Origin of the sequence: Nonomuraea candida, from assembly GCF_000725485.1 — a bacterium.
GTDB classification, from domain to species: Bacteria; Actinomycetota; Actinomycetes; order Streptosporangiales; family Streptosporangiaceae; genus Nonomuraea; species Nonomuraea candida.
On sequence record NZ_JOAG01000006.1, the window covers coordinates 57,495 to 113,980 of the forward strand.

Annotated in this window: 53 protein-coding genes (2 of these 53 cut by a window edge); 26 read left to right on the forward strand and 27 right to left on the reverse strand. The window is 74.3% G+C overall.

What is annotated here, in order from left to right:
* Positions 1–169 carry the 3' portion of a monocarboxylate uptake permease MctP gene (gene mctP / locus IO39_RS05530; protein ID WP_043617027.1) on the forward strand. It extends 1,439 nt beyond the left edge of the window, so only the last 169 of its 1,608 coding nucleotides appear in the window; the start codon falls outside the window, past its left edge; the stop codon is at positions 167–169.
* A 210-nt stretch (positions 170–379) separates the two neighbouring features.
* On the opposite strand, the gene IO39_RS05535 is transcribed toward mctP, so the two are convergent.
* Positions 380–814, reverse strand: a complete 435-nt coding sequence (locus tag IO39_RS05535; RefSeq protein WP_245641821.1) for a DUF6285 domain-containing protein — start codon at positions 812–814, stop codon at positions 380–382.
* 95 nt (positions 815–909) lie between these two features.
* Here IO39_RS05535 and IO39_RS05540 point away from each other — a divergent pair, with 95 nt between their 5' ends.
* The 3 genes from IO39_RS05540 to IO39_RS05550 all read left to right on the forward strand — a co-directional run bounded on the left by IO39_RS05540 (position 910) and on the right by IO39_RS05550 (position 3,979).
* A complete protein-coding gene (locus IO39_RS05540) occupies positions 910–1,692 on the forward strand; it encodes a CPBP family intramembrane glutamic endopeptidase (protein ID WP_052422477.1) in 783 nt (260 codons plus the stop codon).
* Positions 1,693–1,778: 86 nt separating this feature from the next.
* The gene (locus IO39_RS05545) at positions 1,779–2,969 is read left to right on the forward strand and encodes an acyl-CoA dehydrogenase family protein (RefSeq protein WP_043617030.1); all 1,191 of its coding nucleotides are present in this window, start codon (positions 1,779–1,781) and stop codon (positions 2,967–2,969) included.
* The gene (locus tag IO39_RS05550; protein ID WP_084772317.1) at positions 2,966–3,979 is read left to right on the forward strand and encodes a phosphotransferase family protein; all 1,014 of its coding nucleotides are present in this window, start codon (positions 2,966–2,968) and stop codon (positions 3,977–3,979) included. The genes IO39_RS05545 and IO39_RS05550 overlap by 4 nt, the downstream gene beginning before the upstream one ends.
* Positions 3,980–4,019: 40 nt before the next feature.
* Here the strand turns inward: IO39_RS05550 and IO39_RS05555 are convergent, their stop codons facing one another.
* Entirely contained in the window at positions 4,020–4,655 is a 636-nt protein-coding gene (locus tag IO39_RS05555) for a TetR/AcrR family transcriptional regulator (protein WP_052422478.1), read from the reverse strand.
* Complete coding sequence (locus IO39_RS05560) at positions 4,652–5,155, reverse strand: hypothetical protein (RefSeq protein ID WP_043617032.1); 504 nt, start codon at positions 5,153–5,155, stop codon at positions 4,652–4,654. The genes IO39_RS05555 and IO39_RS05560 overlap by 4 nt, the downstream gene beginning before the upstream one ends.
* 370 nt (positions 5,156–5,525) lie before the next feature.
* Between IO39_RS05560 and IO39_RS05565 the strand changes: the two genes are divergently transcribed.
* Complete coding sequence (locus IO39_RS05565) at positions 5,526–6,467, forward strand: SDR family NAD(P)-dependent oxidoreductase (protein ID WP_043617035.1); 942 nt, start codon at positions 5,526–5,528, stop codon at positions 6,465–6,467.
* 128 nt (positions 6,468–6,595) lie between these two features.
* Here the strand turns inward: IO39_RS05565 and IO39_RS05570 are convergent, their stop codons facing one another.
* The 11 genes from IO39_RS05570 to IO39_RS05620 form a co-directional block, all read right to left on the reverse strand.
* On the reverse strand, positions 6,596–7,981 hold the full coding sequence (locus IO39_RS05570) for an alkaline phosphatase family protein (protein WP_043617038.1): 1,386 nt from the start codon (positions 7,979–7,981) through the stop codon (positions 6,596–6,598).
* Complete coding sequence (gene eboE / locus IO39_RS05575) at positions 7,978–9,105, reverse strand: metabolite traffic protein EboE (protein ID WP_043617432.1); 1,128 nt, start codon at positions 9,103–9,105, stop codon at positions 7,978–7,980. Before eboE ends, IO39_RS05570 begins: the two co-directional genes overlap by 4 nt.
* Positions 9,105–9,959 carry a TatD family hydrolase gene (locus IO39_RS05580; protein WP_043617040.1) on the reverse strand — a complete coding sequence of 285 codons (855 nt, stop codon included), beginning with the start codon at positions 9,957–9,959 and terminating at the stop codon, positions 9,105–9,107. Before IO39_RS05580 ends, eboE begins: the two co-directional genes overlap by 1 nt.
* Positions 9,959–10,540 (reverse strand): EboA domain-containing protein, encoded by a 582-nt coding sequence (locus IO39_RS05585; protein WP_043617043.1) that lies wholly within the window; start codon positions 10,538–10,540, stop codon positions 9,959–9,961. Before IO39_RS05585 ends, IO39_RS05580 begins: the two co-directional genes overlap by 1 nt.
* Positions 10,537–11,529: a sugar phosphate isomerase/epimerase family protein gene (locus IO39_RS05590; RefSeq protein ID WP_245641822.1), complete on the reverse strand. Its 993-nt coding sequence runs from the start codon at positions 11,527–11,529 to the stop codon at positions 10,537–10,539. Before IO39_RS05590 ends, IO39_RS05585 begins: the two co-directional genes overlap by 4 nt.
* On the reverse strand, positions 11,526–12,479 hold the full coding sequence (locus IO39_RS05595) for an SCO3242 family prenyltransferase (protein WP_043617046.1): 954 nt from the start codon (positions 12,477–12,479) through the stop codon (positions 11,526–11,528). The genes IO39_RS05590 and IO39_RS05595 overlap by 4 nt, the downstream gene beginning before the upstream one ends.
* Before the next feature lie 202 nt (positions 12,480–12,681).
* Positions 12,682–13,830: an inositol-3-phosphate synthase gene (locus tag IO39_RS05600; RefSeq protein WP_043617049.1), complete on the reverse strand. Its 1,149-nt coding sequence runs from the start codon at positions 13,828–13,830 to the stop codon at positions 12,682–12,684.
* 446 nt (positions 13,831–14,276) lie between these two features.
* Positions 14,277–16,409: an alpha-galactosidase gene (locus IO39_RS05605; RefSeq protein WP_043617052.1), complete on the reverse strand. Its 2,133-nt coding sequence runs from the start codon at positions 16,407–16,409 to the stop codon at positions 14,277–14,279.
* A 95-nt stretch (positions 16,410–16,504) separates the two neighbouring features.
* The gene (locus tag IO39_RS05610; protein WP_043617056.1) at positions 16,505–17,389 is read right to left on the reverse strand and encodes a carbohydrate ABC transporter permease; all 885 of its coding nucleotides are present in this window, start codon (positions 17,387–17,389) and stop codon (positions 16,505–16,507) included.
* A gap of 114 nt (positions 17,390–17,503) precedes the next feature.
* Positions 17,504–18,418 carry a carbohydrate ABC transporter permease gene (locus IO39_RS05615; RefSeq protein WP_043617059.1) on the reverse strand — a complete coding sequence of 305 codons (915 nt, stop codon included), beginning with the start codon at positions 18,416–18,418 and terminating at the stop codon, positions 17,504–17,506.
* A complete protein-coding gene (locus IO39_RS05620) occupies positions 18,415–19,743 on the reverse strand; it encodes an ABC transporter substrate-binding protein (RefSeq protein WP_043617061.1) in 1,329 nt (442 codons plus the stop codon). Before IO39_RS05620 ends, IO39_RS05615 begins: the two co-directional genes overlap by 4 nt.
* A 203-nt stretch (positions 19,744–19,946) precedes the next feature.
* On the opposite strand from IO39_RS05620, the gene IO39_RS05625 reads away from it, so the two are divergent.
* On the forward strand, positions 19,947–21,089 hold the full coding sequence (locus IO39_RS05625) for an ROK family transcriptional regulator (protein WP_052422479.1): 1,143 nt from the start codon (positions 19,947–19,949) through the stop codon (positions 21,087–21,089).
* 45 nt (positions 21,090–21,134) lie between these two features.
* Positions 21,135–22,343 carry a D-mannonate dehydratase ManD gene (manD, locus tag IO39_RS05630; RefSeq protein ID WP_043617064.1) on the forward strand — a complete coding sequence of 403 codons (1,209 nt, stop codon included), beginning with the start codon at positions 21,135–21,137 and terminating at the stop codon, positions 22,341–22,343.
* Between the two features lie 77 nt (positions 22,344–22,420).
* On the opposite strand, the gene IO39_RS05635 is transcribed toward manD, so the two are convergent.
* Together IO39_RS05635 and IO39_RS05640 are read right to left on the reverse strand one after the other, a co-directional pair.
* Positions 22,421–24,586: a SpoIIE family protein phosphatase gene (locus IO39_RS05635; protein WP_211266900.1), complete on the reverse strand. Its 2,166-nt coding sequence runs from the start codon at positions 24,584–24,586 to the stop codon at positions 22,421–22,423.
* Positions 24,587–24,884: 298 nt separating this feature from the next.
* Positions 24,885–26,942 (reverse strand): heavy metal translocating P-type ATPase, encoded by a 2,058-nt coding sequence (locus IO39_RS05640; protein WP_043617067.1) that lies wholly within the window; start codon positions 26,940–26,942, stop codon positions 24,885–24,887.
* A 66-nt stretch (positions 26,943–27,008) separates the two neighbouring features.
* Between IO39_RS05640 and IO39_RS05645 the strand changes: the two genes are divergently transcribed.
* From IO39_RS05645 to IO39_RS05675, 7 genes are all read left to right on the forward strand, one after another.
* Positions 27,009–27,389: an ArsR/SmtB family transcription factor gene (locus tag IO39_RS05645; protein ID WP_052422480.1), complete on the forward strand. Its 381-nt coding sequence runs from the start codon at positions 27,009–27,011 to the stop codon at positions 27,387–27,389.
* A gap of 288 nt (positions 27,390–27,677) precedes the next feature.
* Entirely contained in the window at positions 27,678–28,115 is a 438-nt protein-coding gene (locus tag IO39_RS05650) for an ATP-binding protein (RefSeq protein ID WP_052422481.1), read from the forward strand.
* A 136-nt stretch (positions 28,116–28,251) separates the two neighbouring features.
* A complete protein-coding gene (locus IO39_RS05655) occupies positions 28,252–28,929 on the forward strand; it encodes a class I SAM-dependent methyltransferase (RefSeq protein ID WP_043617069.1) in 678 nt (225 codons plus the stop codon).
* Positions 28,930–29,012: 83 nt separating this feature from the next.
* Positions 29,013–29,795 carry a hypothetical protein gene (locus IO39_RS05660; RefSeq protein ID WP_043617071.1) on the forward strand — a complete coding sequence of 261 codons (783 nt, stop codon included), beginning with the start codon at positions 29,013–29,015 and terminating at the stop codon, positions 29,793–29,795.
* A complete protein-coding gene (locus IO39_RS05665; RefSeq protein ID WP_052422482.1) occupies positions 29,792–30,922 on the forward strand; it encodes a hypothetical protein in 1,131 nt (376 codons plus the stop codon). Before IO39_RS05660 ends, IO39_RS05665 begins: the two co-directional genes overlap by 4 nt.
* Before the next feature lie 79 nt (positions 30,923–31,001).
* Positions 31,002–32,429, forward strand: coding sequence for a hypothetical protein (locus tag IO39_RS05670; protein ID WP_043617074.1), 1,428 nt, complete (start codon positions 31,002–31,004; stop codon positions 32,427–32,429).
* The gene (locus IO39_RS05675; RefSeq protein ID WP_043617077.1) at positions 32,426–33,703 is read left to right on the forward strand and encodes an AAA family ATPase; all 1,278 of its coding nucleotides are present in this window, start codon (positions 32,426–32,428) and stop codon (positions 33,701–33,703) included. Before IO39_RS05670 ends, IO39_RS05675 begins: the two co-directional genes overlap by 4 nt.
* 239 nt (positions 33,704–33,942) lie before the next feature.
* On the opposite strand, the gene IO39_RS05680 is transcribed toward IO39_RS05675, so the two are convergent.
* Entirely contained in the window at positions 33,943–34,872 is a 930-nt protein-coding gene (locus IO39_RS05680) for a GNAT family N-acetyltransferase (RefSeq protein ID WP_043617079.1), read from the reverse strand.
* A 382-nt stretch (positions 34,873–35,254) separates the two neighbouring features.
* Positions 35,255–35,638, reverse strand: a complete 384-nt coding sequence (locus IO39_RS05685; RefSeq protein ID WP_052422483.1) for a winged helix-turn-helix transcriptional regulator — start codon at positions 35,636–35,638, stop codon at positions 35,255–35,257.
* 122 nt (positions 35,639–35,760) lie between these two features.
* On the opposite strand from IO39_RS05685, the gene IO39_RS05690 reads away from it, so the two are divergent.
* The 3 genes from IO39_RS05690 (at position 35,761) to IO39_RS05700 (ending at position 37,508) form a co-directional block, all read left to right on the forward strand.
* A complete protein-coding gene (locus IO39_RS05690; RefSeq protein WP_169789024.1) occupies positions 35,761–36,228 on the forward strand; it encodes a nuclear transport factor 2 family protein in 468 nt (155 codons plus the stop codon).
* Between the two features lie 214 nt (positions 36,229–36,442).
* Positions 36,443–36,988: a TetR/AcrR family transcriptional regulator gene (locus tag IO39_RS58760; protein WP_043617085.1), complete on the forward strand. Its 546-nt coding sequence runs from the start codon at positions 36,443–36,445 to the stop codon at positions 36,986–36,988.
* A 100-nt stretch (positions 36,989–37,088) separates the two neighbouring features.
* Positions 37,089–37,508, forward strand: coding sequence for an ATP-binding protein (locus IO39_RS05700; protein WP_043617088.1), 420 nt, complete (start codon positions 37,089–37,091; stop codon positions 37,506–37,508).
* A gap of 235 nt (positions 37,509–37,743) precedes the next feature.
* Here the strand turns inward: IO39_RS05700 and IO39_RS05705 are convergent, their stop codons facing one another.
* Genes IO39_RS05705 through IO39_RS05715 form a run of 3 tightly spaced genes read right to left on the reverse strand, consistent with a single transcriptional unit; the run spans position 37,744 to position 40,357 of the window.
* On the reverse strand, positions 37,744–38,100 hold the full coding sequence (locus IO39_RS05705) for a hypothetical protein (RefSeq protein WP_043617090.1): 357 nt from the start codon (positions 38,098–38,100) through the stop codon (positions 37,744–37,746).
* Positions 38,101–38,158: 58 nt separating this feature from the next.
* Positions 38,159–39,118 (reverse strand): Ppx/GppA family phosphatase, encoded by a 960-nt coding sequence (locus IO39_RS05710; protein ID WP_043617093.1) that lies wholly within the window; start codon positions 39,116–39,118, stop codon positions 38,159–38,161.
* A gap of 9 nt (positions 39,119–39,127) precedes the next feature.
* Positions 39,128–40,357 (reverse strand): cytochrome P450 family protein, encoded by a 1,230-nt coding sequence (locus tag IO39_RS05715; protein ID WP_043617096.1) that lies wholly within the window; start codon positions 40,355–40,357, stop codon positions 39,128–39,130.
* Positions 40,358–40,592: 235 nt separating this feature from the next.
* Between IO39_RS05715 and IO39_RS05720 the strand changes: the two genes are divergently transcribed.
* A complete protein-coding gene (locus tag IO39_RS05720; protein ID WP_043617454.1) occupies positions 40,593–41,408 on the forward strand; it encodes a formylglycine-generating enzyme family protein in 816 nt (271 codons plus the stop codon).
* A gap of 4 nt (positions 41,409–41,412) precedes the next feature.
* Positions 41,413–42,543, forward strand: coding sequence for a UDP-N-acetylglucosamine--N-acetylmuramyl-(pentapeptide) pyrophosphoryl-undecaprenol N-acetylglucosamine transferase (locus IO39_RS05725; RefSeq protein ID WP_043617100.1), 1,131 nt, complete (start codon positions 41,413–41,415; stop codon positions 42,541–42,543).
* A 136-nt stretch (positions 42,544–42,679) separates the two neighbouring features.
* Here IO39_RS05725 and IO39_RS50285 read toward each other — a convergent pair whose 3' ends face one another.
* The 4 genes from IO39_RS50285 to IO39_RS58765 form a co-directional block, all read right to left on the reverse strand.
* Entirely contained in the window at positions 42,680–43,564 is an 885-nt protein-coding gene (locus IO39_RS50285; protein ID WP_157547923.1) for a hypothetical protein, read from the reverse strand.
* A 20-nt stretch (positions 43,565–43,584) separates the two neighbouring features.
* Complete coding sequence (locus IO39_RS05735) at positions 43,585–44,505, reverse strand: hypothetical protein (protein WP_245641823.1); 921 nt, start codon at positions 44,503–44,505, stop codon at positions 43,585–43,587.
* Between the two features lie 83 nt (positions 44,506–44,588).
* Positions 44,589–45,476 (reverse strand): hypothetical protein, encoded by an 888-nt coding sequence (locus IO39_RS50290; protein ID WP_245641824.1) that lies wholly within the window; start codon positions 45,474–45,476, stop codon positions 44,589–44,591.
* Between the two features lie 112 nt (positions 45,477–45,588).
* On the reverse strand, positions 45,589–45,714 hold the full coding sequence (locus tag IO39_RS58765; protein WP_281200054.1) for a hypothetical protein: 126 nt from the start codon (positions 45,712–45,714) through the stop codon (positions 45,589–45,591).
* A 162-nt stretch (positions 45,715–45,876) separates the two neighbouring features.
* Here IO39_RS58765 and IO39_RS05745 point away from each other — a divergent pair, with 162 nt between their 5' ends.
* From IO39_RS05745 to IO39_RS58770, 6 genes are all read left to right on the forward strand, one after another.
* Positions 45,877–46,785: an ABC transporter ATP-binding protein gene (locus IO39_RS05745; protein WP_043617103.1), complete on the forward strand. Its 909-nt coding sequence runs from the start codon at positions 45,877–45,879 to the stop codon at positions 46,783–46,785.
* On the forward strand, positions 46,782–47,507 hold the full coding sequence (locus tag IO39_RS05750) for an ABC transporter permease (RefSeq protein WP_043617106.1): 726 nt from the start codon (positions 46,782–46,784) through the stop codon (positions 47,505–47,507). The genes IO39_RS05745 and IO39_RS05750 overlap by 4 nt, the downstream gene beginning before the upstream one ends.
* A 44-nt stretch (positions 47,508–47,551) precedes the next feature.
* Positions 47,552–48,862, forward strand: coding sequence for a sensor histidine kinase (locus IO39_RS50295; RefSeq protein ID WP_157547925.1), 1,311 nt, complete (start codon positions 47,552–47,554; stop codon positions 48,860–48,862).
* Positions 48,859–49,452: a response regulator transcription factor gene (locus IO39_RS05760; protein ID WP_043617109.1), complete on the forward strand. Its 594-nt coding sequence runs from the start codon at positions 48,859–48,861 to the stop codon at positions 49,450–49,452. The genes IO39_RS50295 and IO39_RS05760 overlap by 4 nt, the downstream gene beginning before the upstream one ends.
* A gap of 88 nt (positions 49,453–49,540) precedes the next feature.
* Positions 49,541–50,197 (forward strand): response regulator transcription factor, encoded by a 657-nt coding sequence (locus IO39_RS05765; protein ID WP_084772363.1) that lies wholly within the window; start codon positions 49,541–49,543, stop codon positions 50,195–50,197.
* Entirely contained in the window at positions 50,194–51,366 is a 1,173-nt protein-coding gene (locus IO39_RS58770) for a sensor histidine kinase (protein WP_043617112.1), read from the forward strand. Before IO39_RS05765 ends, IO39_RS58770 begins: the two co-directional genes overlap by 4 nt.
* Positions 51,367–51,423: 57 nt before the next feature.
* Here the strand turns inward: IO39_RS58770 and IO39_RS05775 are convergent, their stop codons facing one another.
* Both IO39_RS05775 and IO39_RS05780 read right to left on the reverse strand, forming a co-directional pair.
* Positions 51,424–54,255 carry an NACHT domain-containing protein gene (locus IO39_RS05775; RefSeq protein WP_043617115.1) on the reverse strand — a complete coding sequence of 944 codons (2,832 nt, stop codon included), beginning with the start codon at positions 54,253–54,255 and terminating at the stop codon, positions 51,424–51,426.
* Between the two features lie 96 nt (positions 54,256–54,351).
* A complete protein-coding gene (locus IO39_RS05780) occupies positions 54,352–56,217 on the reverse strand; it encodes a propionyl-CoA synthetase (protein WP_043617118.1) in 1,866 nt (621 codons plus the stop codon).
* 45 nt (positions 56,218–56,262) lie between these two features.
* Here IO39_RS05780 and IO39_RS05785 point away from each other — a divergent pair, with 45 nt between their 5' ends.
* Positions 56,263–56,486, forward strand: the start of a protein-coding gene (locus tag IO39_RS05785) for a nucleotidyltransferase domain-containing protein (RefSeq protein WP_043617122.1). 430 nt of this gene lie beyond the right edge of the window; 224 of the gene's 654 nt are visible here — the first part of the coding sequence; its start codon is at positions 56,263–56,265; the stop codon falls past the right edge of the window.

Here is a 56,486-nt window from a genome sequence, read left to right on the forward strand (position 1 = left end):
CGCCGGGTTCCTGGCGCTGGCCGTCAACCTGGTGGTCGCGGTGCTGGCCACGCTGATCTTCCGGGCGGCCAAGCTGGCCGACGGGGAGGACGCGACGGCGCGGGACGACTACTTCGCCGACGAGGGCGACCCGAAGGTCAAGGACCTGGACCTGACCGGCTCCCACTGATCTCCGCGCCGCCCGGGACCCTCCCTCCCCGGGCGGCGCGTCCCTTCCGGGCGATCCGCTTCCGGGTCGCCCCTTCCGGGGGTCCGTTTCCGGGTGGCCATTTGCGAGTGGCCGTTTCCGGGTGGCCCCTTCCGGGGGTCCGTTTCCGGGTGGCCGTTTGCGAGTGGCCGTTTCCGGGTGGGCTCGGTCGGGTGGGCCAGTCGGGTGGGCTCAGTCGGGTGTGAGGTAGGCGGGGTTGGACACCTCCAGCTTCGCGCGTACCGCCTGTTCGAGGGCGGTGAGCAGGGCCGCGTCATCCGTGACGCGGCCCTGTCTGATGGCGGCGGCCAGCTCGGCGTCGTCCGCGACGCCCAGCTCGGCCAGGCGGGCGGCGTGCCGCTCGGCCTGCTCCGGGCCGAGCCGGATCTCCCGCTCGACCATGCCGAGCACGTTGACGGCCACCCGGGTGTGGTAGCGGGCCCGGCCTTCGACGGCCGGGAGCACGTCGGTCTGGAGGAAGTCGCGGACGGCGGCCACGAGCTGCGCGGCGCTGGGGACGTCATGCGGAGCACTCGGGACGTCATGCGGAGCACTGGCGACGTCGTGCGGGGCGCGGGGGACGTCGTGCGGGGCGCCGGGGACACCGTGCGGGGCGGAACGGCTCACAGCATCCTCTCTAGCAGAGCGGAGGCCGTCCCCCAAGGCCGGCCGGGATATACCCCTTTATCGGCGTCCGATCATGTACGGGCTAGTCTGCGGCCATGCACACTCAGTCCCCGCTCGCGAACGCCCCCGTGCTGGCGCCCAGGCTCATCCGGGCCGAGATCTTCGTGGTGATGTCGGTCTCGCTCGGCGCCAGCGCCCTGGTGGCGTTCGTCCGGCTGATCGGGGCGCTGACCGCGCCGCGGGAGCTCAAGGGCCAGCAGGCCGTGCTCGTCGGGTCGATGGCGCCCGGCCGGCCCTGGCTGGACCTGGCGTTGCAGCTCGTCCAGATCGCGGTCGCGGTGGCGCCGGTGGGGCTGGTGGCGTACCTGCTGGTGCGTTCGGGCGAGTCGCTGCGCACGATCGGCGCGGACTTCCGCCGGCCCGGGAGCGATCTGGCGCGCGGGGCGCTGCTCGCGGCGGCGATCGGCGGCTCCGGGCTGGCGTTCTACCTGGCGGTGTGGGCGTCCGGGATCAACCTGACCGTCGTGCCGGGGGCGCTGCCCGAGGTGTGGTGGCAGGTGCCGGTGCTGGTGCTGGCGGCGGCGCAGAACGGGGTGCTGGAGGAGGTGCTGGTCGCCGGGTACCTGCTGCACCGGCTCGGCCAGGCCGGATGGGGGCCGTGGAAGGCGCTGGCGGTCTCGTCGCTGCTGCGCGGGTCGTACCACCTGTATCAGGGGTTCGGCGGATTCGTCGGGAACGTGGTGATGGGAGTGGTGTTCGGGTGGTGCTACCAGCGGTGGGGGCGGACCATGCCGCTGGTGGTGGCGCACACGCTGATCGACGTCGTCGCCTTCGTCGGGTACGCCTTCCTGCACGGCAAGGTGAGCTGGCTGCCCTGAGCACGCCCGACCGGGACCGGGATGATCGGGGCCGGGATGATCGGTAGCCGTTGACCGGGGGCCGGGTTTCGGGTTGATTCGGGGGCATGAGCTTCGCGGTCCCCGAGAGGGTGCGCCCGCTGCGCGACGCGGTGCACGCGTTCATGACCGAGCGGGTCGAGCCCGCCGAGCCGGTGCTGCACGCGGGCGGGCCCGAGGCCGCCGCCGCGCTGGACGAGCTGCGCGCGCAGGCCAGGAAGGAGGGCCTGTGGGCGCTCGGGCATCCCCGCGAGCTGGGCGGGGGCGGGCTGCCGTTCCTCGACTACGTCTATGTCAACGAGGTGCAGGGGCGCAGCGAGTACGGGCAGCTCGCACTGGGGACGTACACGTTGCAGGACTCGCTCATGCTGCACGAGCACGCCTCGCCGGAGCAGCGGGAGCGCTACCTGGAGCCGCTGGTGCGCGGCGACATCTCGCCCAGCTTCGCGATGACCGAGCCGGCCGTCTCCAGCAGCGACCCCACGCAGATCACCACGGCCGCCGTGCTCGACGGGGACGAATGGCTGATCAACGGGCACAAGTGGTTCACGACGGGGGCGTCGCGGGCGGCGTACACGACCGTGATGTGCAGGACCGAGCAGGACGCGCCGCCTCACCTGGCCTTCTCCATGATCCTCGTGCCGACGGACACGCCGGGCTACACGATCGTGCGCGAGACGCCCGTGCTGGGGCTCGACGGGGCGCACTGCGAGGTGCGCTACGACGACGTGCGGGTGCCCGCGGCCAACCTGCTGGGCGCGCGCGGGCAGGGGTTCGTCATCGCGCAGAAGAGGCTCGGCCCCGGACGGATCTTCCACTGCATGCGCTGGCTGGGGCAGGCGCAGCGGGCCTTCGACCTGATGTGCCGGCGGCTGCACGAGCGCACGGCGTTCGGGGAGCCGCTGGCGGCCAAGCAGCTCATGCGGCAGCACGTCTTCGACTCCTACACCGAGATCCAGTCCGCGCGGCTGCTGACCTTGCACGCCGCCTCGCTCATCGACGCGGGCGGGCAGGCCAGGGCGGAGATCGGGGCGATCAAGGTGGTCGGCGCGCGGATGCTGCACAACGTGATCGACCGGGCCGTCCAGGTGTACGGCGCGGCCGGGCTGACCCCGGACACGCCGCTGGAGCGCATGTACCGGCACGCGCGGGCCGGGCGCATCTACGACGGGCCCGACGAGGTGCACATCGACTCGGTGGGGCGGCGCGTCCTGAGCGTGTACGCGGCGGGCGGCTCGTGGGAGTTCGGCCTGCGATGAGCGACTCGGCGGCGAACCATCCGGGCACGAGCACGCCGCAGGTGAGCGGGCCGCAGACGCACGGCCCCGGGGCGGACGGGCTGGAGGCGGTCGCGCGGGAGGTGTTCGGGGACGGGGCGGTGGTCGCGGCGAGCGCGCGGCTGCCCGGCGGGGCCTCGCGCGAGACGTGGGCGCTCGACGTCGTCACGCCCGGCGGGGGCAGGCACGAGCTGATCCTGCGGCTCGACTCCCCCGGCGCCGCCCCGGAGGCGGGCCACGGCCTGGCCGCCGAGGCGCGGCTGATGCGGGCCGCGGCGGGCGCCGGGGTGCCGGTGCCGCGGATCATCGCGTGCGGGGAGTCGTACATCCTCATGACCCGCGTGCCGGGCGAGACGATCCCGCGCAAGATCCTGCGCGACCCCGCCTACGCGGTGGCGCGGCCCCGGCTGGCCCGGCAGTGCGGGCAGGCGCTGGCCGCCATCCACCGGATGCCGCTGTCCGCGGCGCCCCCGGACGACGGGCAGGAGCCGCTGGCGCGGTGGCGGGAGGTGCTGGACCGGCTGGGGGAGCCGCATCCGGTGTTCGAGCTGGCGCTGCGGCGGCTGGCCGCCACCCGGCCGCGCGGCGGGCGGCGCACGGTCGTGCACGGCGACTTCCGCAACGGCAACCTCATCGTGGGGCCCGAGGGCATCAGAGCCGTGCTCGACTGGGAGCTGGCCCACCCCGGCGACCCCCTGGAGGACCTCGGGTGGTTGTGCGTGAAGGCGTGGCGGTTCGGCTCGCGGCTGCCGGTGGGCGGGTTCGGCTCGTACGGGGAGCTGATCGAGTCGTACGAGGAGGCCGGCGGGCACCCGGTGGACCGGGACGCGCTGCGCTGGTGGGAGACGTTCGGCGTGCTCAAGTGGGGCGTCATCTGCGTCATGCAGACGATGCGGCACCTGCGCGGCGGGGCCCGCTCCGTGGAGCTGGCGGCCATCGGCCGGCGCGTGTGCGAGACCGAGTGGGACCTGCTGCACCTGCTGCGCGACTGACCCGGGCGGCCGCCTGCTCCGACCCTGGAGCGCCCCCGGCCTACGCGCATCCCCCTCCGGTAGGAGCCGGGCTCACCCCTGAAGGGCAGGGCGGGGCGGCGCCCTCCCGGGCGAGGGCGGCGGCGATCACGTCCACGAGTCCCCGCACCACCTGGGCGCGGTCCACCTCCTGGTGGTCGAGCCACCAGTCGCCGGTCGTCTGCACCATGCCGACGAAGGCGTGGCCGAGCACCTGGGCGCGCACCGGGTCGGGCACCGCGCGCTCGGCGGCCAGCGCGCGGCCGAGCTCCTCCCCCAGGCTGCGCACCAGCGAGGTCATGTGGGAGCGGACCCTGCTGTCCTCGGCGCCGGCCCGGTGGAACAGGAACCGGTAGAGGTTGAGGTTGGCCGAGATCAGGTCGAGGTAGACGCCGATCGCGGCCGTGGCCCGGGCGCGCGGGTCGGCGCCGGCCGCGGCGAAGGTCGGGCGGAGCTGGGCGATGACCGTGCGCACGTGCCGGTCTGCCAGGGCCTGGTAGAGGCCGTGCTTGTCGCCGAAGTGGCGGTAGAGGACGGGCTTGGTGATGCCCGCGGCGGCGGCGATGGCCGCCATCGACACGCCGGGCCCCTCCTCCTTGATGACCCGGTCGGCCGCGTCGAGCAGCGCCCTGCGCCGATCCGGATCCCGCCCGCTCACCCGTTCAGGATAGATCGCCAGCGCGCCGGGAGCAGCGCGGGCAGGACGAGCAGGGCGCCGAGGAGCGCGTACAGGCCGCTGGTGCCCGCCAGGGTGCCGGGCGGCTCGCCCGGTTCGGCCCACGGCGCGCCGCCCGGGGCGGCCTGCCAGGGCAGCCCGCCGTCGTGCGCCCAGGGCAGGGTGCCCGCCGCGCCGATCGCGGCGTCGAGGTCGAGGGCGAACAGCGCGCCCGCCGCGGCCAGGGGCAGGCCGCAGGCGAGCGCGGCGGCGGGCCGCGCGGACAGGAGCGTGACCAGGACGGCGACCGCCGCCAGGTAGGCCAGGCCGGCCGGCGCCGGGGCGAACGCGGCCTGGCCCGCGCGCAGGGCCCGGGCGGCGGCGTCGGTGAGGTAGTAGACGGGCGCGAGGGCGGCGATCCCGGCCAGGGCCGCGACCAGGATGCCGGCCGTGACGCCGGCGGCGGTTCCGGTGGGGTGGCGGGGGCGCCGGTCGCGCTTCACATCCCGGAACATTAGCTCTGGGAGCGGGGCTGAGGTGGGAGAACGCCGCACTTCCCCGGGCGTTCCCCGTCTTCGGCGGGCCGGGCGCGGGGTGAGGCGCCGGGGGCCGCTGGCGGAGGGGGCGCGCCGCGAGGCGCCAGGGGCCGTCGCATAGCCGGCGGAGGGGGGCGCGGTGAGGCGCCAGGGGCCGTCGCATAGTCGGCGGAGGGGGGCGCGGTGAGGCGCCAGGGGCCGTCGCATAGTCGGCCGGGGCGTGGTGGCGGGTCCTCCTTCTGGCCGGAAGGCAGAGCCGCCGGGGGGAATCGGGGCGGGCGGGCCGGGCGGCAGCATGGGCGGCGCTGATGATCGTCGTTTCCGGGGAGGAAGACAGATGCGGGAGTCGAAGGGCCGTCTGGACCGGCGCGGGCTGCTGGGCGGGCTGGCGGTGGCGGGCGGGGCGCTGGCCGCCACCGGGCTCATGGGGGACGTGGCCGGCGCCGTCACCACGGCCGGTTCCGGCGGTGCGGCGGCCGGGCGGGGCCGGTTCCGCGGCAAGGTCGTGCTGATCACCGGGGCGACCTCGGGCATCGGCCGGGCGGCGGCGCTGGCGTTCGCGGCCGAGGGCGCCAGGGTGGGGTTCTGCGGGCGGCGGGAGCAGCTCGGCAGGGAGGTGGAGGCGGCGATCCGCCGCGCCGGGGGCGAGGCGACGTACGTCAGGGCGGACGTACGGGTCGAGGCCCAGGTGAAGGAGTTCGTGGACCGGGTCGCCGGACGGTACGGCCGGCTCGACGTCGCCTTCAACAACGCCGGGATCGGCGGCGCGGCCGAACCCCACGCGATCACGCTGGAGCAGTGGGACGACATCATGGACACCAACGCCCGCGGCGTGCTCCTGGCCATCAAACACGAGGTGCCCCACCTGCTGCGGAACGGCGGCGTCATCATCTGCACCGCCTCCTCGGCCGCCGAGCAGGCCCGCCCGAACGGCGCCGCGTACACCGCGAGCAAGCGCGCCGTGCAGGGGATCGTCAAGGCGGCGGCGCTGGCGTACGGCACGCGTGGCATCCGGGTCAACGCCATCCTGCCGGGCACCACCGACACCGCCTTCGTCCGGCCCCCCGGCCTGCCGGACGAGGTGTGGGCCGCCTACCGGGACGCCTGGGGGCCGCTGAACGTGGACGGGATGGAGCGGATGGCGACGGCCGAGGAGATCGCGCGGGCCGTGGTGGGGCTGGCCTCGGACGACTTCCCGTACCAGACGGGGGCCTCGGTGGCGGTGGACGGCGGGGCCACCGCGGGCAGGAAGATGGTGAACCCGCCCACGGGCGGCTGAGCCGCCCGTCCCGGGCCGCCGGTCGGCGGCCCTTTCGAGCACGACCCCCGCGAGCCGCCCGGCGCCCGTGCGGCGGCCGGGCGCCCGCTCGCCGGTCACCTGTGCGGCGAGCGGGCGCCGTTCGCTCGTCAGGTACGCGGCGGGCGGGCGCCGTCCCCCGCGGCCAGGCGCAGCAGCAGGTCCTTGACCTCCACGGCCTCGTAGCGGTCGCGGGCCGGCGCCGGGTCGGAGCAGAGCAGGACGGGCGCGTCGGCGGGGTCGGCCGGCGGCAGGCCGTGGGAGCCGCGCACGGCGTGCGCGCCCGCGTCGAGCCCGACGACGTCCATGACGTAGCGCAGGCCGAGCTTCTTGCGCAGCAGCGCCGTCGCGGCCCGCCGCTTGGCCGCCGCGGGCCCCGCCGGGTCGAAGAACAGCTCGGCCGGGTCGTAGCCGGGCTTGCGGTGGATCTCGACGACGCGGGCGAAGTCGGGGGCGCGGGCGTCATCGAGCCAGTAGTAGTAGGTGAACCACGCCTCGCGCTCGGCCAGCAGGACCAGCTCGCCCGAGCGGGCGTGGTCCAGGCCGTGCGCGGCCTTGCCGTCCGCGTCCAGCACGGTGGCGACGCCGGGCACCGACGCGCAGAGCTTGGCCACGGCCGGCACGTCGGCCGGGTCGCGGACGTAGACGTGGGCGATCTGGTGGTCGGCGACGGCGAACGCCCGCGAGGTCCAGGGGTCGAGGTACTCCATGCCGTCCTGGGTGTGCACGCGCAGCAGGCCCTCGGCGCGCAGCGCGCGGTTGACGTGCACGGGGCGGGAGACGTCGGTGATGCCGTACTCCGACAGCACCACCACGGTCCTGTCCCGGGCCGCGTCGAGCAGCGGGGCCATGACGGCGTCGAGCTCGGCGGCGGCGGAGGCGGCGCGGGGGTCGGAGGGGCCGTACCGCTGCAGGTCGTAGTCCAGGTGCGGCAGGTAGGCCAGGGTCAGGTCGGGGTCGCGGGTGGACAGGAGGTGCTCGGTGGCCCGCGCGATCCACCGCGAGGAAGCGATGCCGGCGCCGGGGCCCCAGTAGCTGAACAGCGGGAAGGGGCCGAGTTTCGCGGTCAGCTCGTCGTGCAGCTCGGGCGGGTCGGTGTAGCAGTCGGGCTCCTTGCGGCCGTCGGCGCGGTAGATGGGGCGGGGGGTGACGGTCCAGTCGACGTCGGCGCCCATGGCGTACCACCAGCACACGTTGGCCACGCTGGAGCCGGGGCGGGCGGCGTGCCAGAGCTTCTCGCCGCCGACGAGGGCGTTGTGCTGGCGCCACAGCAGGACCTCGCCGAGGTCGCGGAAGTACCAGCCGTTGCCGACGATCCCGTGCCCGGACGGCGGCAGGCCGGTCAGGAACGTGGACTGCGCCGGGCAGGTGACGGCCGGCAGGACGGTGCCCAGCTCGGCCAGGAACCCGGCGTCGGCGACGGCGCGCAGGCGGGGCATGTGGGCCAGCAGCCTCGGGGTCAGGCCCACCACGTCCAGAACCAAGAGTTTGCTCATGCCGTCACTCCCAGGTCGCGCAGTTCGTCACGGGCGAAGGCCAGCTCGCCGGCGATGCCGGCGGCGAGCTCGGCGGGGGTGCGGGGGCGCAGCGCGGGCGGCAGCACGCCCCAGGTGTAGGTCTCCACGTCGTAGTGGTCGCACAGCGGCAGCGGCCCGCCGGCCAGCTCCTTGAGCGCCTCGCGCAGCACCGGGACGGTGGTGGCCAGCGGCGGGGCGGGGTCGGCGTGCAGCGGCACGTGGTAGTGCACCCGCCACGGCCCCGGCAGGCCGCTCGCGAGGGCCTCGTCGAGGTCGTCGGCGGCCCCGCCGTACGGGTTGCGGGTCTGGTGCAGGAAGCGGGGCTCGGCGTACTCGCGCAGCGCCCCGGGGTCGGCGCTCTCCAGCGCGGCCGAGAGCTGGACCTTGACGATGGGCAGGCCGGCCGCGCGCAGGCCCTTCAGCGCGGCGGCCGGCTGCTCCCAGGCGCAGGCCAGGTGGGCCAGGTCCAGGCAGACGCCCAGCCGGTCGGTGTCGATGCCGGCCAGGTGCGTGACGGCCTGGCCGGTGCTCTCGACGACGCAGCCGGGCTCGGGCTCGAAGGCGACGCGCACGGTCCTGCCGGTGCTCGCCTCGATCTCGGCCAGGCCGGCGGCGAGCCGGTCGAGCCGGCGCGCGGCGGCGTCGGACCTGGCGGGGTCCCACGGGGTGCGCCAGGCGAGCGGCAGGGTGGAGACCGAGCCGCGGGCCACGTCGTCGGGCAGCAGGTCGGCCAGGACGCGGGCCAGGTCGAGGGTGTACGACAGCCGCGCCGGCGTGGTCCAGTCGGGATGGTAGACGGCCTGCTTGACGACCGGGTCGTGGAAGGAGCGGTAGGGGAAGCCGTTGAACGTCACCACCTCCAGCCCCCGCGCGTCCAGCTCCCTGCGCAGCCGCCGGCGCGCGGCCGGGTCGGCGGCCAGCGCGGCGGCCACGGGCGCGGCCGGCCAGAGCCCGAGCCCCAGCACGCCGACCTCCAGGCGGGCGCGGATCGGCACCGCGTACGCGTCGAGCTGGGCGAGGATGCCGTCGAGGTCCTCGGCCGGGTGCACGTTGGTGCAGTAGCTGAGGTGCAGCGGCGTGCCGGAGGGGTGGCGGAGCCGCATCATTCGCCGCCGCGCTTGATGGAGCTGCCGGCGAACGTGGGCTCGGCCGCCCCGGTCACGCCGGTCAGGTCGAGGCGGCCCGACTGGCCGTAGAACTCCACCGGGTTGCGCCACATGACCCGGTCCACGTCGTCCTCGCCGAACCCGGCCGCCAGCATCGCCTCGGCGGTCGCCAGGGTGAGCAGCGGGTCGGAGACGCCCCAGTCGGCGGCCGAGTTGACCAGCATGCGCTCGGTGCCGTATTTGCGCAGCAGCTCGACCATGCGCGGCGGCGACATCTTGGTCTCGGGGTAGATGGAGAAGCCCATCCAGCAGCCGGAGCCGTGCACGAGGTCGATGGTGACCTCGTTGAGGTGGTCGATGGCGACCCGGCCGGGCGCGATGCCGGAGGATCTGACCAGGTCGAGGCTGCGGCGGGTGCCGGCGGCCTTGTCGCGGTGCGGGGTGTGCACCAGGGCGGGCAGGTCGTGCTCGACGGCCAGGGCGAGCTGGCGTTCGAAGGCGTCGTCCTCGTCGGGGGTCATGGAGTCGTAGCCGATCTCGCCGACCGCGACCACGCGGTCCTTGTCCAGGTAGCGCGGCAGCAGGTCCAGGACGGGACGGCAGCGCGGGTCGCCGGCCTCCTTCGGGTTGAGCGCGACGGTGGCGTGGTGCACGACGCCGAACTGCGCGGCCCGGTACGGCTCCCAGCCGATCAAGGAGTCGAAGTAGTCGGTGAACGAGCCGGGATTGGTGCGCGGCTGGCCCAGCCAGAACGCCGGCTCCACGACGGCCCGGATTCCGGCGGCGGCCATCCGGGCGTAGTCGTCGGTGGTGCGTGAGGTCATGTGGATGTGCGGGTCGAAGATGCGCATCAGGTCTCCTCGCTGGTGAGACGGCGGAGCAGGGCGGCGGCGTCGCCGGGGACGGGCCGGCCGGCCGCTTCGCGCTCGGCGGCGAAGGCGGCCAGCATGGCGGCCAGCCCGTCGTCCGCCCGCCGGTCCAGGTCGTGCACCTCGGCCAGCGGCACGCCCATGAACACGCACTTGAGCACCGCCTGCCGCCAGGCCGCCGGGTCGAGGTGGGCGGCGTACGGGCCCAGCGCGGCGGCCAGCAGCCGGGTGTCGTTGGTCCGGATGGCGTCGTGCAGCAGGGGCACGGCCCGCGCGCCGACCGGGAGCAGGGGCAGGGCCTTGAGCACGGCCCGCTTCTCGTCGGCGTCGCCGTACCGGTACAGGTCGGCGGCCACCTCCGCGACCCGGTCCGGCGGGAGCGCGGCCAGCAGCAGCGCGCGGGCCGCCTCGTCGGCCGTCCATCCGGGCGCGCCGGGCAGCGGCGCCCGGCCGGCGGAGGAGAACGAGCGCGCGATGGTCTCCGGACGGGCGAGCGCGTCCCGCAACCAGTCCCAGCCCGGGGTGCCGCGCAGCGCCTCCCGCAGCCTCTCGGACGACGTCACGACCGCACTCCTTCCCGCCCGGCCCCGCCCGAGCCGGACCACCCGGCCGGACACCCGGCCCTCTCCCCGGACCCGCTCCCGGGCTCCTGCCCGGACCCGCTCCCGGACTCCTGCCCGGAGCCGCTCCCGGACTCCTGCCCGGAGCCCTCCCCGAGCCCGTGCCGGGATGCCTGCTCGGCCCGGCGGAGGAAGGCGAGGGAGCGGGCGGCGACGTCGGGGGCGGCGTGGGAGTGGCGGGGCAGCTCGACGGCGGCCAGGCCGCGGTAGCCGGAGCCGGCCAGCGCGCGCAGCACCGGCGGGAAGTCGATCTCCCCCTCGCCGAACTCCAGGTGCTCGTGCGTGCCCCGCCGCATGTCGTCGATCTGGACGTTGACCAGGTGCCCGGCCACGGCCGCCACGCAGTCGGGCACGGGGTCCGGCTCGTTGCAGCGGCAGTGGCCGATGTCGAGGGTCAGGCCGAAGCCGTCGGGCTCGCCGAGCGCCCGGCGCAGCTCCCGCCAGCCCGCGATCGTGTCGACCAGCATGCCGGGCTCGGGCTCGAACCCCAGCGGCAGGCTCCCCGCCCGCTCCAGGACGCGGGCGCAGCCGTCCACGAGCCGGTCGCGGGCCAGGGCGGGCGGGACGTGCGGCGGGCGTACCCCGGACCAGAACGACACCGCCTCCGCCCCCAGGTCGGCGCCGATGGCGACGGCGCGGCACAGGAAGTCGACACGCGCGCCGCGGTCGTCGTCGAGCAGCGTGGGGGCGTGCTTGCGCCGGGGGTCGAGCAGGTAGCGGGCGCCGGTCTCGATGACGACGCCCAGGCCGAGGGTGCGCAGGCGGTCGGCGAGCCCGGCCACCCGCCGGGCCAGCCCGGCGGCGTAGGGGTCGAGGTGGTGGTGGTCGAGGGTGAGCGCCACGCCGGCGTACCCGAGGTCGGCGATGACGTCGAGCGCGTCGGAGAGCCGGTGGTTGGCGAAGCCGTTGGTGCCGTAACCGAATCGGATCACGTTGGGGACAGCTTTCTGGCCAGGCGGCGGGCCAGCGGGACCGCCGCGGCGAGGGCGAGACCGACGCGTGGCGCGCCGGCGCGGGCCACCAGGGCGCCCTGGAGCGCGGGCAGGCCCACGATCCCGGCCGTGACGGCCGCGCGCACCCGGTCCGCCGAGGGCTCGGCGACGGCCCGGGCCTGGGGAGCGCCGAACTGGGCGGCGTACCAGGCGGAGAGCGCGACCACCGCGAGCTCCCCGGCCCCGGCGGCGGCCGGAGAGGCGAGGGCGGCGGAGGCCGGCGGGCCGATGGCGGTAGCGGGCGGGGAACCGGAGGTGGCCGAGCGGGAGGAGGCGGTGGCCGAGGGGCGGAGGGCGGTGGTGGTGGCGAGGGTGAGGGTGCAGGTCAGGGTGGTGGCGGGGCGGTCGCGGGTGGTGCCGGCGGTCTCGCCCCTGGACAGGACGGTGAGCAGGTACGTGTGGGCGGCGATGGTGAGCGCGGCGGGCAGCGCCGCCCCTGGCGAACGTCCGGGCGCCGCGCCCAGCAGCACGTCCAGGCCCCGGCAGACGGCCATCGCCAGGGGTCCCGCGCGGGTGTTCTTGGCTGCCACGTCGTACGCCCACACCGCCGCCGCCAGGGGCGCCGCGACCGCCAGGGCCCGGCGGCCACCGGCGAGCCCCGCGAGGGCGACACCGGCCGCGGTGAGCCCGGCGGCCACGCCCAGGGCGGCGCCCGGACCGACCCGGCCCGAGGGGATGGGACGCTCGGGGCGTTCGACGGCGTCGAGGTGGCGGTCGGCCCAGTCGTTGGCGGCCATGCCGGCCCAGTACAGGCAGATCGAGGCGCAGGCCAGGCCGGCCGTCCGCGGCCCGAGCACCCGCGCGGCGGCGGCGCCCGCGGCCACGTCGCCCGGGACCGACAGCGCGGCCGGCGCCCGCACGAGTTCGAGCAGATCCCTCACCCCCGCCATCGGCGCACCTCCCCCACCCTCGATCGCGCCTGGGATCGCGCCACCGGTCGCGCCACCGGTCGCGCCTCGGGTCGCATCTCGGGTCGTGCCTCAGGTCGCGCCTCAGGTCGCGCCTCGGGTCGCGCCGCTGATCGGGCCCGGGCGCCGCGTGGTGCCGGGGCGCGCTCCGCCGGCGGGGACGGGGGGCGGTGAGGAGGCGGGGTCATGGGGTGGTCCCGGCGGGCAGGGTGGTGACGAAGGTGTGGAGGGTGTGCCACTGCTCGGCGAGGCCGTGGGGGACGTCTCCGAGGGGGTCCTTGAAGAAGAAGGCCAGCTCGGGCAGCGGCCCGTGGCGGCCGGCGCGGCGGGCGGCGGCGGTGAGCCTGGCCAGGTCGAGGATCAGGGGCGCGGCCAGCGCGGAGTCGCAGCCGTGCCAGGTGAACTCCATGCGCATACCGGTGCCGAGGAAGCCCTCGAAGGTGACCAGATCCCAGGCGGTCTTGAAGTCGCCCAGGTCCTCCAGGTAGTCGATGCGGGTCTCGCCCTGCGGGGCGTACCCGAGCGTCTCGGCCAGCACCCGCTGCTTGCTGGCCGTCTTGGCGGCGTTGGCGCCGGGCCGGGTGAGGTTGGCGCCGTCGCCGCCGCCCAGCAGGTTGATGCCGGACCAGGTGCGCACCTTGAGGTTGCGCTGGGCGAACATCGGGGCGAGCACCGACTTGACGAGGGTCTCGCCGGTCTTGCCGTCGTTGCCCGCGTACGGCAGGCGCCGCTCGCGGGCCAGCTCGTCGAGCGCGGGGAGGCGGGCCCCGGTCGAGGGGGTGAAGTCGACGTACGGGCAGCCGGCGGACAGGGCGGCGTAGGCGGCCAGCGCGCTGGGCGGCAGCACCGTCCCGGGCTCGGCCAGCGCGGCGCGCAGCGGGCCGAGCGCGGCGTGGGCGGGGTGCGGCGGCGGGGCGGGCTCGGTGGTGGAGACGTTGATGACGACGACGTGGTCCAGGTCGTTGGCGTTGCGGAAGCCATCGAGGTCGGCGCCGATGGCCCGCGCCGTGCCGGCCTGGGTGGCGGCGGCCGGCAGCGGCCGCAGGTGCCGCTCGACGGCGGTGAGCTCCTGCCGCACGGCCGTGGCGAGCGCCGCGGGCACCACCCCGGCCCCGGCGAGTTCGGCGGCCTTCTTCTCCAGCGGCACGGAGGTGACGTCGTGCCCGCCGAACACCAGGTCGGCGATGCCCGGCCGGACGAGGTCGCGCAGCGCGGGCGACTCCAGGACACATCCGGTCGGCGCGGTCAGGCCCGACCTGATGGCCAGCGCCCCGATCATGCTCGTGACGGCGACGGAGCCGCGTGCCCCGATCAGCCATACTCCCGTTCTCATGAGGACTCCTTCGCGCCCGGAGGCGACCGCGCCGCGGACGTTCAGCGTCGAAGGCCGAGTGGAGCGGGTCGGCCCCTTGGCCGGTGAACGGCGTGATCGGCCCGGGTCACGCGTCCTCCACACGTGTCAGGCGGCTTCCGTCAGCCGCGGTCGTCGCCGGGAAAGGCCTGCGCGTCCCGGGACGGCGGGGCGCCCGGGCGGCAGACGTCGGGGTGATCGGACTCAGTGACCAGGATGGGCTCGAAAAGGCCGCCGATCAAGCCGCAGCACCCCGCGTTCTGGTGCGGAGCATCGAAAACCGGGCGCCGCCCGGCGGCGCCCGGTTCCCGGGGCCCGTCATCACGCGGAGGGGTCCGTCACGCGGTGTGGCCCGTCACGCGGTGCGGCCCGTCACGCGGTGCGGCCCGTCACGCGGTGCGGCCCGTCGCAGGCCCGGACGGCGGCCGTCACGTGGAGAAGCCGTCGCGGTCCTGGCGGACGGCCGTCAGGTGGAGCAGCGCGGACTGGTCGGGGAAGAGCGGCGGTACCGAGAGGCCGGCGGCCGCCAGCGCCGAGCCGGGCAGTTCGAGCCGGCCGGACACCCAGGCGGGCTCGGCGCCGTGGGAGGCCACGGGCATGAGCGGGCTGATCCGGTAGACGGTGTCCGGGTCGAGGCCGGGCAGCCGGATGGTGCCCGGCGGCCAGGTGGCGGGGCGGTCGAGCATGGCGATCTCGTAGATGGCCTGGCTCGCGTCGGGGGCGACGACGCCGTGGGCGCGCACGCCTTCCGGGGTGTCGTCCACGCGGACGACGGCGCCGGTGTGGAGGAGGGCGCGGTGCCGCTTGTGCAGGGCGATCCATTCGGCCAGCTCGCCCAGCTCGGCGTCGGTGAGGGAGGTGAGGTCCCATTCGATGCCGTAGTGGCCGAAGAACGCGGTCGCGGCGCGGAAGGCGAGGTCGTGGCGGCGGCCGGTGGTGTGGGAGCGGCCGGAGCCGATGTGGCTGCCGATCAGCTCGGGCGGCAGGAGCTGGGCGGTCCAGCGCAGGATGTCCTGGCGTTCGACGGGGTCGATGCAGTCGCTGGCCCAGACGCGGTCGGCGTGCTGGAGGATGCCGAGGTCCACGCGGGCGCCGCCGGAGGAGCACGCCTCGATCTCCAGCCCCGGGCGGGCGGCGCGGACCTCGTCGAGCAGCCGGTAGACGGCGTGCGTCTGGGCGTGCACGGCGGCCCGGCCGGCGTGCGCGGCGGAGCCGGCGTCCACCAGGTCGCGGTTGTGGTCCCACTTGATGAAGTCGAGGTCGTACTCGGCGACGAGGGCGAGCAGCCGTTCCTTGATGTGGGCGTACGCGGCGGGGTTGGTCAGGTCGAGGACCTGCTGGCGGCGGGCGGGCGGGGGCAGGCGGTCGCCGGTGCGCAGGATCCAGTCGGGGTGGGCGCGGGCCAGGTCGGAGTCCGGGTTGATCATCTCGGGCTCCATCCAGAGGCCGAACTCCATGCCCAGCGCGCGGACCCGCTTGACCAGGGGGTGCAGGCCGTCGGGCCAGACGGCGGGGTCGACGTACCAGTCGCCGAGGCCCGCGCCGTCGTCGCGGCGGCCGAGGAACCAGCCGTCGTCGAGCACGAACCGCTCCACCCCGACCCGGGCGGCCCGGTCGGCGAGGTCGAGCAGGCGGTCGAGGTCGTGGTCGAAGTAGACGGCCTCCCAGGTGTTGAGCACGACGGGGCGGGGCGCCGGGGGGTGGCCGGGGCGGGCGCGCAGGTGGTCGTGGAAGCGGCGGGCCGCCTCGTCCAGGCCGTGCCCGTAGGCGCCGTACACCCACGGGGTGCGGTACGTCTGCCCGCTCTCCAGGATGACCTCGCCGGGCAGCAGCAGCTCGCCGCCGCCGAGCATGGTGCGGCCGGTGGCGGTGCGTTCGGCGTAGTGGCGGTGGTTGCCGCTGAAGCCGACGTGCAGGCCCCACGCCTGGCCGCGGCCGAAGCCGAGGTCGGCGGTGGCGGCGAACAGCACGGTGGCGGCGTCGGCTCCGGTGCGGCCGCGGCGGTTCTCGCGCAGGTGGGTGCCGACGGTGAGCGGGCGGCGCTGCGGGATGCGCTCCTTGGACCACCGGCCCGCCTGGTCGAGCAGGTCGGTGGGGTTGCCGGGCACGGGGAGCACGAGGTTGAGCGCGTCGAGGGTGTAGGGCAGGTCGTGCCCGTTGCGCAGCTCGGCGCGGGCCCGCAGCAGCCCCGACGGGTCGAGCTCGACGGTGAGCGTGAGACCGAGGCGGGCGTGCGGGTCCGTGGCGGTGGCGGTGAGTCGCTGCCCGTCCACCTCGTAGGTGACGGCGGTGAAGGCGGGCGACCAGTGCTCCCCGTGGTGGTGGCCGCTGAGGCCGGGCAGGCCCGTCCAGCCGGTGCGCGACTCGGGCACCAGGGCCGTGCGGATCGGGACCTCGACGGTCTGGTCGGACCTGGGCCGCAGCTCGGCGGCCAGGTCCGCCAGCGCGCCGGCGCCGAGCGGGCCGAGGTCCCGCCCCCAGTGCAGGATCGCCGGCAGGGCGTCGGACGGGCATTCGAGCAGCACGGACACGCCGGCGGCGCGGAAGTGGTGGAGGTGCATGCGGCGCTTTCTCTCAGGTGCTTTCTTCTCGGGTGCTTCGCTTCTCGGGTGCTTCGCTTCTCGGGCCCCTCGCGGCCCCGGCGGCCGGCCGGGGGTCAGCCCTTGAGGCCGCCGCTCAGCAGGTCCAGCCGCCAGAAGCGCTGCAGGAACAGCAGCAGCGCGATGAGCGGGATCACCGACACGGCGGCGCCGACGATGGCGATGCCGTAGAGGGCGGGCTCCGAGGAGCCCTTGGCCAGCAGGGTGTAGAGGCCGACGGTGATCGGGAACTTGGACTCGTCCGACAGCATGATGAACGGCAGCAGGAAGTTGTTCCAGGTGCCCACGAACTGCAGCATGAAGATCGTCACCATGCCGGGGACCATCATGGGCAGCCCGATGGAGCCGAGGATGCGATACTCGCTCGCCCCGTCGATCCTGGCCGCCTCCAGCGTCGCGTCGGGGACGGCCGACAGGGCGTAGACGCGGGCCAGGTAGATGCCGAAGGGCGAGATGAGGCTCGGCAGCAGGACCGACCAGTGGCTGCCGACGAGGTTCGTCTCCGACATGAGCAGATACTGCGGGATCGCCAGGGTCATGCCGGGCACGAGCACGCCGGCCAGGATGGCGTAGAACAGCACGCTGCGGCCGCGGAAGTCGTACTTCGCCATGCCGTAGCCGGCCAGCGTCGAGATGAGGGTCGAGACGGCCGAGCCGACGACCGCGTACAGGGCGCTGTTGCCGGCCCACACCAGGAAGCGGCCGTCGCCGTAGGCGAACAGGTCGCGCAGGTTGTCCAGCAGGCCGGTGCCGGGGGCGAAGGTGAAGGTGGAGAACAGCTCCGCGCTCGACTTGGTCGCGGCCACGACCACCCAGGCGACCGGCACCAGGCAGTAGAGGGCGCCGGCGAGCAGCACGATCGTGGGCAGGACCCGGGCCCGCTGGTGCGGCAGCGGGCGGGAGACGGCCACCGCGGCCTTCCTCGCGATGACGGCGCTCACGACGTCCCTCCGCGGGCGCGTTCCCGCGCGACCTCGTACCTGACGGCGTTCATGACATCCCTCCGCGGGCGCGTTCCCGCGCGACCTCGTGCCTGACGGCGTTCATGACGGCGTTCATGACATCCCTCCGAACGCGCGCTTCTGGGTGACCTTGAGCAGCACCACGGACACGACGAGGGTGCCCACGGCCAGGATGACGGAGGCGGCCGAGGCCAGCGGCAGGTCGTCGCGGGAGAAGGCGCTGGTGTAGATGTGCATCAGCGGCACCCACACCCCGGAGATCTCCGGGGTCATCGGCTTGAGCGTGGTCGGCTCGCCGTACACCTGGAGGGTGCCGATGAGGGCGAACAGGCCGGTGAGCACGAGCGCGGGGGCCACCAGCGGGATCTTGACGTGCCAGGCGATGCGCCACTCCGAGGCGCCGTCGATGCGGGCGGCGTCGGACAGCTCGGCGGGGATGCCGCGCAGCGACGTGAAGATGATGATCATGTTGAAGCCGACGCCGCCCCAGACGGCGATGTTGGCCAGCGACGGGTAGATGCCGCCCCCGGTGAGGAACGGGATCTCGCCCAGCCCCAGCTCCTGGGTGAGGTAGCTGAACGGGCTGGTCGAGGGCAGGTACATGAAGCCCCACAGCAGCGAGGCCGTCACCCCGGGGATCGCGTACGGCAGGAAGATCGCCGTCCGCGCGAACCGGCGGCCCCGCGCGCCGGCGTAGTCGAGCAGCAGCGCGAACAGCAGCGCCGGCCCGAGCGTGAGCGGCACGCTGATCAGCCCGTAGAGCGCGAGCCGGCCGAAGCCGGCCAGGAAGTCGGGGTCGGCCAGCGTCCTGGCGTAGTTGTCGAGCCCGACGAAGACCTCCTGCCGGGTGCCGAAGATGCCGCCGCCGGTCAGCCGCAGGCCGCGCAGGCTGAGGTAGAGGGCGTAGCCGATGGGGATCGCCAGGAAGGCCAGGAACAGCAGCACGGCGGGCGCGACGAACAGGTACGGCGCCCGCGACCCGCGGCGGGCGCCGTCGGGGCCGGTCATGACCCGGCGACCTTGAACCCCGTGGTCTTCATGTCGTCGACCACGACCTGCTGCGTCTTCTTGAGCGCGTCCACCAGCGGCGTCTTGTCGCGCACGGCGGCGGCCATGGCGTCCTGGTAGGCGCTCTGCGCGGTGCCGACGTTCGGGCCCCAGCTGATGTGCGGGATCGTGCGCTTGGCGATCTGGGCCGCGACCTGCCAGTAGTCCTTCTGGCCGGAGACCAGCTTGGGCGGCTCGCTCTCGGTGGTGGCCTGCTGCCCGGCCAGCGACGCGGGGTACTCGCCCGCGGCGATCTGGAGGTCGTAGGCGGTCTTGTCGGTGTTCATCCACTTGGCGAACGTGGCCGCGGCCTGGACGTGCTTGGAGTTCTTGGTGACGGCGATGGCGCTGCCGCCCTGGAAGGCCACCCGGTCGTCGCCCTCGGTCCACTGCGGCAGCGGGGCGATGGCCCAGTCGCCGGCCTGCTTCTCGGCGATGCCGTACAGCACGCCGGGGGCCCACAGGGCGCTCGGCCAGCTCAGGATGTTGCCCTTGTTGAGCTGGTTGTTCCATTCGGGGGTGAGCAGCGGCTGGGCCTTGACCAGGTCCTTGTCGATGAGGTCCTGCCAGAAGGCGGCGACCTGCATGGAGGGCCCGTCGGCGATGCCGACCGTCCAGGTGTCGCCCTCGATCTTCCACCAGGACGAGCCGGCCTGCTGGGCCAGCCCGGCGAAGTTGCCGAACTCGGCGGGGGCGAAGGTGGCCAGGTAGGCGTCGGGGTCCTTCTTGCGCACGTCGGCGGCCACCGCGGCGAAGTCCCGCCAGGTCTTCGGCGGCTCGATCTTCAGCTCGTCGAAGCGCTTCTTGTTGTAGACCATGACCATCGGCCCGACGTCCTGCGGCACGCCGTAGACGGCGCCGTCGAAGCTGGTCAGCGACCAGACCTCGGGGGTGAAGGCGTCCTTGATGTCGCCGGTGTGCGCGGAGATGTCGGCCAGCGCCCCGGCCACGATCATGGCGGGCAGCGTCTGATACTCCAGGCACGTGGCGTCGGGCGCGTTGCCCGCCCGGCTGGCCGTGAGCAGCTTGGCCGCGGTGTCGGTGCCGCCGCCCGCGTCGGTGTGGCGCACCTGGATGTCCGGGTGGGCCTTGTTGAACGCCGCGACCTTCTCCTTCTGGCCCGCGCTCCAGCACCAGAACTGCAGCGTGACCGGCCCCGTCCGGGCCGCCTGTGTGGCCCCGCCGGCACCATCACCGCCGCTCCCGTTCGTGCCCGACGAGCAGGCGGCGAGCAGGACGGCCAGTCCCGCCGCCGCGATCGAGCCGGAGACCCCTCTGATACGCATCCGCGTCTCCTTCCGCGCAAAGTCCGAGTTGGCTTCGCAGGGAAGCCAACCTAGAGAACAAATGAGGCCCATGTCACTACTTGTTCACAAACTCGCAGGATGGTAAGTGCGGCGGAGGCCATACGTTGGCCGTGTTAGCTTTGCTGCGAAGCCAAGAGAGGGAGGCTGGCGTGATGGCCGCTGGGCCCCGAAGATGGGGCGGCATGTGGGACGCCTTGCCCGACGCCGCGCGCTCCATCGTCAAGGAGCTGATCATCCACGGCCCGCAGTCCAGGACCGCGCTGGCCAAGACCCTGCACCTGTCGACCGGCAGCCTGACGCGCCTGACCAAGCCCATGGTCGACGCCGGGCTGCTCGTCGAGGGTGACGTGGTGCACGACCCCGTGAACGGCCGCCCGACCCGTCCCCTCGACGTGGCCGCGGGCGAGCACCGCTTCCTCGGGCTCAAGCTCACCGCCGACCGCGTCCACGCGGTCGTCACCGACCTGCGCGCCGAGGTCATCGCCGGCCGCGACGAGCCGATCGCCGACCACGACCCCGAGGCCGTGTGCCGCCAGGCCCGGCGGCTGCTGGACGAGCTGTCCGGCGGCGCGGGCGCGCCCGTGGGGGCCGGCGTCACGGTCGGCGGCAACGCCCGCGCCGCCACCCGGATCGGCGGCGAGCACCTGGTGGACGCGCCCTACCTGGGCTGGTGGCAGGTGGAGCTGCGGCCGCTGATGGAGCGGGCGCTGGGCGTGCCGTGCGTGGTCACGAACGACGTTGCGGCGCTGGCGCACCAGCACCACTGGTTCGGCCCCGGGCGCGGGCTGCGCGACTTCGCGCTGGTCACGATCGGGGCGGGCATCGGCTACGCGCTCATCGTGCACGACCACCTGGTGGCCGCGACGGAGGCCGACCTGGGCATGTTCGGCCACATGGTGCTGCACCCCGGCGGGCCGATGTGCACCGAGGGGCACCGCGGCTGCGCGGCGGCGTACCTGTCGAGCTGGTCGATCGAGGGCGCGGCCGGGCTGGCGCTGCGGCGCGAGGTGACGTACGAGGAGGTCATGCGGCTGGCCGCGGCCGGCGACCGGGCGTGCCTGGCGCTCGTGCGCGAGGCCGCCCGCGCCCTCGGCAGGCTCATCGCGCAGGTCGCGACGATCTCCCTGGTCAAGACCGTGGTCCTGGCCGGGGAGGGCGTGGAGCTGGCGCGCATCGCCAAGGACGACCTGACCGCGTCGCTGACCGCCCAGCGGCGCGACGTGCCCGGCTCGGTCGACGTGGTGATCGAGGCGGACGACTTCCGCGAGTGGGCGCGCGGCGGCGCGGTGGTAGCCATCCAGAGTTTCGTCACGGGCAGCGACTAGGAGGAGGCGACAGGTGAGAGCGAGCGTACCGGAGCGGGGGGCGGCATGAGGATCACCGACGTCGAGGTCCTGGTGACCAGCCCCGGCCGCAACTTCGTGACCCTGCGCGTCCGCACCGACGAGGGCGTGCACGGCCTCGGCGACGCCACCCTCAACGGCCGCGAGCTGGCCGTCGCGTCCTACCTGCGCGACCACGTCGCGCCCTGCCTGATCGGGCGCAACCCGTTCCAGATCGAGGACATCTGGCAGTTCCTCTACCGGGGCGCCTACTGGCGGCGCGGCCCGGTCACGATGACCGCGATCGGCGCGGTGGACATGGCGCTGTGGGACATCAAGGGCAAGGCCCTGAACGTGCCGGTCTACGAGCTGCTCGGCGGCGCGAGCCGGACCGGCGTGCTGGTGTACGGCCACGCCAGCGGCGCAAGCGCCGGCGAGGCCGTGGAGGCGGTCGGCCGCTACCTCGACCTGGGCTACAAGGCCGTGCGGGTGCAGGCCGGCGTGCCGGGGCTCACCGGCACGTACGGGGTCGGCCGGGGCGAGCTGTTCTACGAGCCCGCCGAGGCCGGGCTGCCCGCCGAGGACGTCTGGAGCACGGAGAAGTACCTGGCCACGGTGCCGTCGCTGTTCGCCCGGGTGCGCGAGGAGTACGGCGACGAGGTGCACCTGCTGCACGACGCCCACCACCGGCTCACGCCCGTCCAGGCGGCCAGGCTGGGGCGGGAGCTGGAGCCGTACCGGCTGTTCTGGCTGGAGGACGTCGCGCCCGCCGAGCAGCAGGAGGCCTTCCGGCTCATCCGGCAGCACACCACGACGCCGCTGGCCGTCGGGGAGATCTTCAGCACCGTTCACGACGCGACCCTGCTGCTGCGCGAATACCTCATCGACTACCTGCGCATGACCGTGGTGCACGGCGGCGGCATCACCCACCTGCGCACCGCGGCCGCCTACGCCGACGTGCACCAGGTGCGCACCGGCTGCCACGGCGCCACCGACCTGTCACCCGTCACCATGGCCGCCGCGCTGCACTTCGACCTGTCGATCCCGAACTTCGGCATCCAGGAGTACATGCGCCACACGGCCGAGACCGACGAGGTCTTCCCGCACGCCTACACCTTCGCCGACGGCTACCTGCATCCCGGGGACGCGCCGGGGCTGGGGGTGGACTATCGGGACGATCTCGCGGAACGGTATCCGTACCGGCGGGCGTACCTGCCGGTCAGCCGGCTGGAGGACGGCACGATGTCCAACTGGTGAGCGGGCGTGGCCGGATGGTGAGCGGGCGCGGCCCGGATGGTGAGCGGGCGCGGCCCGGATGGTGAGCGGGTGACGGGTCAGGGGCGGGTGCGGGCCAGGAGGAGGGCGACGTCGTCCTCGGCCGGCGCGTCGCCCAGCATCGCGTGGATCACCGAGCCGCACAGGCCCGCCAGCTCCACCGCTCCGGCCGCCCGCCCGGCCAGGGCGGCCCCGAGCCGGGCCATGCCCGCGTCGAGATCGGCCTGCCTGGTCTCGATCAGGCCGTCGGTGTAGAGGGCGAGCACGGTCCCGGCCGCCAGATCGAGGTCGAGGGAGCGGTAGGAGCCCAGGCCCAGGCCGATCGGGGTGCCGCTGGGCAGCCGCGGGAAGCTCACCTCCCCCGACGGGTCCACCACGGCGGGCGGCGGATGCCCGGCCGTCGCCATGGTGCAGCGCCGGGTGGCGGGGTCGTAGACGGCGTACAGGCAGGTCGCGCCGGCCGCCTCCGGCTCGGCGCAGGCGTCCACCGCCACCAGGTGGTCGAGGCGCGCGAGCAGCTCGGCCGGGGGCAGCTCCAGGTACGCCAGCGTGCGCACGGCGGTGCGCAGCCGGCCCATGGTGGCGGCGGCGTGGATGCCGTGCCCGGTCACGTCCCCCACGACCAGGGCGAGGCGGGAGCCGGGCAGGCGGATGGCGTCGTACCAGTCGCCGCCGACGCCTTCGTGCACGTCGGACGGCAGGTACCGGGAGGCCACCTCGACGGCGGCGCCGCCGGTCAGGTCGCGCGGCAGCAGGTCGCGCTGGAGCGCGAGCGCGGTGGTGCGCTCGCGCGTGTAGCGGCGCGCGTTGTCCAGGCTCAGCGCCGCCCTGGCGGCCAGTTCCTCGGCCAGGAGCAGGTCGTCCCTGGTGAACGGCGCCGGGTTGGCGTTGCGCACGAACACGGCGATGCCCAGCAGGTCGCCGCGCGCCTCGAGCGGGACGATGATCAGCGTGTGCATGCCGGTGCGGCGGATGATCCGGGCGCGGTCGGGGTCCTGGTCGAGCCAGGTGCCGGGCGAGGTGTCCAGCACGGCCTCGAAGTGCGGCCGCCGCGAGGCCATGACCGTCGTGAACGGCGAGCGCGGCGGCACGAACACCGCCTGCCCGACCGGCCAGAGCGACTCGGGGATGCCGTCGTGGACCGAGGCCACGCCCGCCCGCCGGAAGACGGGGATGCTGACCTCCGTGGCGGCCAGCCGCTGCAGCGGCTCGGCGTCGGGGAGCGCCGCCTGCGACAGGTCCACGGTGACGTAGTCGGCGAGGACCGGCACGGCCAGGTCGGCCAGCTCCTGCGCGGTCTTGCCGACCTCCAGGGTGCTGCCGATCCGCACGCTGGCCTCGCGGAGCAGGGCCAGGCGGTCGCGCGCCCTGCTGTGGCTGATGTCCAGCGCCAGCGAGCACACGCCCAGCGGCCGGCCGTCCATGCCCTCCAGGCGGAAGAGCGAGGTGGACAGCGTACGCTCGGCGCGCCCGTCGGGGGAGGTCCAGCGGGCCTCGCGGTCGATCGAGGGAGTGCCGTCGGCCAGCACCCTGCGCATCGCCTCCTGGGCGGCCTCGGTGTCCGTGCCCGGGATGGGGTCGGCCAGGGAGCGGCCGAGCCGGTAGTGGGGGAAGACGGTGTTCAGGCGCTCGGCGGCCGGGTTCAGCCAGACGCAGCGCAGGTCCCTGTCCCAGATGGCCATGGCCACGGGGAAGCGGCTGATGAGCGCGCCCAGCAGGGTGCCCGTGCCGCCGGACAGGTCGCCGGCGGCGGGGGTGGCCGCCACGAGCCAGGCGTCGCCGGCCTCGGCGGTGGACAGCGGGGTGATCTCGGCCCGCACCAGGAGCGGATCGCCGTCCCGCCGCCGCACCTCCACCAGCCCGGCCCGCTCCTCCCCCACCGCGAGCCTGCGCCCCTCCCCCGCCCCGGACCTCCGCTGCTCCCCTTCCTCGGGCGCTCGCTGCTCCCCTTCCCCGGAACCTCGGTGCTCGCCCTCCGGCCCTCGGTGCTCGCCTTCCTCCGGCCCTCGGTGCTCGCTTTCCCCGGGACCTGCGGCGGGGTGGCCGGTGCGGTCCTCGTGGCCGGCGGGCGGGAGGAGGATCGTGGCGGAGCGGCCGAGTACGGCGGTGGCGGGGTAGCCGGTGAGCTCCTCCGCGGCCCGCGTCCAGCCGATCACGACGCCTTGCGCGTCGATCACGGCGACCGCCGGGAACGCTCCTTCTGACGTGCTGCCGGGTGCGCCCATGTGATCACCCATCCGCGCTCGAAATCGAGCCTCACCGAGCCCAGAATAGCCGCGCCGACCTGCGCGGATCGCCCCCTTGACCAAGCCTTGTCCCGACATATGCGCACACGCGCCCCTCACCCCCGGCCACCCCCGGGCCCGCGCCACATCGCCCGGCTCGGAGGGGGCCGGGTTCGCGACGGGGCGCCCTCGTTCGCGGCGCGGTGGCCGGGCGCGTCACGGGGCCGCCTCGTTCACGAACGCGGTGGCCCGGTGCGTCACTGGGGCCGCCTCGTTCACGGCGTGGGGCCCGGGCGCGTCACTGCGCGGCCTCGTTCACGGCGCGGCGCCAGGCGGCGTCGCGGAGGAGGCGGAGGCCGTTGAGGCCGACGATGATCGTGGAGCCCTCGTGACCGGCCACGCCCAGGGGCAGGGGCAGCTCGCCGAACAGGTCCCAGGCGACCAGCACCCCGATGAAGGCGGCGGCGATGACGAGGTTGGCCACGACCAACCGGCGGGCGCGGCGGGCGAGGGCGATCACGGCGGGCACGGCGGCGGGCTCGTCGCGGGTGATGACGGCGTCGGCGGTGTCCAGGGCGAGGTCCGCGCCGGTGCCGCCCATGGCCAGGCCGGTGTGGGCGGCGGCCATGGCGGGCGCGTCGTTGACGCCGTCGCCGACGAGCGCCACGCGGCCGCCGTCCGCCTGCAGCTCGCGCACCGCGGCCACCTTGTCCTCCGGCAGCAGCCCCGCCCGCACGTCGTCGATCCCCACCTCGGCCGCCACCCGGCGCGCCGCGGCGGCGTTGTCCCCGGTGAGCAGGACCGGCGGGGCTCCGGTCAGCTCGCGCAGGCGGGCGACGGCGCCGGCGGCTCCCGGGCGTACCTGGTCGGACAGGGCGAGCACCCCCGCCGGAACCCCGTCCACCAGCACCACCACGGCGCTGTGCCCGTCCGCCTCCATCGCGGCGACGACCGCCCGCACCTCCGCGTCCACCGCCGCGTCATCCGGGCCGCCCGCCTCGCGCACCGCCGCCCCGTCAGGGCCGCCCGCGGGCGTCGGGATGGGGGTGGGGGCGGTGGGCTCGGGCGTCAGCAGGCGGGACGGGCTGCCGACCGCCACGTGACGGCCGCCGACGAGGGCGCGGACGCCGCGCCCCGGCACCGAGGCGAACTCCTCCGCCTCCGGGACGGTGAGGCCGGCCTCGATCGCGGCCCGTACGACGGCGCGGCCGAGCGGATGCTCGGAGCCGCGTTCCGCCGCCGCGGCCAGGGCGAGCAGCTCGTCCCCGGTCAGGCCCGCGCCGGGCAGCGTGCGGAGGCCGCCGAGGCGCGGCCGGCCCTCGGTCAGGGTGCCGGTCTTGTCGAAGGCCGTACGGGTGACGGTGCCCAGTCGCTCCATCACCACAGCCGACTTGACCAGCACCCCGTGCCGGCCGGCGGTGGCGATGGCGGCCAGCAGCGGTGGCATGGTGGCCAGCACCACCGCGCACGGCGAGGCCACGATCATGAACGTCATCGCCCTGAGCAGGCTGTCCTGCGCCGCGACCCCGAACAGCAGCGGGATCGCGAACAACGCGACGGTGGCCGCGACCATGGCCACGGAGTAGCGCTGCTCGACCTTCTCGATGAAGAGCTGGGTCCTGGCCTTGGTCGCGCTCGCCCGTGCCACCATGGCCACGATCCGGGCGATGACGGTGTCGGAGGCGGAGCGGGTGACGCGGACGCGGAGCGCGCCGGTGCCGTTCAGGGTGCCGGCGAACACCTCGTCGCCCGGCCCCTTGTCCACGGGCAGTCCCTCGCCGGTGATGCTCGCCTGGTCCACCTCGCCGGCGCCGCCGATCACCTGCCCGTCGGCGCCGATCCGCTCGCCGGGGCGCACCAGGATCAGGTCGCCGGGCCGGAGCTCCGCCGCGTCCACCGTCTCCTCCCCCGCCGCCGTCAGCCGGGTGGCCCGCTCGGGGGCGAGGTCCAGCAGGCCGCGTACGGAGTCCTCGGTGCGCTTGGTCGCGACGGCCTCCAGCGCGCCGGAGGTGGCGAAGATGACGATGAGCAGCGCGCCGTCGAAGACCTGCCCGATGGCGGCGGCCCCGATCGCGGCGACGACCATGAGCAGGTCCACGTCCAGCGTGCGCTCGCGCAGGGCGCGCAGGCCCGACCAGCCGGGCTCCCAGCCGCCGGCGGCGTAGCAGGCCAGGTAGAGGGCCCACCACGACCAGGGCGGCGCGCCGGCGAGCTGCGCGATGCCGCCGAGCGCGAACAGCGCGGTGGCCGCCGCCGCCCAGCGCACCTCGGGCAGCGACCACGCCCCCGCCCACCACCCCGTTCCGCCCCGGCTCGCGGTACGCGGCGCGGGGGCGGTCTCCAGATCGATTGTCACGCTGGCATCGTATATGCGCATACACGCAGATAAGCAAACAGGGGGGCCCGGGGCTATGCTGGCGGCATGCACACGTCGCTGCCGGACTTCGACATGCCCACCGAGGAGCAGGTGCATCTGGCCGCCGAGTCGTTCCGGCTCCTGTCCGACCCCACCAGGATCAAGATCCTCTGGGCGTTGCTGCAGGGCGAGTCCTCCGTCGCCTGCCTGGCCGAGCTCGCCGACGCCGCCCCCGCCGCCGTCAGCCAGCACCTCGCCAAGCTGCGCCTGGCCGGGCTGGTCAAGGGGCGGCGCGAGGGCACGTTCGTCTACTACACGGCGGCCGACGAGCACGTGCGCCGCCTGCTGACCCAGGGCCTCTACCACGCCGACCACCTCGACCGCGCCGACTCCCACGACGGGAACGGCCCGCCCGAACCGGCCCGCACCCCCGGCCGCTCCCGCTGACCCGGCCACCCCCGCTGACCCGGCCGCCCGCCGAACCGGCTGCCCGCCGAACCGGCCGCCCGCCGAACCGGCTGCCCGCCGAACCGACCACCGGAGCCGCCCCACGCTCGACGGTCACCGGCCGCCCGCACGTGCACGCAAGACTTCCGGCGGCGATGGGCAGCCGTGCGACCTGCGGGTTCACGACGAGATCGGTGATCGTTCCCGGCGCGGGGTTTGAGGATCTCCCGCGGGGAAAGCACCTGGAGGGCCCGTGGACTCTCCCGGCCCTCGACGGGCGAAACGATCATGGATATCGAGTGTGAACTGCGCTGTCCCATCACGGCCGACCTCGGCCTGGTCCGGAGCCTGCTCCGCATCCACGCCGGTCACGGCGAGCTGCCGCTCCGGCGGCTGGAGGATCTGGTGCTGGCCGTGAACGAGGCGGTCACCAACGTCCTCGACCACGGCGGCGGCGCGGGCACCGTCACCGCGCGCACCACCGGCGAGCGGATCGTGGTGGAGATCCTCGACGTCGCCGGCGGGCTGACCCACGAGCACCTGGCGGCGGCCGAGCTGGACCCGACCGCCTCGCACGGGTACGGCCTGTGGATGATCCAGCACCTGTGCGACGAGGTCACGCTCGAACAGACCGCCGCGGGCTCGCTGCTGACCCTGGCCGTGCACCGCCACCCGGCCGCCGCCACCCTCCGCGCGGCGGAGCACCCGCTCCTCCAGCCGGCCTGACCCCGCACCGGCGAGGCCCCCGGCCACGAACCCCGCTCCTTCAACCGGCCTGACCCCGCACGGGCGAAACCTCCGGCCACGAACCCGCTCCCCCGACCGGCCTGACCCCGGCGCCCGGCCGGGCTAGTTTCGTACCATGCGCAACACGGGAACGGGCCCCGGCCCCATCACCCCCGACGGTTCCCCCGTCGACTTCTACAGCCTGCTCGACCCCACCGGCGAACCCGAGATCGTCGCCCAGGTCACCCCGCCCGGCGGCTCCGTCCTGGAGCTGGGCGCGGGCGTCGGGCGGGTCACGCACCCGCTCGTCGCCCTCGGCTTCCAGGTGGTGGCCGTGGACGAGTCCGCCGAGATGCTCGCCCGGGTGCGCGGCGCCCGCACCGTCCGGGCCCGCGTGCAGGACCTGCGGCTCGGCGAGCGCTTCGACACGGTCATGCTGGCCTCCCAGCTCGTCAACACGGCGGACGAGAGCCACCGGCAGGACCTGCTGGCCGCCTGCGCCCGGCACGTCAAGCCGGGCGGCGCGGTGCTGATCCAGTGGATGCCCGCCGAGGCGCACGACCGCTGGCACGTCGGCATGGGGCGCCGCGACGGCGACATCTCGATCACGATGGCGGCCGTCGAGGAGGTCTCACCCGGCGTGTACGAGGCCACGATGCGCTACACGCACGGCGAGGACCAGGTGTGGACCCAGTCGTTCTCCTCCCGCCGGCTCACGGACGACGACCTGGCCAGGGCGCTGGCGGCCGAGGGGCTGCGGCTGAACCGCTTCCTCACCGAGGACCGCACGTGGGTGGCGGCCGTCCTCAGCTGACCGCCTTTACGCTGTAGATCACACGATGGCGTCGATCTCACCAAAATACTGGAAAATACTGGGACTATTGGTACGCTCGCGCCATGAGTGACCGGCTGGACGATCTCGAACGGCGGATCGACGAGCTGCGGGCCGGCGTACGCAAGGCGATGCGGGTCAGGGACGGCGCGACCGCCCGCGTCCTGCGCGCCGAGCTGCGCAGCGCCGAGCGCGCCTGGGACGCCCTGGTGAGCGGCGAGCAGCCGCGCGCCAAGGAGGAGCCCCAGGCCCCGCGCGCGGGGCAGGTCACCGTCCGCGAGCAGGTGCACCAGGGGCTGCGGCTGCTGGGCGCGGCCGCCCAGCCGAGGCTGATCGTGGCCGTCAGCGACGCGTTCTTCGGCGGCACGATCCGCAGCAGCCGGCTCACCAGCCTGCGCAGGGACGAGGAACGCTCGTTCCGCTCCTCGCCGTTCGGGCGGCCGTACTATCTGTGCGCCGCACTCACCGACCGCCTCTCCCCCGCCCGCGGCCTGCTCACGCTCAGCACCTGGCCGCTGGAGCGGCGGGTGGTCGGCCCGCTCAGCCCCCGCGTCGACTTCCTGACCTGCGCCATCGCGATCGCGGAGCAGGAGTCGCAGGACGAGCGGGCGGTGCGCTTACTGGTCAGGATGGCCAGGAACATCCCCGGCGCCACCGACGGCAGCCTGGGCCCCCCTGACCCGGCGCGGGTCGTCGAGGCGGCCCGCGCGGAGCTGCGCGTGCACGCGGAACGCGACACGCGGGATCGCGCCGAGCTGGCACAACGCGCCGTCGCGCAGCTCGGTGACGCCGCGCGGCTGTTCGGCGCCGCTACGCTGAGCACGATCAAGAAGGAGAAGGCGGAGTGAGCGGCTTGAAGCGCGAAGGCGACCACGTGCACCGGCTGGAGGCGTTGCGCGGCATCACGCCGCAGCAGCCGCACGACGCGCGCGCCATCGCGGCCCTGGCCGCGAACCCCGGCTGCACCCGCCGCGCGCTCATGGACGGCGCCGGCATCGACAAGGACGCCGCCGCCCGGCACCTCGGCTTCCCCGCGCCGTTCGGCCAGTCGCCGTTCGCGATCACGCGCGGCAACATGTTCGAGGCGCTGGTCAAGGCCGACGGCTGCGCCGAGCTGCTGCGCATGCTGCGCGAGCTGCTCGGCCTGCCGGTGGCCGAGGTGTCCTACCACGACGTGGAGAACGTCGGCGCCCACCTGCGCCACGCCCACACCAGGGCGCTGATCGACCGGGCGGCGCGCGAGGGCCAGGACGCCGGCACCCTGTACGACCATCCGCTGCTCAGCCTCGACATCGCCGGCCACACCGCCTACCTGGAGCCCGACGTGGTGGCCTTCCAGCTCGGCGGGCGCTTCCACATCGTGGAGATCAAGTCGTTCGCGGTGATCGACGGGCAGGCCGACCCGTCGGCGGTGGCCGCCGCCGCGCGGCAGGCCGCGGTCTACGTGCTGGCGCTGCGCAACCTGCTGGAAGAGCTGGGCCACGACCCGCTGAAGGTCTCCCACGACGTGGTGCTGGTCTGCCCGGAGAACTTCGCCAACCGGCCGGTGGCGACCCTGGTCGACGTACGCAAGCAGCTGGCCGTGCTGCGCCGCCAGCTCACCCGGATGACCACGCTCGACCGGCTGCTCGAAGAGCTGCCCGACGACCTCTCCTTCGACCTGCGCCCCGACGAGGACGGCCGGCCCACCAGGCCGGTGGCCGAGCTGGCCGACGCGCTGCGCAGGACCACCGCCCGCTACGCGCCCGACTGCCTGTCCGCGTGCGACCTGTGCTTCTTCTGCCGCGACGAGGCCCGCCAGGAGGGCGCCTCCGACCTGCTCGGGCGGCAGGTGCGCGACGAGCTGGGCGGGGTGGCCTCGGTCGCCGAGGCGCTGGGCCTGGCCGACGGCACCCGCGACCCGGCCGAGGGCCAGGAGGAGATCGCGCGGCTGCTCCGCAACGCCGAACGCCTGCGCAGGGAGTGCCTGAATTGATCCCGCCGCCGACCGTGGACCCGCCGCGCGGACGTCTCGTCCCGCCGCCGGCCACCCGTCCATCGCGGAGCCGACCGTCATGAGCCTGCTCACCTCGCTCGCCCGGCTGCGCGCCCTGGACGAGGGCATCGCGCAGCCCATCGCGACCGTCAGGCACTTCCACCTGTCCCAGCGGCCGATGGTGTTCATCCCGCTCAAGCTCTCGGGCGAGGCCGCAGCGCCGCTGGCCGCGATGCTCGGCTCCGACCGCGAACGCCCGCACCTGTTCGTGGTGACCCAGCCGCGCAACCGCGACCTGCGCTTCGCCTGGACCGCCGAGGTGGCCGGGGTGCTGCTGCCCTACATCGAGTCCTTCACCAACGACACCGAGACGGTGGAGCGCAGGAACGCCGACCCCTACGAGCGCGCCCTGGACGCCCCGCAGATCATCGTGCCCAACCAGGCCGGCGTGGCCTTCACCCGGCTGCTCGGCCGCTCGACGCGGTTCCGCAGCACCGAGGGGCCCTACCCGGTGCCGGAGTCGGTGCCGCTGCTCGGGCGGTGGCTGACGTACTTCGCGGAGCGGGCGGCGTACCCGGGCTCGTCGCTGATGCCGGCCGCGACCGAGGAACTGGGCCGCCACTGGGCCAGCGGGCAGAGCGGGCTGGAGGACGCCAACCTGGCCGCGCTGCTCGGCTGGATCACCACCGGGCCGAGCGACGAGGCCGAGGACCCGCTGATCTGGCCGCCCGCAGGACCGGCGACCGACCCCGGCTTCGACGCCGAGGTGCTGGCCCCGGCGATCGAGAGCGAGTCGGCCGAGCGCATCACCGAGGCGCTGCGCACCCAGCTCGAACCCACCTGGCGGCTCATGTGGCAGGCGATCGACCTGCTCGCCGCCCTGCCCGAGGGCGCGAGCGTGGCGCAGCGGTGGGAGCAGGACCGCGGCTCGTTCAGCGGCATGGCGGTGCACATCTCCGAGGGCGCGCCGCCGCAGGCGCGGCGGGACGGCGCGGTGGCCGCCGCGGCCAAGCTGGCCCGCATGGAGCGCGCCCAGGCCGCCTACGACGTGCAGCGCGCCTACGACGACCCCCTGGTGATGGCCGAGTACCGGCTAACCGGCGAGGCGTTCGCGGGTGAGGTGGTCGAGACGGTGCCCGACAACACCGAGGGCGAGGGCCGCTCGCGCAAGCTGCGCCCGCTGGTGGTGATCAAGACCGACGATCCCGTCCTGCTGCCGCCCGGCACCTCGCTGGGCACCCCGCAGCGCCGCGGCCAGGGTGCGGAGCTGGTCGAGGCGGGCCAGGGCCTGGTCACCCTCAAGATCACCAAGGGCATGGGCCGGGGCAAGACGCCCGCGCCCGGAGCGGTGCCCGAGATCGGCGAGCGGGTCTGCTACACCTCGCTGACCGACGACTTCCAGGGCTCGCCCGCCCTGCCCGAGGCCGAGGCCACGCCGTGGACGCACGGCGGCCCGCCGCAGGAGTACGTGCCCGACGACGAGGACGCGCAAGAGGAGTGGTCATGACCGACAGCCCGGAGCAGGTCATCCAGAACGTCCTGGCCGACCTGCCCCGGCACCGCGGGGTGGTGGTCGACTCGCCGCCCGGCGCGGGCAAGTCGACCCTGGTCGTCCGCGCCGCCGCGCACATCGCGGCCACCGGCGAGCCGCTGATGATCGTGGCGCAGACCAACGAGCAGGTCGACGACCTGGTGGCCAGGATCGTCGACAAGCATCCGCACCTGACCGTGGGCCGGCTGTCGGCGAGCGGGTACGTGCCGCCGCTGCGCATGCTGGAGCTGCCCGGCGTCCGGGTCGGCACCCGCATCCAGGACCTCGGCGACCCCGACATCGTCATCGCCACGGCCGACAAGTGGGCGTGGATCGGCGACCGGGTGTGGCCGTGGGCGATCGTGGACGAGGCGTACCAGATGCGCTCGGACAAGCTGCTGCGGATCGCGGGGCTGTTCGAGCGGGCGCTGTTCGTGGGCGATCCCGGGCAGCTCGACCCGTTCTCGATCGTGGACGGCGACCGCTGGTCCGGGCTGTCGTGGGACCCGTTGCAGAGCGCCGTGTCGGTGCTGCTGCGGCACAACCCCGACCTGCCCGTGCACCGGCTGCCGGTGTCGTGGCGGCTGCCCGCCTCGGCCGCGCCGGTGGTGTCGCAGGCGTTCTATCCCTTCACCGGGTTCCGCTCGGGCACCGGGCACGGGGACCGGTGGCTGGAGCTGTCGACCGGCGGCATGGGCACCGTGCACGACCGGGCGCTGGAGGAGGCGGCCCGGTCGGGGTGGGCGCTGCTGGAGCTGCCGAACCGGCACACGGTGCGCACCGACGGCGAGGCCGTGCAGGCGGTGGCGCTGCTGGCCGCCCGGCTGCTGCAGCGCGGCGCGACGGCCGGCTCCGAGCAGGGCGAGCGGCCGGTGACGGCGGACCGGATCGCGGTCGGGGCGGCGCACCGCGACCAGGTGGCCGCCATCAGGGCCGCGGGCCTGCCGCCGGAGATCACCGTCGACACGGCCAACCGGCTGCAGGGCCGCGAGTACGACGTCACGATCGTGCTGCACCCGCTGTCGGGGCGCAGGGACGCCACGGCCTTCCACCTGGAGTCGGGGCGGCTGTGCGTGCTGGCCTCGCGGCACCGGCACGCGTGCGTGGTGGTGGCCAGGGCGGGCATCGCCGAGCTGCTGGACGCCCACCCGTCGGCGGAGCCGGTGCAGCTCGGCGTGCCGGTGAAGTTCCCCGACGGCTGGGAGGCCAACCAGTCGGTCCTGGAACACCTGTCCCGGCACCGCGTCTGAGCAGCACCGCATCTGAGCAGCACCGCGTCTGAGCGGCACGGCTCCGAACGGCAGCGGTCTCGAACAGCAGCGGTCTCGAACGGGCAGCGCGTCTGAGCGGCACGGTTCGAACGGCGCGGTCCCGAACGGCACGGTCCCGAACGGCGCGGTCCCGAACGGCGCGGTCCCGAACGGCACGGTCCCGAACGGCGCGGTCCCGAACGGCACGGTCCCGAACGGCACGGTCCCGAACGGCGCGGTCAGAGGCGGCGGCGCCAGACGTCGATGGCCATGACCCGGTGCATGCCGGCCGACTCGTACAGCCCCAGGGCCGGGGTGGTGTTGTTGGAGTCGACGTGCAGGATCGTGCCCTTGCGCCCGCGGGCGGCGTCGGCGGCGAACGCGTGCCGCAGCAGGAACCGCCCGAGCCCCCGCCCGCGGAACTCGGGCAGCACGGCCAGGGTGGCGACGTACCCGCAGCCCTCGTCGGGCAGGAACTGGTCGCTGCTGATGAGCACGGCGGCCGGCCGGCCGTCGAGCCTGGCCAGCGCGAGCCGGCTCCAGTCGGTCGTGCTCATGGCCTGCCTGCGCTCGTACCACTGCTCGTAGGTGACCGGGACGAAGCCGAAGTGCTCGGCGAACCCCTCCTGGTGCACCCGGTACGCCTCACGCCGCACCTCCTCGCTCTCCCCGGAGTGCAGGGTGAGCCCGGGGGGCGCGGCGGGCGGCTCGACCGGGCCGTGGTGGTCGATGCGCATGCGGTGGTAGCTGGTGCCGGGCTCGAAGCCCAGCTCCCTGGCCTGGGCCCGCTTGGCCTCGTCGGCGCGGTAGACGCCGGCGTGCAGGGTGACGGCGTCGTGGCCGAGCTCGGCGCCCAGCTCGGCCGCGCGGGCGAGCACCGCCGACCACAGCCGCCCGGCCAGGTCGCGGACGCCGGGGCGGACGATCACCTCCACGTCCAGCAGGTCGCTCTCGCCGTTGCGGCACACCCAGGCCCAGCCGTCGAGCCGGCCGCCGGGACCGCGCGCCAGCCATCCGTCCCTGTCGCGGTCGAAGCCCGGCTCCACCAGCTCGTCGGCGATGTCGCCGAGGGTGGTGTCCGGGATGCCGATCACGGCCGTGTTGCAGGTCGCGACCAGCTCGTGGATGGCCTCGGCGTCGTCCACCCGGGGGCGGCTGATGGTGTGCATGCGCTGGATTGTGCCCGGTATGTCGCTCGAACGCCTCTGGTTTTCCGTCCACCCCCTTGACGACCTTTGCTTACTTGCCGACCGGCAAGCGTAGAACGGATGCCTCCGGAATGCGGCAGAGACGGGCCGTGCTCTTGATCGCCGGTCGCCGAACTCCTTGCTTCACGCTGGTTTGTAATGGTTCCGGAGGGTTTGGGTGGGCGTCGATCGATCGGACGGCGTACCCGAGGTTCGCGCGGGCCGTGTCGGCGCGGGAACTGGCGGAGGTGTTCACTCCGCCGGCGGTCGAGGTGGAGTGGGCGCGCGGCAAGACGCAGGATGAGATGACCAAGGTATTCGCCGTTGTGGCACCGCACAGGCCTTGGTGTGCTCTGGCAGTTGCCTACCGTGACCGAGGGGCTGGGGTGGTCGAGCCCCACTCCCACAGCGCCTGCAGGACCGGTGCGAGGGCGCGGCCGCGTTCGGTGAGGGCATAGCCCACTCTTGGCGGCCAGCCCGGCTTGCGGTGGCGGTCGAGGGCGCCGGCCTCGACCAGTTGGGCCAGCCGGTCGGTGAGGACCTTGTCGGAGAGCGCAGGCAGGGCCTGTGCGAGCTGGCTGAAGCTGCGCGGGCCGTGCAGCAGTTCGAGGATGACCAGGGCGGTCCACCGTCCGCGCAACGCGGCGAGGGCGATCTCCACCGGGCACGACGGGTCGGGCTCGACCACCGGGCCCGGGCAGCTGTGCAGGAGCTCGGTCGCTGTGTAGCTGACCGTTTGGTGAGCCACGTAGGGCCTCCTTAGTGTTGCCGTCACATCCCAGCATGCAGGGCCGGGAGCCGGCCCCGGACATCGGGTGCGGCATGTCCGCGCAACCGGCCAGGCGACCATTCAAGCGGAGGAGCGACGTGGTGCAATCCATTGAGAAGATAGCGATCGCGGAGTTGGTGACTCGGCTCTTTCATGCGCTGGACGCGCGTGATTGGGAAACGATCGGCGCACTGGCGACGGATCACGTTGATCTTGATTACCCGTCGAAACAGGGTGGTGCGGAACTGGTGTCCACAGACGATTTCGTATCGGGCCTGCAGAGTTTCCTTCCTGGCTTCGATGCTACGCAACACCTGCTGGGTCCGGTCGTGGTCGAACTGGGTGAGGAATCCGAGGCGACGGCGCGGTTTGACGCCCGTGTCACGCACCTGATCACCGAGGCCGCCGATGCCCCTATCTGGGTGATCGGCTGCCACTACACGCTCGGCCTCGAACGGCGAGACGGTGAGTGGAAACTGTGCTCCTCCCGTGTCCGGGTGCTGTACGAGGAGGGCAACCGCGACCTGGAAGCCGCAGCGCGTCAACGGGCGCAGCAATCGTCCCAATAGCTGCTTCCCCCTGGGGACGTCTCCCGGGGCAAACGCTTCCGACCTCGGCGATCACAGCGCTGGGAGGTTTGGCGGGTGGAGAATGACGTTGGCGTCATTTCCGCCGGAGGCGATCGCCCGGACTCTGGCCTCGCGGCCCGTTTCCGCCGTATTCCGGTGTCCCCCCTAGAATGAGGGCACTTACTTGCCGGCCGTCAAGTAGGAAAGGTGTGACGTGCGGGAAGACACCCGGAGCCGGATCCAGGAGGTCGCGCTGCGCCTCTTCGCCGAGCAGGGCTACGAGGCGACCTCGCTCCGGGAGATCGCCGAGGAGCTGGGGGTCACCAAGGCCGCCCTCTACTACCACTTCAAGACCAAGGACGACATCGTGGCGAGCCTGGTCGACAAGCGCCTGGCCGAGCTGGACGCGCTGCTCGCCTGGGCCAGGGAGCGGCCGAGGACCCCGCAGACGCGCGGCGAGCTGCTCGACCGTTACGCCGAGACCATCCGGGCCGGCCGCCGGCTCGGGATCGCCCGCTTCATGGAGCGCAACCAGACCGCGCTGCGCGACCACCCGACGATGATCAAGATCCGGGAGCGCATGAGGGAGCTGACGGCGGAGATCAGCGGCCCTGACGCCTCCCCCACCGAACGCGTCAGCCACGCGCTGGCGCTGTTCGCGGTCCACGCCGGCAAATGGCTGGTCAAGGAGGGGGACCTCACCGAGGAGGAGCTCCACAAGGCGTGCCTGGAGGTCGGCCACCGCCTGCTGGAACCGTAGGATTTCGGCCGCTTGGCCCCGAAACGGACGATTGGGACAGTGATTCCGGGGCAGGAGGGTCGCACGCATCCATACGGGAGGAGGCGCAGTGGAGGCTACGATGGCGCTCCGACTGCCCAGGGATGCGGCGAGCGTCCCGCTGATCAGGCAGATGCTGGACGGCACGCTGCGCTCGCTCGGCGTCGATCCGCAGGTGCGCGATGACATCGAGCTCATGCTCACCGAGGCGTGCTCCAATGTGATCAAGCATGCGGCACCGAGTGACGACTACACGGTCAGCGCGTCCGTCCACGACCATCTGTGCGTGATCAAGGTGATCGACACGGGCGACGGCTTCGACCCGCGCAAGCTGGAGGAGCCCGACCCGAACGCCGAGCACGGGCGCGGGTTGCAGATCATGCGAGCGCTCGCCGACGACATCCGGTTCACCAACAGACGAGAGCATGGGGCCGTGGTCTGCCTGGAGAAGCGCCTGCGGTACGCGCCGGGCGCGGCGGGCCAGCACCTCATGACGACCTGATCGGCCGGGCCGGCCCAGTCCCCCTGGGCCGGCCCGCTCGACCAGTCCGGCCCTCACAGCGCCCCCGGCCCTTCCGACCGGCCTGCCCTCTCAGGGACCCGGCCCTTCCGGCCGGCCTGCCCTCTCAGGGACCCGGCCCTTGCAGCCGGCCCGCCCTCTTAGCGACCCCGTCCCGGCACGTCCGGCCCGCCGGACCCCTCAGCCGGCCCGGACCCAGGGCGGCGGGCCCGGCCCGCTACGTCCTGGTGTGGCGTTCGAGGGGCCGGTGGTGGAAGCGGGAGCCCCAGGGGTTGCCGTCGCCGCCTCCGGGCCGCCTGGGGCGGGCGCCGCCGAGCAGGAAACGGCGGCGCACCCGGGGCGTGACCCCGCTCAGCTCCGCCCGCCGCCGCTCGGGCGCCCGCTCGTCGCTGAGCTTCAGCGCCAGCCGGGCCTCTCCCCGGGTCAGCCTCCGCCACAGCCTGCGCCACCTGGTCATCGAGGCGGCCATCGTGAGCAGCACGACCATCCCGACGGCCGAGATGAGCAGCACTGCCGCGACGATGAGAATCAGGACGACCGCCAGGGATCCGATCGTGCCGAGCAGGGTCATCATTCGGCAAAAAATGCCCGCCAACCAGCACTTCATGCCAAGGAACGGGGATAGATCGAGCTTACTCCGGTGCGCCGTTGAGCTGGTCGAGCCGTCCGGGCAGGATGTCGAGCCGGCGCAGTATCACTCCCTCGCGCAGCGCCCACGGGCACACGTCGAGCCGGTCCACCTCGAACAGGTCCATCGCCGCGTCCGCGACCAGCGCCCCGGCGGCGAGCTGCGCCGCCCGTCCCTCGGACACGCCGGACAGCTCGGCGCGCTCGGCGGCGCTCATGGCGGTGAGCTTGGCGGCCCAGTCGGCCATGTCCTGGCGCGACAGCGAGCGCGAGACGTAGGGCCCGTCGCTGGAGGGCGCGGCCCCGGCGATCCTGGCCAGCTGCTTGAACGTCTTGGAGGTGGCCACGGCGCGGTCGGCCGTGCCGTACCGGACGACGTCGCCGACCGTGCGGGCGATCTCGGCGCGTACGTGCTTGCGCAGCGCCCTGACCTCCTCCGCCGGCGGCGGGTCGCCGGTGAACCAGTCGCGCGTCAGCCGCCCGGCGCCCAGCGGCAGCGACACGGCGACGTCGGGCTCCTCGTCCACCCCGGCGGCGATCTCCAGGGAGCCGCCGCCGATGTCGAAGGCCAGCAGCCGCCCCGACGACCAGCCGAACCAGCGCCGCACGGCCAGGAACGTCAGCCGGGCCTCGTCGCGCCCGGACAGGACCTCGATGTGCACGCCGCAGCGCTGGTCGATCTCCGCGAGCACCTGCTCGCCGTTGGCCGCCTCGCGCACGGCGGAGGTGGCGAAGGCCAGCAGGTCCTCCACCCCCTTGTCCTCGGCGAGGTGCACCGCCTCCTCGACGAAGTTGCCGAGCCGCTCGATGCCCTGCCTGCCCAGCTGCTGCTCCTTGTCCAGGTGCTCGGTCAGGCGCAGGTCAACCTTGTGGGAGTAGGCAGGCATGGGCCGGGCGCCGCGATGGGCGTCGACGACCAGTAAGTGGACGGTGTTCGAGCCGATGTCCAGCACGCCGAGTCGCATGGCAAAACGCTACCGGTCTGCGGCTTTCACGGCGAAACTGAGGGTGAAGTGGTCGAGTGCGGCGGGCATGGGATCCTCCAGCCCGACCGACGGCGTGACCGAGCGCTCGCGCAGGATGGCGTCCAGCAGGCAGGCCGAGGTGAACCGCACCAGCTCCGCCCCCGCGCAGGCGGCGAAGCCCGCGCTGAACGGCACCCCTCCCCAGGTGTCGCCGCCGCCGTCCAGCCACAGCTCCGGACGGTAGGCGTCGCCGGCCTCCGCCCTGTTGACGTACGGGCTGTAGATCACCACCGTGGCGCCCTCGGACAGGCCCCACGGGTTGGGGCCGGTGACGTCGCGCAGGATGGCGAGCGTGGTGGGCCAGAGCCGGACCGACTCCAGCACCGCCGCCCGCAGCTCCTCGTGACCCGGCCGGGCCGGCGGGCGCGTGGCGAGCAGGGCCAGGGCGCGGTAGGCGGCGATGGCGCCGGCGTCGAAGGCGAACAGCCAGTGCGGCACCTGGCCCTCGGCGTGCACGTCGGAGCCGGCGTGCACGCGGGCCAGCACCCCGGCCAGGCTGCCCGGCTCGGCCCGCGCCAGGTGCCCGGCCAGCCGCCTGCGGAAGGCGTTGTGCACGTCGGTGCGGCGCCCGCGCAGGTAGGACCAGTTGGCGTCGCCGCGCAGCCGGTCGAGCTGCCTGGTCAGCGTCACGTCGTCGCGGGCGCCGTCGCCGAGCACGACGCGGCGCACGATCCGCCCGTGCGCGGCGTGGAAGCGCGGCCAGGTCAGCGTGCCGTGGCGGGGCAGCGTGGCCGCCTCCTCCGCCACGACCCGGGCGAACGGGGCGGCGTCGGCGCCGAGCACCCGCTCGTTCAGCTCGCGCCGCCGGTCGCGCAGCTCCGGTTCGGGGGTGATCAGCACGGCGTCGGGCTCGAAGTGGCCGAGCGCGCCGCGCTTCTCCCTGCTGGCCGGCGTGAAGGCACGATCCTCCAGCACGGCGCGCACGTCGTGCGGGGCGAGCGGCAGCACGACCGGGGCGCGGCCCGGCACCCGCACCAGCAGCGGCCCGTCGCCGTGGGCGGCACGCAGCCGGCGCAGCAGCGCGATCGCGCGGCGGTCGGCGCCGGTCAGCGTCGTCAGCCGCACCATGAGCGGACGGCGCACGACGACGCCCTGCGCCAGCGTCGGCAGGGCCAGCAGACCCCCCAGGGCCAGCGCCTGGGCGGGCGTGACCGGGCACGGCCGCGTGATCGTGGACATGCCAGAGGGACTACCCTTCGTTGGTGTCGTGACACCGTTTGGGGGATCTTTGAGCGCTTGTTGTGGCCCGAGCCGCGGCACGTCGGCGGGGCCGTCCCAGGAGGCCGTGCGGCTCGGTGACCTGCGGCTGGAGGCCGCCGCCGCCGGGCCCGCCACCGGCGGGAGCCCGGGTGCCGGGGCCGCCGGGGCCGCCGGGGCCGCCGCCGCCGGGAGGCGGGGGGTGGCGCCGCGGGGGATGGTGCGCATTCCCGGCGGCACGTTCCTCATGGGGGGCGACGACCCCGACGGCCGGCCGGAGGACGGCGAGGGGCCGGTGCGCGAGGTGCGGCTCGAACCGTTCCTGATCGACCCGACGTGCGTGACGAACGCGCAGTTCGCCACGTTCGTCAAGGAGACCGGCTACGTCACCGAGGCCGAGCGGATCGGCTGGTCGTTCGTGTTCGCCCAGTTCGCCACCACCGGGATCATGGACGCGAGCGTGCCGGGCGCGCCCTGGTGGGCCGGGGTCGAGGGGGCCACGTGGCGCTCGCCGGAGGGCCCGGGGTCGTCGATCGGCGACCGCCAGAACCACCCCGTCGTCCACGTGTCCTGGAACGACGCCACCGCGTACGCCGCCTGGGCGGGCAAGCGCCTGCCCAGCGAGGCGGAGTGGGAGATGGCGGCCAGGGGCGGCCTGGAGCGCAAGCGCTACCCGTGGGGCGACGAGCTGGCGCCCAAGGGCCGGCAGCGGTGCAACATCTGGCAGGGCCGCTTCCCGACCGCGCCGAGCAAGGGCACGGTGCCGGTCAAGTCGTTCCAGCCCAACGGCTACGGGCTCTACAACGTCTCCGGCAACGTGTGGGAGTGGACGGCCGACTGGTGGGGCACCGAGTGGGAGCCGTACGCCGACAACCCGGCCGGGCCGGAGCGGGGCACGGCGAAGGTGATCCGCGGCGGCTCGTACATGTGCCACGACTCCTACTGCAACCGCTACCGCGTGGCCGCGCGCACCTCGAACACGCCCGACTCGGCGACCGGGCACACCGGCTTCCGCTGTGCGGCCATACTCTGATCGCATGTCACGAACCCTGCGACTGTTGATCACCGGCGGCGGCACCGGCGGTCACACCTATCCGGCCCTGACGACCCTGTCGGCCGTCCAGCGACGTCAGGTGCCGCACGACGTGCTCTGGGTGGGCACCGCGAACGGCCTGGAGGCGCGGATCACGGCCGAGCACGGCATCCCGTTCAAGGCGATCACGACGGGCAAGCTGCGCCGCCGCCCCAACCTCAAGGAGCTGGGCACCAACGTCGCCGACGTGTTCCGCATCCCCGTCGGGGTCTTCCAGGCGGTCGGGCACGCCGCCCGCTACCTGCCCGACGTGGTGCTGTCGACCGGGGGTTACGTGGCGGTCCCCATCGGGGTGGCGGCCAAGCTGATCCGCCGGCCGCTGGTGATGCACGAGCAGACGACCGTGGTGGGCCTGGCCAACCGCATCCTGGCCAGGCTGGCGACCAGGATCGCGCTGTCGCACGAGTCGTCGCTGGAATATCTGCCCGCCTCGGCCAGGGCCAAGGCCGTGGTGACGGGCAATCCGATCAGGCCGGAGCTGCTGCAGGGCAACCGGGCGGCGGCCTACGACCTGTTCGGGCTGACGTTCGAGGTGCCGCTGATCTACGTGACCGGCGGTGCGCAGGGCAGCAAGCAGATCAACACGCTGATCGCCGAGAGCCTGCCGCGGCTGCTCCCCCACGCCCAGATCGTGCACCAGTGCGGGCCGGCCTGGATCGACCAGATGCGGGCCGTGCCGCTGCCGCCCGACCTGGCCGACCGCTACCACCCGGTGCCGTACGTGGGGGGCGAGCTGGCCGACCTGTTCGCCGCGGCCGACGTGGTGATCTCGCGCAGCGGCGCCGGCACGGTGTCGGAGCTGACCGCGATCGGCAAGCCGTCGGTGCTGATCCCGCTCATCCCGACCGGCGGTGACGAGCAGCGCAAGAACGCCGGCTACCTGGCCTCGGCGGGCGCGGCACGGGCCCTGCTGGAGCCGGGCCCCACGGCCGACCACCTGCTGGCCGAGCTGATGCCGCTGCTGGCCGACCCGGGGCTGCGGCAGGCCATGGGGCACGCGGCCGCCAAGCTGGGCCGGCTGGACGCCGCCGACGCGCTGTGCGACCTGCTGCTGCAGACCGCCCACTACGCCTGACCGCCGGCGCTCGGCGCGGCGGCACTGCCCTGATCTCCCCCCTGATCTCCCCGCGGTCATCGCCGAAGCCCACGCCGATGGAGGTGACCCCGGGGCAGGGGACGCAGGGGTCGCGCCCCGCCGTCGCCGGCCGGGCTCAGGGCTCCAGGTGGCGGAAGGCCTCGTGGGCGGAGCTGACGCTGCGCCGCAGCGCCTGCTCCAGGCGGTCGGCGTCCCTGGCCAGGCCCTCCAGCTCCGGCACGGCGAACCCGTCCGCCCCCGTCTCCGCCACCAGCTCCTCGTACTGGTGCATCCGGCCGCGCAGCTCCTCGATCTGGTGGTGGGCGATGTACGCGCGCTCGGCCTCGCCGACGTTGGCCGCGTACCGTTCCAGCGCCTCGACCCGGGCCAGCACGGCCTCCTCGCTGCTGTCCAGGGCCCGGGCCAGAGGTGCGGCCACGGCCTCCACCTCGGGGGTGAGCCCTTTGGAGACGGTCTCCCTGTGCTTGGTGCGCAGCGCCGACAGCTTGGCCAGCAGGCGGGCGATCTCCCACTCCTGGGCGGGCAGCGTCACCCCGTTGCGCACGTCGTCGAGCAGCCCCTCGGCGTTGACGCGGGAGTCGGTCACGGTGGCGATGGCGCGCTGCGCGCGGGCCAGCAGCCGGCCCGCGGACTCGTCGAGGTCCTCGGTGAGGACGTAGCGGCCCTCGTACCAGCGCAGGTGGTCGTAGGCCGCGCGCTCCTCCTCGGCCTCGTCGTCGTCGGGCACGTCGGCGCGGGCGAACAGCACGATCATCGTGGGGATGCCGAGCACCACGAGCAGCAGCAGGCCGAGGCCGCGCCCCAGCGCGCCGACGCCCAGCAGCAGGCCGAGAAAGGCCACCCCGCCGAACGCGCTGACCATGCGGACGCGCGGGGCGGAGAGGGGCCGGCGCGGCGCCGGGGCCCAGCCCTGCCGCATCTTGATCAGCACGTGACGGCTCTGTCTGAGTAACTGGGCGTCGTCCGGCGGCACCCCGGGATCTACTACGACATCCGCCACGAACCGGATCCTAGGCGAAATCACCCATTCAGGTGGCGAAAAGCTTCGTGCGCGGAGCTGACGCTGTCGCGCAGCGCCTGTTCGAGGCGGTCGGCGTCGTCGGACAACCGGCTCAGCTCCGGCACGGCCGCGCCGTCCGCGCCGGACTCGGCGAGCAGCTCCTCGTAGCGGGGCAGCTTGGCGCTGAGGCGCTCGATCTGGTTCCTGGCGCGGTAGGCGCGCTCGGCGTCGGCCACGTGGCCGGCGTAGCGCTCCAGGGCCTCGACGCGGGCCAGCACCGCCCGCTGGCTGCTGTCGAGGGCGTGCGCGAGGGGCTCGGCCACGGCGGCCACCTCGGGCGTGACGCCCTCGGCGACGACCTCCTGGTGCTCGGCGCGCAGCGCCGACAGCTTGGCCAGCAGGCGGGCGATCTCCCACTCCTGGGCGGGCAGCATCACGCCGTTGCGGGCGTCGTCGAGCAGCCCCTCGGCGTGCACGCTGGACTGCATGACCTGGTCGATGGCCGTCTGGGCGCGGCACATGAGCGCCCTGGCGGGCTCGTCGAGCCGCTCGCGGACGACGTAGCGCCCTTCGTAGCGGTGCGCGGCCTCGTAGACCTCGCGCTCCACGGCCTGCCGCCGCTCCACCTCGGCGTCGGGCCGGGGCCGCAGCAGGAGGGCGACCATCAGCAGCGCCGACCCCGTCATGATGACCACGAAGGGCGTGTAGCGCTCGGCGAGGAAGAGCGCCAGCCCGTACACCGCGGCGGCCAGGGCGGTCGTGGCCGCCGCCACCCGCAGCACCCGGCCGGCCACGGGGCCCGCCATGGGCAGGTGCCGCTTGCTGGGGGGCGTCCAGCCGGACTGGACGCGCAGCAGGGTCTTGCGATGCTCGCGGAGCAGGGCCGCCACGTCGCCGGGCACCGCCGGATCGACTATCACCTTCGCGGGACGACCGGGCACCTTGTTGTCCTTCGTGGGGGTTGTCCTTCGTGAGGGTTGTCCTTCGTGAGGGTTGTCCTTGTGAGGGGTGTCCTTCGTGAGGGTCAGCTCTCCAGGTAGCGGAAGGCCTCGTGGGCGGAGGCGACGCTGCGGCGTAAGGTGCGCTCCAGGACGTCGGCGTCCTCGGCCAGCCGCTCGATCTCGGTCACGGCGAGCCGGTCGGCGCCCGACTCGGCCAGCAGCTCCTCGTAGCGGGGCAGCCTGGCGCGCAGCTCCTCGATCTGGCCGCGCGCGTGGAAGGCGCGCTCGGCCTCGGCGACGTGGCCGGCGTAGCGCTCCAGCGCCTCGACGCGGGCGACCACGGCGGCCTCGCTGTTGACCAGGGCCCGTTCGAGCGGCTCGATCACCGCGGCCACCTCGGGGGCGATGCCCCTGGCCAGCAGGTCGCGGTGCTCCAGGCGCAGCGCCGACAGCTTGGCCAGCAGGCGGGCGATCTCCCACTCCTGGGCGGGCAGCATGACGGCGTTGCGGGCGTCGTCGAGCAGGCCCTCGGCGTTGACGTGGGAGCGCAGCACCGAGCCGATGGCGCGCTGCGCCCTGGCCAGGACCTGCGCGGCCTCCTGGTCGAAGTCCTCGGGCAGCAGGTAGCGGCCGTCGTACCAGCGGGCGCGCTCGTACACGCCGCGTTCGTGGGGCCGCTCGTCCTCGGGCGTCTCGCTGATGGAGGCGATCTTCACCAGGACGATGAAGACGTACGCGCCCAGCAGCACGAACCCGGCCGCCGCGGCCTGGGAGGCCAGCAGGACGGCCATGAGCGCGATCACCAGCGGCGTGGCGGCCAGCAGCAGCGCGCTGGAGGGGTTGCGACGGCGGGACGGGGGCGTGGTCGGCGGGGGCACCCAGCCGGCCCTGATCCTGGACAGTAAGGCGGCGTTGGCGCGCAACAGACCGGCGATCTCCGCCGGCACTCCCGGATCGACGACCACACCCACGTTCTGTCCTGGCACCCTGGCGCCCCCAACGCTCGTGATAGTCGGATATTACGTAAAGTTCCTGCGGGGTGTCAGCCTCCGGAAGGTCAGTCCGGGGAACCACCAGTTACGCTCACCGAGCACCGCCATGGCGGCCGGCCGGGTCGAGCGGCCGGCTGCCGGGCTGGGCGCCGTGGGCCATGACGGTGGTGACGAACACGATCGCCGTCATGCCGCACACCAGGGGTGTCGTCCGCATGCTGGCACGCTAGTGCGCCTGCGCGCGCCGGGCGATACCGCGGCCGCGGTACGTCCCCTCCCGCGGGCGCGGTAGGTCCGGCCCGCCCATGACATTCGTCATACGGGCCCGGCTGACGTACGGCACTACCTCCGCCGGCACCCCCTCCACCAGGCTGGCCGCATGACTGGGAACGCACTGGAGCTGCGGGCCGTGACCAAGCAGTACGGCCCGGTCACCGCGCTCGCCGGGGTCGATCTGACCGTCGGCGAGGGTGAGACGGTGGCGCTGCTCGGCCCGAACGGGGCCGGCAAGAGCACGTTGTTGTCCATCGCGCTGGGCCTGCGCGCCCCCGGCTCCGGCACGGCCACGGTGCTCGGCCGCCGGCCGGTCGAGGCGCTGCGGGCGGGCGGGGTCGGCGTGCTGCTGCAGGAGTCCGGGCTGCTGGAGGACGTGCGGGTGGCGGAGCTGGTGACGGCGGTCGCCGGGATGTACCCGAAGCCGCTCGCGCCGGAGCGGGCGATGCGGGCGGCGGGCGTCGAGGACCTCGCCGGGCAGCGCGTCGGGCGGCTGTCGGGCGGGCAGCGGCAGCGGGTCAGGTTCGCGCTGTGCGTGGTGGGCGATCCCGGCCTGCTGATCCTGGACGAGCCGACCGTCGGGCTGGACGTGGCGGGCCGCCGCGCCCTGTGGCAGGAGGTGCGCGACAGGACCGCGCGCGGCCGTACCGCCGTCTTCGCCACCCACTACCTCACCGAGGCCGACGACTACGCCGACCGGATCGTGCTGCTGGCCGGGGGCGAGGTCGTCGCGGACGGCCCGGTGTCCACCGTCAAGGCGCTGGTCGGCGGCAGGGAGGTGCGCTGCAGGCTGTACGGCGGGGACCTGGCCGACCTGGAGATCCTGCCGGGGGTGCTGCAGGTGGACGTCGAGGGCGGCGGCCCGGGGGGCGCCTCGGTGGCGCTGCGCACCAACGACTCCGACGCGACGCTGCGCGGCCTGTTCGCCATGTACGACGACGTCAGGGACGTGCGCGTGGACACCACGGACCTGGAGAACGCCTTCATGACCCTGACGGGAGGGCGCGGCCGATGAGATCGTACCTGCGGCTGGAGATCGTGCGCGGGCTCCGCAACCCGGCGGGGCTGGTCCTGCTGGTCCTCTTCCCGCTGGGGCTCTACCTGCTGGGGACGGAGGTGCTCGACGTCGTGCCGCCGGGCCTCGCGGACGGCTTCGCCGCCCGGACCATGGTGTCGATGGCCACGTACGGCGCGCTGGGAGGGGCGCTGTTCATCGTCGGGGGCGCCATCGCGCTGGAGCGCGGCAAGGGCTGGCCGGCGCAGCTCGCGGTGACGCCGCTGCCCGCGCACGGCTACGTGACGGCCAAGCTGGTGGCGGGGGCGATCTGGGTGCTGCCGGGCATCCTCGTCGTGCTCGCCGCCGGGGCGCTGGTGTCCGGGGTCCGCCTGCCGCCCGCCACCTGGCCGCTGCTGGTGGCGCTGATCTGGGTGGGGGTGCTGCCGTTCGCGGCGCTCGGCATCGCCATCGGGTACGCGCTGCGGGGCCAGGCCGCGAACCTGGCCATGATGACCGTGTATTTCGGGCTGTCGGTGCTGGGCGGGCTCTGGCTGCCGGTGGAGGCCATGCCGGCGGGGATGCGCGCGGTCGCCGAGTACAGCCCGGCCTACCTGGCGGGGTCGCCGGCGTGGCGGGCGCTGGACGGCGTGCCGCCGACGGCCGCCTCGATCGCGGCGCTGGCGGGCTGGACGCTGCTCTTCGCGGCGCTGGCCCTGTGGCGTTACCGTCGGGCACTGTGACGGGTGCTGTGACAGGTGCTGTGACGCGTCCCGGGACGGGTGCTGTGACGGGTGCCGGGACGGGCATGGCGCCGGGGCGGGGCTTCGACGTGCTCAAGGGCCGGTCGGCGGCACGGGCGGGGGCGTGCGTGTGGCTGCTGCTGGTCGCCTGGCCGTCCTGGGAGTTCCTGGCCGGGCGTCCCGGGCCGGCCCCGGTGGTGGTGGCGCTGGGGCTGGTGGCGGTGTTCGCGGCCTGCTGGCTGATGATCATGTGGCGGATGCTCGGCGGGCACTCCCTCAGGACCCGGCCGTGGGCGCTGGCGGGGCTGGCGGCGGCGGGGCTGGCGCTGCTGCCGGTGTTCGGGGCGCCGTGGGCGTACACGTCGTTCGTGTTCGCGGTCAGCGCGTGCGGCGCGACGCTGGGCACCGGCGGGTTCGCGGTGGCGACGGTGGTGATCGCGGCCGTGGAGGTGGCGGCCCTGCTGGCCGCCGGCGTGCCGCTCGCACGGGTCTGGTGGGTGCCGCTCGCGATCGCGGTCCAGGCCGGGGCCGTGTTCGCGCTGAAGAACATGGGCCTGCTCATCGCGCGGCTGAACGCGGCGCGGGCCGAGGTGGCCGCGCTGGCGGTGGAGAACGAGCGGCTGCGCTTCGCCAGGGACCTGCACGACACGCTCGGCCACACGCTGACCTCGATCACGATCAGGAGCCAGCTCGCCGCCCGGCTGGCCGCCGCCGATCCGGTACGGGCGGCCGGGGAGATGAGCGAGGTGGAGCGGGCCGCGCGGCGGGCCCTGGACGAGGTGCGGCACGCGATCGCGGGCTACCGGGCGCCGTCGTTGTCGGAGGAGCTGGAGACCGCGACCCGCAACCTGGGGGTGGCCGGGATCGAGGTGGTGGTCTCCCCCGCCGACGGGCCCATCCCGGCCGCCGCCGAGACCCGGCTCGCCTGGGCCGTGCGCGAGGCCGCCACGAACGTCCTGCGCCACAGCCGCGCCCGGCGCTGCTGGATCGACCTGCGGGTGGACGGGACGTCCGCCGCCCTGGAGGTCCGCGACGACGGCCGCCCGCCCCGCGCCGCCCGGGCTCCCGGCGACGCCCCCCTCGCGGGCACGGCCCGGCCCCCTGGTGGCGTCGTGCCTGACGCCCCCGACGCGGGGCCGGGCGGGCGGCCGGGCGATGGGCCGGCGGGTAGCGGACCGGCGGGTAGCGGGCTGGCGGGTAGCGGGCTGGCGGGTAGCGGGCTGGCGGGGCTGGCCGAGCGGGTCGCCGCCGCCGGCGGGCGGCTGCAGGCCGGCACGCTGCCCGGCGGCGGTTACCGGCTGCGCGTGCGGGTCCCGCTGGGGGACGCGGACCGGGCCCCGGGGGAGGGCGGGTGATCCGGGTGCTGATCGCCGACGACCAGGACCTCGTCAGGGGCGGCCTGGCGGCGCTGCTCGGCCTGGAGGACGACATCGAGGTCGTGGCCGAGGTGGGCAGGGGCGACGAGGTGCCGGCCGCGACGCGGGAGCACGACCCGGACGTGATCCTCCTCGACATCGAGATGCCCGGCCTGTCCGGCCTGGAGGTGGCCGAGCGGCTGCGCGACCGCCGGGTGATCATCGTGACCACGTTCGGCAGGCCCGGCTACCTCAGCAGGGCGCTGGAGGCGGGCGTGGCCGGCTACGTGGTCAAGGACGCCCCCGCCGCCGAGCTGGCCGCCGCCGTGCGCCGGGTGATGGCCGGCGAGCGGGTCATCGATCCCAAGCTGGCCGTGACCGCGCTGACCACCGGCCCCAGCCCGCTCACCCAGCGGGAGGCCGAGGTGCTGCGGGCGGCGCGGGGCGAGCCGACGGTGGCCGCCATCGCCGGGCGGCTGTTCCTGACCGAGGGGACGGTGCGCAACTACCTGTCCTCGGCGATCGGCAAGACGGGCGCCCGCAACCGGGCCGAGGCCGTACGGGTGGCGGAGGCCCGCGGCTGGTTGTGAAACCCCGTAACCTGCGACGATCGTGGTTATGCCGGCGTTATGCCGGACCCGCCACACTGGCGGGCATTGAACAGCTTTTGGGGGCGTGGTGCGTGTTCTGATCGCCGAGGACGAGCGGATGCTCGCCGACTCGATCGCCGAGGGGCTGCGCGGGGAGGCGCTGGCCGTGGACGTCGCCTACGACGGGGACGCGGCGCTCGAACGGCTCGGTGTGCACGACTACGACGTGCTGATCCTCGACCGGGACCTGCCGGGGACGCACGGCGACGAGGTGTGCAGGTCGGTGGCCGAGGAGGGCGGGCTGGTCCGGGTGCTCATGCTGACCGCCGCCTCCGACGTGCGGGCGCGGGTGGCGGGGCTGTCGCTGGGGGCCGACGACTATCTGCCCAAGCCGTTCGCGTTCGAGGAGCTGCTGGCGCGCGTGCACGCGCTCGGGCGGCGGGCGCGCAAGGCGGACCCGCCGATGCTGGAGCGGGCGGGGGTGCGGCTGGACTGGGCGCACCGGCAAGTGTTCCGCGACGGGCGGTACGTGCCGCTGGCCCGCAAGGAGTTCGGCGTGCTGGCCGAGCTGCTGCGCGCCCGGGGGGCCGTGGTGTCGGCCGAGACGCTGCTGGAGAAGGTGTGGGACGAGCACATCGACCCGTTCACCAACACGGTGCGCACGACGATGATGAAGCTGCGCAAGAAGCTGGGCGAGCCGCAGGTCATCGAGACCGTCCCCGGATCGGGGTACCGCATCCCATGACCGTGCGCATGCGTGCCGCCCTGGCCTGCGCCGGGGCGTTCCTCGTGGTGGGCGCCCTGGTGCTCACCGCGCTCCACTTCGTGGTGCGGCAGAGTCTCGAATACCGCAACGGCCTGCTCACGCCGGCGCACATCGAGGTGAACGTCCCCGCCCAGTACGGCCCCGGCTGGTACGACCGCTACACCCAGCCCTACGAGGTCGCCAGGAAGCGGGCCGACCAGGTCCGCGCCGTCTACCAGCGCGACACCCTGGCCGGCCTGCGCCTCTACGGCGGCCTGGCGGTGCTGGCCGGGGCCGGCCTGGCCTTCGCGATCGGCTGGCGGGCCGGCGGGTGGGTGCTGCGCCCGCTGCGCTCGGTCAACGACACGGCCAGGCGCGTGCTGCTGAGCAACGACCTGACCGGCCGGATCGGCTACGACGGCCCGCGCGACGAGGTCAGGGAGCTGGCCGACACCTTCGACACCATGCACACCCGGCTGGCGCGCTCGTTCGACGGCCAGCGCAGGTTCGTCGCCAACGCCTCCCACGAGCTGCGCACCCCGCTGACGATCAACCGGACGCTGGTGGACGTGGCGGTGCGGCGGCCCGACGCGACCGAGGACGTCAAGCGGCTCGGCGAGTCGCTGCTGCTGGTCAACACCCGGCACGAGCGGCTCATCGACGGCCTGCTGGCGCTGGCGGAGGGCGAGCAGACGGTGCTGGACCGGCGGCCGTTCGACCTGACGGACGTGGCCGAGCACGTGCTCGACCAGGCGGCGGCCGAGGCGGCGGAGCGGGAGGTCACCATGCACCGGCTGCTCGACCCGGCCCCGACGGCGGGCGAGGCGGTGCTGGTGGAGCGGCTGGTGCAGAACCTGGTGGAGAACGCCGTCCGGCACAACCAGCCCGGGGGCGAGGTGTGGGTGACGACGCGGCAGCGGGCCGACCGGGTGGAGCTGGTCGTGGCCAACACGGGGCTGCCGGTGCCGCCGTACGAGATCGAGACGATCTTCGAGCCGTTCCGGCGGCTGCACGGCGACCGGCTGCGCTCGGACCGGGGCAGCGGGCTCGGCCTGTCGATCGTCCGGGTGATCGCCGAGGCGCACGGCGGCACGATCAGCGCCAGGCCGCGAGAGGAGGGCGGCCTGACCATCACGGTCGAGCTGCCCGCCGAGTCTCCGTCCGCCTGACGCCGGCGGGCCCGCGACCGGACGTCCCCGGCGGCGATGTCGAGCTGCTCGCCGGTGTCAGGCGCCGGGTGGCAGGGTGCTCTGCTGGATCTCCCACAGGGCCGTCTCCGGGATGCCGGCCTTGACGAGCTGCTCCCACGTCGCCACGCGATCGGCCGGGTCGGCGAGCATGGCCCGCAGCAGCGGCCGCAGCGCGGCCCGGTCGGCCCCCTCCTCGCGCCACATCGCGCCCAGCGCCCGGTGCATGGCCGGCGACCTGACGGAGACCGTGCGCAGCAGCTCCTCCAGGATGTCCGCCCGGTCCCGGAACGACAGCGCGCGCCCCTCCCCCAGCGCCAGCAGCAGCAGGTCGAGCAGCCTGCGGTGGCGGGGCGCGTGCCCGGTGGCGACCGCGACCACGACGTCGCCCATCCCGGTGGGCTCGGTGCCGCCGCCGAGCACCACGTCCTCCTCGCCGTCGGTGAGCACGCGGTGCGCGGACAGGGCGGTGACCAGCCCGGTCCAGCCCTCCGGGCCGAGCTGCCCCTTCCACAGGTGGGTGAGCGCCGACCAGCGCTCCATGCGGTCGGGCCCGGGCAGGATCGACGAGAGCGGGACGGGCCCGTCGGCGGCGGCCACGATGAGCAGGGTGAGGTTGGCCGAGTAGGCGGCCAGGCGGCGGGTCATGGTGTGCCGTACGGGCCGGAAGCCGGTGAAGTGGCGGCGCGTGCGCTCGTGCAGGGAGCGGCGCAGCAGCCCGGCCAGCAGGTCCGCGCAGCGGGCCCGCACCGCCTGGGGCACCTCCTCCAGCAGCTCCAGCAGGAACCCGACGGTCGGGCCGCGCTCGGCCAGGCAGGAGTGGGAGGTGACCGCGTACAGCAGGTCGTCGTCCACGGCCTGCACCAGGGCGAGCGGCTCGTCGCCCGCCAGGCGGCAGCGCCGGTCGAGGTCGCGCAGCGCGTAGAGGGTCAGCCAGGCGACCAGGAACTCGCCGAACGTGGAGTGCAGGAACGCGTGGCCCTTCCTGCGCACGAAGAAGAAGCGCTCGGTGGCCCGGCGCGCCCAGTCGACGCGCTCCTCCTCCTCGTCGGGCTCGTCCTCGCCGCCGTGGCGCAGCGCGGGCAGGTCGCGGTCGAGCTGCTCGTCGGTGATGACCTGGCTGCCCCTGGCCAGCATGGACAGCGCGACCGTGCCGAGCAGGACGAGCTCCTGGTCGATGGCCACCCTGCGGGCGCCGCCGGTCTCGCGTTCGGTGTAGTCGCGCAGCAGCACCTCGTACAGGCGGGCCCTGCGCAGCGGGCCGTGGTCGCGCTGCAGCGCGTTGCCGCCGGCGTCGTAGAGCGCGAGCAGCAGCAGGAGCAGCGGCTGCCTGGCCATCTCGCCGTGCGCGAGCGCCGACTCGGCGGGCAGCGGCGTGAGGTCGCGGCGGGCCAGCAGGGCGCGGTTGGCCTGGTCCCAGATGTCGAGCCACTGGCGCACCTGGTCGTCGTCGAACGGCTGGAGCTGCAGCGCCAGCAGCCCGTCGGGGAAGCGCACCCGGTCGGCGACCACCGTGCGGCTGGTCACGATCACCGCGACGGGCCGTCCGAGCGCGGCCTCCCTGGCCTGGAACTCGCGGACCCGTTCCAGGTAGTCGTAGCGGCTGAGCGCGCCGCGTACCAGCTCGTCGAAGCCGTCCAGCAGGATCACCGGCATCGCGCCGTCCCCCGCCGCCACCAGGTCGGCGTAGGGCAGCTCCTCCCCCAGCACCTCGGCCACGGCCTGCTCGATCTGCTCGGTGACGCCGGCGCGGGCGCGCACGCCGCGCAGCTCCACCCTGATCGGCAGGAACTCCGAGCGGGCCAGCCGGGCCGCCAGCACCTCCAGCAGCTTGGTCTTGCCCGAGCCGGGCTCGCCCAGCACGAGCAGGGGCGCCTGGGTGGCGCGCAGCGAGGTGAGGTGCCCGGCGAGGAACGCCTCGGCGTCGGGCAGCAGCCGCTGGTCGTCCCACCACTCGCGGGTGGCGGGCGCGGACTCGCGGGTCAGCTCGGCCACCCGGCAGCGCGGGCTCAGGTAGCCCTCGCCGAGCAGCGGCAGCGAGACGTCCTCCGGCAGCTTGCCGGCCACCAGGAGCGGCTGGTCGAGGGCGTTGGCGGCCATCCTGACCCGATGGATCACGGGGCGGTCGCCGACGCGGGGCGGGGCCAGCTCGGCCAGCAACCACGCCACCCGCGACAGGGCGGTGGCGGGCGGCGGCCGCTCGGTGACCAGGCTGCGCACGCCGAACTCGTGGCTGTCGAGCGCCAGCGAGCGATAGTCCTCGTCGTAGATGCGCAGCGCGTGCGCGGTGGGCCCCTCGGCCAGCAGGCGGGGCAGCAGGAGCTGGTCCTCCACGGCCAGCTCGTCCCAGACGGCCAGGCCGCCGACGTAGCCGGCCATCGCCTCCGACATGCGTAAGTAGGCACGTTCCACGGCGTTGCGGGTCTCGGCGTACGGCACGTGCGGCTCGGGCGTGGGCAGCCGCTCCAGCAGCAGGCCGGCCACCAGCCTGGCGTACCGCTCGGCCGTCGGCACCCCGTGGGAGATGCGGTCGCCGTGGTCGAGCCGGTCGAGCGTGAACGGCAGCTTCGCCTCGCCGAGCGCCTCGAAGTAGGCCGACACGACGACGGCGGCGTGCGCGGCCGCCAGCCGCTGGGTGCGGGTGAAGCGGTCCACGCCGCTCTTCAGCTCGGGCATGCGTCGGGCGACGTCCTCGCCATAGGCGACGATCCCGTCACGCAGGTCGCGCAGGTTGGTGGTGAGCCGGGCGCCGCCGGCCAGCGTCCAGCCCGTACGCGCGGCGGCCGAGGCGAGCCCGATCACCTTGGCGAGCCTGCTGTCCTTGCATCCGAGAATCCTCAGGGCGTCGGCGTAGCTCGGGGTGTCGATCATGGCCTTCTCCCGGGGACTGGGATGTCCCATCATGCGCTGTGCGCCCCCATCCGCGCAGGCGCCTTCGCCAGGACGATCCGATGGTTATCGTGCCCGTCACGTTCCTTTCACGGCCCGCTCGATCTCCGGCAGGGCGGCCGGGTCCTCGATCGTGGACGGCGCGTGGTACGCCCTGCCGTCGGCGATGTCGCGCATGGTGGCGCGCAGGATCTTGCCGGAGCGGGTCTTCGGCAGCCGGCTCACCACGACCGCGCGGCGGAAGGCGGCGACGGGGCCGACGCGCTCGCGCACGAGGGCGGCCAGCTCCCGCTCCACCTCCTCCGGGTCGCGCTCCGCGCCCGCCTTGAGCACCACGAACCCCATGGGGAGCTGCCCCTTCAGCGCGTCGGCCACGCCGATCACCGCGCACTCGGCCACGTCGGGGTGGGAGGCGATGACCTCCTCCATGGAGCCGGTCGACAGCCGGTGCCCGGCCACGTTGATCACGTCGTCGATGCGGCCCATGACGTAGAGGTAGCCGTCCTCGTCGAGGTGGCCGCCGTCGCCGGTCAGGTAGTGGCCGGGGTAGCGGTCGAGGTAGGAGCGGGCGAAGCGGGCCTCGTCGCGGTAGAGCGTGGGCAGCGCGCCCGGCGGGAGCGGCAGCCTGACCGTGACCGCGCCCTCGACGCCCGGCGGGCAGTCGCGCCCCTCGCCGTCGAGGACGTGCGCGTCCCAGCCCGGCACGGGCCTGGTCGGCGAGCCGGGCTTGATCGGCAGCGGCTCGATGCCGACGCAGTTGGCGGCGATCGGCCAGCCGGTCTCGGTCTGCCACCAGTGGTCGATGACGGGGACGCCGAGCAGGTCGCTCGCCCAGTGGTAGGTGTCGGGGTCGAGGCGCTCGCCGGCCAGGAAGAGGTGGCGCAGGCCCGACAGGTCCCACTTCCTCATGTGGTCGCCGGCGGGGTCCTCCTTCTTGATGGCGCGGATGGCGGTCGGGGCGGTGAACAGCGTGCGCACGCCGTGGGTGGCCACCACGCGCCAGAACGCGCCGGGGTCGGGGGTGCCGACGGGCTTGCCCTCGTACAGGACGGTCGTGCAGCCGGCCAGCAGCGGCGCGTACACGATGTAGGAGTGGCCGACCACCCAGCCCACGTCGGAGGCGGCCCAGTAGACCTCGCCGGGGGCGGCGCCGTAGACGTGGGACATGCTCCAGTGCAGCGCGACCGCGTGGCCGCCGTTGTCGCGCAGCACGCCCTTGGGCGTGCCGGTCGTGCCGGAGGTGTAGAGGATGTAGAGCGGGTCGGTCGCGGCCACGCTCACGCACGCCGCCGGCTCCGCCTCCCGCACCGCCGCCGCCCAGTCGAGGTCGCGCCCCGCGCGCAGCTCCGCCGCGCACTGGGGCCGCTGCAGGATCACGCACCGGTCCGGGCGGTGCGCCGCCTGCTCCAGCGCGTCGTCGAGCAGCGGTTTGTACGCCACCACCCGCGCCGGCTCGATCCCGCACGACGCCGACAGCACCACCTTCGGCCGGGCGTGGTCGATGCGCAGCGCCAGCTCCCTGGCCGCGAACCCGCCGAACACCACCGAGTGCACCGCCCCGAGCCGCGCGCAGGCCAGCATCGCGACCACGGCCTCGGGCACCATCGGCATGTAGATCACCACGGTGTCGCCCGCGGCCACGCCGAGGCCGCGCAGCATGCCCGCCGTCCTGGCCACCTCGTCGAGCAGCTCGGCGTAGGTGTAAGTGCGCACGGTCCCGGTGACCGGGCTGTCGTGGATCAGCGCCGCCTGCCCGCCCCGCCCACGCGCCACGTGCCGGTCGAGGGCGTTGTGGCAGGTGTTGAGCCGGCCGTCGGGGAACCACCGCCCTTCGCCGTAGATCGTGGCGGGGGGCACGTCCCAGTCGATGGCGCGCGCCGCCTCCCCCCAGAACTCCTCGGGTCGCTCGATGCTGCGCCGGTAAGCCTCGTCGTAAGTGCCCACTTGTCGATCAGAACAGCCCGCGGCCCCGTTAGGCAAGATGGGACGGTGGACGATGACGTGATCTTTTCCGTCGTGGTCGGGTCCCGGGCGTACGGGCTGGCCACCACCGGCTCCGACACCGACCGGCGCGGCGTGTTCGTGGCGCCGACCGCGGCGTTCTGGCGGCTGGACAAGCCGCCCACCCATCGCGACGGGCCGCTGCCCGAGCAGTTCTCCTGGGAGGTGGAGCGCTTCTGCGAGCTGGCCCTCGACGCCAACCCCACCGTCCT

Coding starts and splice junctions, on each gene's coding strand:
- IO39_RS05615 (WP_043617059.1), bottom strand. CDS start 18,418: ATGACCGGCCCCGACGGCGCCCGCCGCGGGTCGCGGGCGCCGTACCTG.
- manD (WP_043617064.1), top strand. CDS start 21,135: ATGAGGATCACCGACGTCGAGGTCCTGGTGACCAGCCCCGGCCGCAAC.
- IO39_RS58765 (WP_281200054.1), bottom strand. CDS start 45,714: ATGCGGACGACACCCCTGGTGTGCGGCATGACGGCGATCGTGTTCGTC.
- IO39_RS05550 (WP_084772317.1), top strand. CDS start 2,966: ATGAGCGACTCGGCGGCGAACCATCCGGGCACGAGCACGCCGCAGGTG.
- IO39_RS05655 (WP_043617069.1), top strand. CDS start 28,252: ATGCGCAACACGGGAACGGGCCCCGGCCCCATCACCCCCGACGGTTCC.
- IO39_RS05700 (WP_043617088.1), top strand. CDS start 37,089: ATGGCGCTCCGACTGCCCAGGGATGCGGCGAGCGTCCCGCTGATCAGG.
- IO39_RS05565 (WP_043617035.1), top strand. CDS start 5,526: ATGCGGGAGTCGAAGGGCCGTCTGGACCGGCGCGGGCTGCTGGGCGGG.
- IO39_RS05720 (WP_043617454.1), top strand. CDS start 40,593: ATGGTGCGCATTCCCGGCGGCACGTTCCTCATGGGGGGCGACGACCCC.
- IO39_RS05660 (WP_043617071.1), top strand. CDS start 29,013: ATGAGTGACCGGCTGGACGATCTCGAACGGCGGATCGACGAGCTGCGG.
- IO39_RS05580 (WP_043617040.1), bottom strand. CDS start 9,959: ATGCGCATCTTCGACCCGCACATCCACATGACCTCACGCACCACCGAC.
- IO39_RS05710 (WP_043617093.1), bottom strand. CDS start 39,118: ATGCGACTCGGCGTGCTGGACATCGGCTCGAACACCGTCCACTTACTG.
- IO39_RS05620 (WP_043617061.1), bottom strand. CDS start 19,743: ATGCGTATCAGAGGGGTCTCCGGCTCGATCGCGGCGGCGGGACTGGCC.
- IO39_RS05775 (WP_043617115.1), bottom strand. CDS start 54,255: ATGATCGACACCCCGAGCTACGCCGACGCCCTGAGGATTCTCGGATGC.
- eboE (WP_043617432.1), bottom strand. CDS start 9,105: ATGCGGCTCCGCCACCCCTCCGGCACGCCGCTGCACCTCAGCTACTGC.
- IO39_RS05745 (WP_043617103.1), top strand. CDS start 45,877: ATGACTGGGAACGCACTGGAGCTGCGGGCCGTGACCAAGCAGTACGGC.
- IO39_RS05540 (WP_052422477.1), top strand. CDS start 910: ATGCACACTCAGTCCCCGCTCGCGAACGCCCCCGTGCTGGCGCCCAGG.
- IO39_RS05570 (WP_043617038.1), bottom strand. CDS start 7,981: ATGAGCAAACTCTTGGTTCTGGACGTGGTGGGCCTGACCCCGAGGCTG.
- IO39_RS05705 (WP_043617090.1), bottom strand. CDS start 38,100: ATGATGACCCTGCTCGGCACGATCGGATCCCTGGCGGTCGTCCTGATT.
- IO39_RS05600 (WP_043617049.1), bottom strand. CDS start 13,830: ATGAGAACGGGAGTATGGCTGATCGGGGCACGCGGCTCCGTCGCCGTC.
- IO39_RS05545 (WP_043617030.1), top strand. CDS start 1,779: ATGAGCTTCGCGGTCCCCGAGAGGGTGCGCCCGCTGCGCGACGCGGTG.
- IO39_RS05680 (WP_043617079.1), bottom strand. CDS start 34,872: ATGCACACCATCAGCCGCCCCCGGGTGGACGACGCCGAGGCCATCCAC.
- IO39_RS58770 (WP_043617112.1), top strand. CDS start 50,194: ATGACCGTGCGCATGCGTGCCGCCCTGGCCTGCGCCGGGGCGTTCCTC.
- IO39_RS05750 (WP_043617106.1), top strand. CDS start 46,782: ATGAGATCGTACCTGCGGCTGGAGATCGTGCGCGGGCTCCGCAACCCG.
- IO39_RS05625 (WP_052422479.1), top strand. CDS start 19,947: ATGTGGGACGCCTTGCCCGACGCCGCGCGCTCCATCGTCAAGGAGCTG.
- IO39_RS05715 (WP_043617096.1), bottom strand. CDS start 40,357: ATGTCCACGATCACGCGGCCGTGCCCGGTCACGCCCGCCCAGGCGCTG.
- IO39_RS05595 (WP_043617046.1), bottom strand. CDS start 12,479: ATGGCGGGGGTGAGGGATCTGCTCGAACTCGTGCGGGCGCCGGCCGCG.
- IO39_RS05670 (WP_043617074.1), top strand. CDS start 31,002: ATGAGCCTGCTCACCTCGCTCGCCCGGCTGCGCGCCCTGGACGAGGGC.
- IO39_RS05675 (WP_043617077.1), top strand. CDS start 32,426: ATGACCGACAGCCCGGAGCAGGTCATCCAGAACGTCCTGGCCGACCTG.
- IO39_RS05725 (WP_043617100.1), top strand. CDS start 41,413: ATGTCACGAACCCTGCGACTGTTGATCACCGGCGGCGGCACCGGCGGT.
- IO39_RS05605 (WP_043617052.1), bottom strand. CDS start 16,409: ATGCACCTCCACCACTTCCGCGCCGCCGGCGTGTCCGTGCTGCTCGAA.
- IO39_RS05650 (WP_052422481.1), top strand. CDS start 27,678: ATGGATATCGAGTGTGAACTGCGCTGTCCCATCACGGCCGACCTCGGC.
- IO39_RS05645 (WP_052422480.1), top strand. CDS start 27,009: ATGCACACGTCGCTGCCGGACTTCGACATGCCCACCGAGGAGCAGGTG.
- IO39_RS05635 (WP_211266900.1), bottom strand. CDS start 24,586: ATGGGCGCACCCGGCAGCACGTCAGAAGGAGCGTTCCCGGCGGTCGCC.